The organism is Siminovitchia fordii DSM 16014 = CIP 108821 (genome assembly GCF_000374565.1).
Lineage (GTDB): Bacteria > Bacillota > Bacilli > Bacillales > Bacillaceae_C > Siminovitchia > Siminovitchia fordii.
On record NZ_KB894710.1, the window covers coordinates 1 to 48395 of the forward strand.

The window sequence follows — 48395 nt, forward strand, 5'->3', positions numbered from 1 at the left end:
CACAAAGAATCATTACTCAATCATTAAAAAAGGGATGTTGGCAAGTAGCTACAATTTTAACTGCCAAATCATACATATTCTACTTGCCAAATACAGTGGCAGCAGTATGTGTTCTCGGAGTAAATAGATAATTACTGACAATAACACGAGGTTATTGCTTTGGATAAAAGAACTCATCATAATTTTGGGGTTATTTTTTTTGCAATTATCTTGGGCACCAGTACCTTTGCTTTTCTTATTCATCTATATGGCAGGTTACTACAATAAGTGGTGAGGATCATTTTAGTATTAAGACGAAAAATGTGTAAAATAGGGCATAATGGAAGAAGTGATAGTAATCTGAAAGAGAGTTGAATCCTATGGATACTCAAGTAACTACGAAGTTTAAAATACTCAAGTCAGCTAATGAGGTGTTTGAAGCGATAGTAGACCCTGTGAAAATCGGAAATTTTTGGTTCTCATCGAGTTCCGAAAGATGGGAACAAGGTAAGTCCGTTACATTAAGGTATGATGAATACGAGGCAGAAGGTGTTATAAATGTACTAGAAATCGAAGTAAACAAGAAGATCGTGTTTTCATGGGGTGGAGAATCGGATGAGGAAACGGTCGTTACAATTACATTAAAAGAGCTGGATAAAGGGAGTACAATTATTGAAGTGAACGAATCAGGTCTTCATGAACACGACCCTGAAATAGTAAACAAAATGCTAGGGCAAAAAGAAGGCTGGGTATATATGTTAGCTTGTTTAAAGAGCTATTTGGAAAATGGAGTTAGTGATTTAAGAGCATCATTAATCCATTAGTTTTAAATAACATCTTATAAAAAAAGACTTTTTTAAAAAAACACTATACAACGATTACTTTTGCATTTCTTGTTGAACTGGTGCGTTGAATAAGGATTGATGAATATGATCCTCTTTTCAAAACAGTTTTTTGTTTAACGTAATTTGAGGGTTTGCGAGGTATTTTAATCAAACTTTAATTAAAACCTACAGTTGTTGTCTCTATATAAAATTAACTTTCCCAATCCGAAGGTTTTTCCGGTACTTTTCCCGGCAGGCCTTCGGTTATTTTATTCTAACATCGGAAAAAATCCAATCGTAAATCAATATCAGTCCAATCTCGTTTTCAATCAGTGTTTAATCCTAATCAAACAGTTTTTCTCTATTTTATTCTTATCCAATGATTGTCCTGTAAGGGAACAGGTGGATTTCAATTCCTTCCCCGTTGGTTTTATTAGGGTGCTAAATCGGTATTCTTTCTAGTTTCCTCACATTTTTGGCCCAAAAAGCTCCCCGATATCCATTCGGTATTTATTCGAAATGGAACGTAAGTTTTTTATCAAAAATGAATGTAAAATAGTTACAATTTTTAGCGGAAATTGGGGAAAATGCAGGACGTAATTTTTTAAAACAGAAATGGAGAGGAGCATGAAAGGGGCATGATCCCTTGGAAGAAAAGGGTTGAGAGGAGGGAGAAGGGCAAGTGGCGGTGGAACGTTAATTTTCGATAGGGACATGTTATAGCATTGAAATAAAATTGCGATATTTATTTAAAAGATACGATGTTTTGAAGAAAGTCACGATGTTTTTAAAAAAAGTGAAGGTTTACCCCTTTGGATATGTTTATCTAAAGGGGTATTCGTATAGTGGTAGGAAGAGTATTCCTGAACTAAAAAGTTGTAATAGTGATACCGTCTGGAAAATGCATTTACAACGATAAGTATTTTGATATGAGTCATATGAGACATTTGTGAAGTGCTAATTTAACCGTAATTGGATTATATATCAATAGACTTACCCTATGATACTAACTTTATAAAAATAACAGCGTTTTGGAATGTTACCGTTGTAAATTGTCAAAATCCTGACGCTACTCCTATAAGAAAACTCAAGGTTTCTTTGAGTTTTCTTACCTAAAGTAGTCATAACTTAGCTTCTTAAATCGGCAACAAATGAGGAATAATAAGAGTTCTCAGGGATTAAATCAACTAAAATTTGGATTAACTTATCTATTGAGAAAAGTACAGTTGTTCCTAGCCAACTACCAGGTAAGAATTCAGCTGGTAACATAGGGTCAGCTATTAATAGCTCATCTCTTTTCTCCTTTAGTGTTAAGAAGTTTGTAAATACCTGTAAAGGATTTCGATTATTATCTTTAATTAAACTATTAAATTTTGTTTTATACTCATTTTCTAGCCATATCTGTATATTTTTGTAGTTAGTGTTGATTTCTTCTAAATTCCATAATGAACTAGCAGTGTTTGGACCTGCTCTTCCTTCAGGAACTATCCCATTTAACAAGAACTCTTTACTTGAAATAATGGTTATATAATCCTCAAGTTCAAGTGAATCAATCAGATTTAGCACCTTATTTATTACATCCCACGGGTAAACATAAACACTCTTATAGAGCATACCAAAGCCTAATTGTAGTAAACCTTTCCTAAAAGCATCTCTTTTCTTTCTTAATGTCTCAGGGATTTCCAATAACACTAAATACCATTTTCCGTCCCAATGTTTTGTGTAAAAGTTATCCTTTTTAGAATATAGACTATATGCGTCTAGACCATTTGGTGTAATTTTATAAATTCCTCGCTCTGATGACGCTATATAAGACATTCTTTTAAATTTAGATAAGATATTTCTTATTGATTGTGGAGTATAATTCATTTCCTTAAAAATATTAATGAGTTCTTTCCCTTCCATTTCAACCTTTTTAGATAATAAGTATAATAACTGTTTTTCAACCGTCACCTATTTCACCTCTACATAGGATATAACGAATTAATCATGCTATTCAAGTGATCGATCTCTATAATTTAGATTAATTGACACATTATTGTAAGTGATATAATATAAAAATCACCGAGCGTTGTATGATATATTATAAACATCGCATTAAGGCTATTCAATTTAGTTTTAAATAGCTATTAATTTTAAGGACGTGATAAAAGTGAATAACTTACTACATGAAATTAATGAATTTGAAACATTTCAGCTGTTAAATGAAAACGGAGAAGTTGTACATAACGACTTGTTGCCTGAACTTAGTGATGAAGAGTTACAACTCCTAATGGAGCGAATGATTTATACTAGAACAATTGATCAAAGATGTATTTCATTATCTAGGCAAGGAAGATTAGGTTTTTATGCTCCGGTTGCTGGACAAGAAGCTAGTATGATTGGAACGCAGTTTGTACTAGAAAAAGAAGATTGGATATTACCAGGATATCGAGATCTTCCGCAAATGTTGTTTCAAGGGGTTCCGTTATCCCAATTATTCCAATGGTCCAGGGGACATCATAAAGGGGGTCGAATGCCTGAAGGAGTTAACGTTACTCCTCCTCAAATCATTATTGGCGCACAAATTGTTCAAGCTGCAGGAGTCGGACTTGGTTTAAAAAAGAGAAAGAAAAAGAATGTTGCAATTACATACACTGGTGACGGTGGCTCGTCTCAAGGAGACTTTTATGAGGGGTTAAACTTCGCAGGAGTTTTCAATGCTCAAACCATTTTTGTTGTTCAAAATAACCAATTTGCAATCTCAACACCGTTCGAAAAACAAACTGCTGCAAAGTCGATTGCACATAAATCGGTTGCTGCTGGAATTAAAGGCGTAAGGGTAGATGGAATGGATATTCTAGCTACTTATGTAGTTACAAAAGAAGCAAGAGAACGGGCTATTAATTCAAGTGGTCCTACGTTAATTGAAGCTATAACCTATCGGTATGGTCCTCATTCAACATCAGGTGATGACCCAACACTCTACAGAAACGAACAACTTGAGAAAGAATGGGCCCAAAAAGATCCTATAACAAGGTTTAGATTGTTTTTAGAAAAACAAGATTTATGGAGTGAGGAGCATGAGTTTCAAATTATAGAACAAGCAAAAAAAGATGTGAAAAATGCAATAAAACAAGCAGAATCTGAAAGTAAGCCAAAAGTTTCCAATTTAATTGAGAACATGTATGAAGTACTACCTTTCAATTTAAGGGAGCAGTTAAATCAAGTAAAAGAAAATTATCAATGATGAATTTCAATTCTTCTATAATAAATATAAAAGTATGGAATAATGCAGAAAAAAAGAAAGCAAAAACGAGCTTATTGGATGCCAACTTAGTTCCATTGCCAATAGGCATAAAAGAGGGGGTGGAGCCAAGAGATGCAAGGATTTGGAGGGGGAAGTTGCAGACTCATAATAGATGTCCCTCGCTTCCCAATACCGGATTACCTACGTTACAGTTGCTCGTAAATCCTGATTAATGCTGCCAACAACCAAGGCCTTCGCCTACATTAATATTAATATTGATCACGGCATAAAATACTAGCTTAAAAGCCCTCAACCAAAGAAAAGGCGAGGGCGTGTTTTGCGTTTTTATTTATCTAAATGCTCAATTGCGTAATCGGCTTCTTCTTGTGTAAATTTTTCACCGTGCTCAGAGGTTAATTGGTCTCTTATCGCTTCGGGTGACATACTCATAGTTTCCTGATAATTTTTTGCTTTTGCCAAGGCATTTTCATTAAAATCAGCTTTCAGATTGTCAATTGCGTACTGTGCTTCGTCTTCAGTAAATTTTTCGCCGTGTTCAGAAATAAGTTGTTCATAGATTCCTTGTTTTGACATGTGCATTTCTTTTGAATAGGATTCAGCCTTTTTCAAAGCGTTTGCTTTCCAGTCAAATTCGAGTTTACTCATTGCATACTCGGAGGCTTCTGTAGAAAACTTTTCGCCATGTTCTGAAGTTAATTGTTCAAAAATAGCACTTTTGGACATCTTCATTGTTTTTGCGTACGATTCAGCTTTTTTCAAAGCAGACTTATATTCGGTAGGAACGTCATCCTCTGCCTTCGTATCTTCTTTTTTCGGTTCCTCTTTTTTCTTTTCAGGTTCCTTATTCTCTTTTGGTTTATCTTTCGCTTGTTCGGTGGCAGCCGGCTTACTTTCCTTTTTGTTAGAGTCTGCTTCGTCATCCATGCCATTAACGGCCGCAGCGATAACAATAATCGCAATTACCCATACCCACCATTTTTTATAAAATGGTTTTTTCTGCTTATCCCTTTTTCCCATTTCTATTTTCCCCCTTATAGATCGATTTGTGTAAAATTATACCATAAAACTATTGCTATAGTTATATAATCACCAAGGAATACCCAATTATCAACAATCTCATTAATAGGTAATTATGCCTAATAATTCGCCAACAACATTTCTGAGCTTCTTCTTTGGTAAGATTGAGGTAGTTGGATGCACATAGAATAGTGTTTGTGGATTCCAAACTCTACCTGTAACAGACCAGGTTCCATCGTCAAAATCTTATTATTGTTGTTTGGGGGAGGGGAGAGTTACAGGTTAATAGAAATTTATTAAGTGACAAAAAAATTGTTTCATATACTATAAAGTCGTTTAAATGTGAGTCATTCTATTTAACGATCGAGCTGAGTAAATAAAGTAGACAATATAAAGAAACACCTATGCATCGTATCAAATTGACATAACAATGCAGGATGTTTCTTTTCAGAAAACATATGAAATTAAGTTGTTTCTCCCGCAATAACGGGCAGTAAGACTCCCAACTCAAAACTTAAGATGAGTCGGAGTATTTTAGGTGGGAGATCAACTGCCCGTAAAAGCCCGATTCGTTCAACTAACAATCAGTAGGAGATAAAGAAAACCCCCACTGATCGAAGTTTCACTTTATTTACGTAAAAGTATATTGGGTACTAATCGAATATAAATTAGTTCACCTGCAAGTTCAACGATTGTTTGTGTCACAATGATAGTTGCTACTAATGTACTCAAATTATTTGGTAAGGCGAAAGCAAGAGGAAGAACTACAAGCGAATTACGTGTAGCGCTACTAAATATAAGTGCACGACCTGAACCAATATCAAGCTTGAACCACTTTGAAATAAACTTAGAAATGATAGGCATAATGACCATAAAAGCAACATATATAGGAATGACTTTGATAATTAGGTCAATATATGTTGATACTTTTCCTATTTGAGACGATACAACAACAAAAAGAGTAAGAGCCATGAATGGAACGGGAAGCCATGCTGATATATTTATTATTTTATTACCAACAATTGATTTTTTTGCAAATATCTGTAGGGCAATAGCGAGTCCTAATGGGATAACGATAAGACCAAAAAATGCTTCAAGGAACGGACCTGGGTCTACAATGTTTGCCGCATCATTCCCAATAAACAAAAATAAATATAAAGGTAATAGCAGCATTTGAGTAATAAAGAGAACAGGTGTAGAAATAAGAATAATCTTCTCATTTCCACGCCCGAGAGCCGTAAAAACAATTACATAATCAATACAAGGTGTAAGTAAAACTAAATAGACTCCAAGCAATAACGGTGGAGATTGGGGTAATAACTTTGATAGAAGCCATACCACTATAGGAACTGCAATATAGTTAACCGTTAATAATGCCCCAAAAAAACGACGATTAGCAAACGACTCTTTTAAAGAAGTAAAAGGAATTTGCGAAAACATACTATACATTAAAATAGCAATAATAAATGAAATTGTTGCATCTAATTGTGCTCCGAAATCAGGAATTAGTAATCCAAATCCAACTGCTATCATTAGTACAATGACATATAGCCAAACCTGATTGTTTTCTAATTTTTCTCTAGAAGTCATTATTTAGTTGCCCCTTTTTATTGCCTCACTAAATAGACTTTCTGCTAAGTAGATAAATAAGAGGCGTATGTAATAAGTGATATTTAATTTGATCTGGAATTCTCACTTTATATTATCATAATGATTGTTTAGACTAATGTAAAAACCTTCCATACATATCATATAGTGAGAACTTTATAAATGGGCAGCATCGATTTTCGTAAAAACCCATTCAAATTAAATAGTGTTAAAAACTAAAACGTAATGTTTAACTAAGCAATAACCCTCAACAACTACGGTGCTGAAACAGTAATTGGATAATGAAGGGGATTATACTTTACAGGTTCATGTCACGGCTTGAAGTATACATAATATGCCTAAAAAACCTATAAAAGTTGAGAAGTAATAAAGGCTAATATTATTACTCTTACGTAGGAGCTCCAAATGTTATAAAAATATCTTGTATTTTTAAAGTAATGAGCCTTTCAAACGAGGGCTCATTTTTTAGATAAAGTTGCAGTTGCAAATACCTAAGAAAAGCATTCCAATAACAGAATAAATTTCATAAAGTCTGCGTACATAAGATTGTATAAACCAAATTTATTATTGAAAGGATTTGGAATCCGTGTGGGTGCCTTTGCTTTTATCCGGCGTATCTGTAATGGGGTTAGGTATTGGAGGGGTATTAACAAGTTCAATTAACCGATTTTTTCCGAAAAAATTACCTTACGTATATGTCATTTGTGGAGGGATTTTGATGGGGATTATTTCATTTGATTTAATCCCTCATACTCTAAAAAACTTTGATTTCAAAGGTGTACTTTTAGGTGCTCTAACAGGGTACATCGTTATGTTATTAATTGGTCATTTTTTTCACCACAAAGAAGAGTTGAATGTTTCCGAAAGAACTTTAGGGTTTTTAGTTGCAGCTATATTCTTTCATCACATCATTATGGGTTTTTCATACGGGGCTGTTACCTTATTTAACAGCTATTCCTTTCTAACCGCTATTATTCTTCATCAAATTCCGGAAGGTATAGCTATAATGACTATTTTATTAATCATAAGAATAAAAGGGATCACCTTTCTCTATATAATATCCATATTATCGGTTGTTTTCGGCGTAAGTGCTTTTTTAGGTGAATCAATAAAAGAAACAGCAAGGACAGTAGACACATTGTTGACAGGAACTGCTATTGGAACCCTTTTATTTGTAACACTTAATGAAATTATTGGAAAGTCAAAAAAACAATTTGGAAGGATACCGTTGCTTCTTATGATAACTTTTGGAGCGATCATGATAAAAATTTATATATCCTTATTGCCAGATTAATAAGTCAGCTTTATTGATGATAACTGCTACGGAATAATCGCATGTAAGGTCACAAGTTCAGGTAGCTGAGCAAACAATAAAAACTGAACACATCTAGTGCTTAAACCCTTATTTTTAAATAGTGCAACGCTAGTGATAGTAACTAAAAAATAAAAGGAATAACATAAGCAGGAAATAACCTACTCAATCTCCATCTCAATCTCCATAGAGAATATTTTAAGAGCCTGTTTTGAATAATTTTTTTCAAAAGCAGGCCCTGATCTTTTTGCTGAATTAGGCTTTTGTAAGCCTATTTTGATTTATTTTTGTTTTGAAGCTGCACCAGGTCTTCACGGTATTTTGTCTCTCTTATTTCTTATCGTTATTTTCCTCTACATATTTTTTAAGAGCTAATAGCTTTTTGTCCCAATATTGTTCAAAGAAGGTAAGCCAATCTTTTAGTTCAACCAAAGGTTCTGGACTAAGCGTATATCGGGTTTCGCGTCCCACCTTGCGACTTCTGACAAGGCCGGCATTGGAAAGAATATGCAGATGCTTATTCACAGCGGTACGACTTATCGGGTAGAATCTTACAATTTCAGTTATCGACATTTCCTTTTCAGCAAGCAATTTTAACATACTCCGACGAGTTGGGTCCGAAATTGCTTGAAAGATATCTTGCTTAGATTGGTCGACCATTCTTATGCAGCAACATATTTTGAAAGTTTTTCTTTTACAATTTTTTCCCATCCGCCGTTCATAGTTTCAAAAACACTCAATGTTTCTGCACTCCAACCAGAATGAATAAGGGTAAATTCAGTTTTTTCATCTTCTAATGATCTCAATTCAAATGTAAGGTGCCACTCTTTATCCCAGTCGAAGCCGACACGCTTCAGAGGTTCTAATTCAGTAACTTTACATGGGGAATCACCGTATGGACCTGCATGAAGGACAAAGTCCTTTCCCAAAACAGCTTCAAAAGTATTTGCCATCCACCATGCCGCAATACCTTCTGATGTTGAAACAGCTTTCCACACTTTTTCAATTGGAGCATCCAATATGATGGTTTTACGAATTTCAGGTGTTTGCATAAGTTAATACCCCCAATACATTTTTAACACCTTTTGGTGTCATAAGGTTATTGTAACACCAAAAGGTGTTATTTAAAATGGACAAATAATTCCTATATAACCATAGTCTTACAATTACGCCCGGCGGACTATTGAATAAATTTGTACAAAAAATTTAAAGTTGGACAATACGAAAGATTCCACAATGACTTGTATAATAAAAAAGAATTCTCGTTTATCTAAATGGGCAGATGGAGGAAGAAAATGAAGATATTAGAATTACCAATTGAATTTGAATTTAATGGACAAAAAAATTACATATATCCTAGCTTAATTGTATCGAATAATGAATTAACATTGGTCGATACAGGATATACAAATTTCTTGATTTTAATTGAAAATGAAATTCTAAAAAATGGATATGAAATGAAGAATTTAAAGAATATAATCATTACTCACTATGATGATGATCATATAGGTTCCTTACATGATTTCAAAGAAAAATATCCTTGGATTAACATTATAGCTAGTGAAATTGAATCAAAATACATTAGCGGTGAAATGAAGTCAGAGAGATTGGTTCAAGCCGAAGAAATGTTAGAAAATATGCCAAAAGAAGAAATAGAATTTGGTAAATGGTTTATACAGCAATTAAAAAATTTGAAGCATATTCCAATTGATGAAAAGGTACATGATGGTGATATGATTCTAGATAACAAATGCAGAGTCGTAGCAACACCAGGGCATACTTCAGGACATATTTCATTATATATTCCGAGTTTAAAAAGTGTAATTACAGGTGATGCAGCTGTTCATAAGAATTATGAATTGGTCGTTGCTAATCCACACTTTTGTTTAAATGTTGAGAAGGCACAACAGTCCTTAAGAAACATTAAAAATCTTAAGGCTGAAACGTACTATTGTTATCATGGTGGGAAATTTACTTTATAATAGGGAGCTAAACGTAAAGGCTCTCGAATAAAAAATAATCGTGGAATACAAATAGCAATTATCCTTTAAGAGTGAAGTTTAAAAACAAGATGAGAATAACAGAGAAGGGAAACAAGAGATCAATCTATGCTTTGGATTTAGGGAGTTTTCAACCACCCAATTTTTTCCAGTTTTAACTGTCAAAAACTCGATATTTGAAATTAAATTGGTACTCGGAGAAAAAAGTTGCTACCCTGCTGTTATTAACTTTTTTACCCAATTCTTATTCTGTAGGGAACAGGCTAGCTTCTGATTTTCCACAGTATAAAATATGGTAGTCTTCCGGGCTATTTCAAATTGGAAGACCTCCTTCGGTATTTATCCAAGGGAACACACAATGGAGAAATGATTAATTTGCGATGAATAAAAGAGCTTGTTAAAATATGTATAGGGGAAAACCCTACATTTTTATTCAATGGAGACCTTATTCATGATTATTCAATTTATGCGTTATAGATAATGAAAGGTATAGACATTTTTTTGCCTGACTCATATTTTTTTGAACAATATGACAGGTTTATTTGTCTATGCCTTTTTCATTTATCAAAACGAATGAATGAGGTGTATTTTTTGAATAAAAGAATCATGAGTGCAAATTATGTCAGTAATATCGAATCTATATTTAAGTGTCCAATTTGTGCTTCTTCAATGCAGGTACTAAACACGAAAAGTTTGGTCTGTAGTAATCGCCATACATTTGACTTTGCCAAGCAAGGGTATGTCAATTTAATCCCTCATACGGTCAAAACAAAGTACAGTAAAGAACTCTTCGAAGCAAGGAAACGGATTGCGGAATATGGCTTTTTTGAACCTTTGACAAAAACAATTGCTGAATTGATAAATAAACATGTCCTGAAAAATCAAATATATGTCTTGGATACAGGATGTGGTGAGGGGTCGCACCTAGCTAATTTGTGTAACATGATTGTAAAGGATAAAGAAAACGTTTCAGGCGTCGGAATTGATATTTCTAAAGAAGGAATATTAATTGCTGCCAAAAATCATTCAAATAAGGTATGGGCTGTAGCTGATCTTGCGAATACTCCATTTAAAGAAAAGCAGTTTGATGTTATCCTAAATATCCTGTCGCCATCCAATTATTCTGAATTTACAAGAATACTGAAAAACAATGGTTTTATCGTGAAGGTGGTCCCGGAGACTGAGTATTTGAAGGAATTAAGACAAATCTATTTCGATGAACCTGACAAGAAATCTTATTCAAATACAGATACTATTGAGCGGTTCGAGGAGCGTTTTCAGGTGATTGATCGTTCAAGGTTACGTTATATAATAAATCTTGAAAAGCCATCCATTCCATCTTTAGTTCAAATGACACCCTTGAGTTGGAGAGCGATAGATGAACGAGTGGACAGCTTTTTAGAGAGAGAGTCAGTAGGCATAACCGTAGATTTGGTCATATTAATCGGAAAGGGAAAATAAGAAATATAAATAAGGCAGTCCCATTTCGGTAAGGGTTCTCTTGGGTGAAAAAATTCAATCATTATATGAATTAGTATTCAAAAAGGCATGGAGATTCGCATTGAATTTCCATGCCTTTTTATTCAGTTTGAAACATCATTAATCATTAGGGGAAATTTGATTTGAAAAAAGAAATTTGGAAAAAGAGATGGGTATATTCAAATTAAAAGGGAAATCAGCTAGTGGTTAACATTTCAACGAAGAATAGTCAAAATGAGTATTTGAAGCCTTAAACAAGACGTTAAGCTCATCAACCACTAAAGGAAACTCCTTGTGGTAATGTAAAACGGACGCTTTAAGAGGATAACGAAAAAAACCCAATTTCTTAATGTTAGCTAAGAAATTGGGTTTTTAATATGTAGATGTTTTTTTAGTCATTTTTTTGTAAAGCGGGGTTTTTCTTCCGTTGAATTTACAATTTTTATGGTCGTGTAAACACATTGATAAAAATGAAAAACTATGTTACATTTATTTAGATACACTAAAAATATGATTTGTGATAAATATATACCTATTATAATTGTACATCATAATATCCTTTTTAGTCAACCCCTATTTTTATTTTTTAAAAGGAGTGTTTGATATGGACATGGAACTTCGCCAGGAGCAAGAAAGAGTGAACCGTGTAATGGAGACAATTACAGAGCAAATCAAAAGGTTGGAGGGCGAAACTTCCGTGCGTCGGATGGAAGTGGTGAATATCCGCAAACATTTTTGGGATGAAGTAAAGGTTAATATTGATAGCTTCGACGATTATCTTGAAACGATTATTGGCTTGAGACAAGAGGCTCAAGCGCTGTCCGTAAGCCAGAGCACCCATAGGCATGCATCTAAGCGATTATCTTCGCTGCGGCGTATGCAAGAGGTACCCTATTTTGGACGAATTGATTTCATTGAGGAAGGAACTTCAACTGCGGAACGAATCTATATCGGTACCTCTACGCTCACGGATGCAAGCGGAGAAAACTTCCTTATTTACGACTGGAGGGCACCGATCTCGAGTGTCTACTACGATTATCAGCCTGGTCCCGCCAAGTATGCTACACCTGGAGGTGTCATCTATGGCACACTGGAGAAAAAGTGGCAATATCTCATCCGCGGCGGCATTATCCAATCTATGTTCGATACTAGTCTAACGATTGGTGACGAGATTTTACAGCAGGTGCTTGGTAAAGGTACAGACAAACATATGCACAGTATAGTAGCTACCATTCAACAGGAGCAAAACCGGATCATTCGGCAGGATCGCGGGCGGATGCTCATTGTACACGGAGCTGCTGGCAGCGGTAAGACATCAGCTGCCCTGCAGCGTGTTGCTTATTTACTGTATAAATATCGAGACACGCTGAATGCCGATCAAATCATTCTTTTTTCACCTAATTCGATGTTTAATAGTTATGTTTCCAATGTGTTGCCAGAACTCGGCGAAGAGAACATGCAGCAGGTCACATTCCAGGAATACTTGGATCATCGACTGAAAAGTGAATTTCAAGTTGAGAATCCTTACGATCAATTGGAGTATGTTTTGACTGCAGCGGATAACCCATTATACAGAACAAGGATTGCGGGTATCCGATTCAAAGCTACCACTCATTTTTTTGAGGCGATCAAATCATACAGGGAGTCGCTGGAATTATCCGGAATGGTATTCAAAGGGATTAGCTTCAGAGGAAAGACTATTGTTACTGCTAAAAAAATTGCAGAAAAGTTCTATAGCTGCGACACCTCGCTTCGTTTTCATAGCAGACTTGAAAAATTGAAGGATTGGCTAATAAAGCAAATGGATGAAGCCGAGAAGCTTGAACGGAATATGCCATGGGTACAGGAGGAAATCGAACTGCTTAGCAATGAGGATTACTATAGGGCATATACCTACTTAGCGGAAAAACGCGGCTACAAAGGAGAGGCGATTCATGATTATGAAATCGAGCATGAAGCGTTAGCCCGCTTGATTGTTCGCCGGAAATTAAAGCCATTGCGAAAACAGATCAAGGCGTTTCGCTTCATTAACATGAAGGGTATATACAAACAGTTTTTTGCCGAACCCTTCCGGATTAAACAGTGGATGGGTTTTGAAGCACCTGAAGAGTGGGAAGATATTTGTCTGTTGACTGTGAAAATGTTGGATGAAGGTAAACTATTTTATGAAGATGCTACTCCGTTTTTATTGATGAAAGAACTGATTCAGGGCTTTCAGACGAACAGCTCAATCAAACATGTACTTGTTGACGAGGCGCAAGATTATTCTCCGTTTCAATTCGAGTTTTTGAAGCGTTTGTTTCCTTCGGCAAGAATGACTGTGCTCGGTGACTTTAACCAAGCTATATTCGCCCATGCCAGTGAAATGGTCGATTTCCACACGCTTTCTGGCTTATACGGTCCGGATAAAACGGTTGCGATCAACTTGACCCGCAGTTATAGATCCACAAAACCGATTGTCGAATTAACACGCAAACTCATACCTGACGGTGAACGGATTACCGCTTTTGAACGTGATGGCGAGAAGCCTAAATTGACACAGCTGTCTAATCGAGCTGAATTGCATCGTTCCATAGCTTCCAAAGTTGCAGACTTACGCAAACGGCAATATAGCACAATAGCGGTTATATGCAAATCAGCAGTGGAAAGCACCGCTGCATACGATTCATTGAGCGGCATCGAAGAAATTAAGCTCGTGAAGAGTGGCTCGATTCAATATGAGCAAGGCGTTGTTGTTATACCGGTATATTTGGCCAAAGGTATCGAATTTGATGCGGTTATTATTTATGATGCATCAGCAGCAGTATACGGGGATGAGAGCCTGCGTAGATTGTTTTATACTGCCTGCACCCGGGCCATGCATCACTTGCAACTATACAGTGTTGGCGAACCAAGTCCCTTTTTGCGCGATGTTGCGCCGGAGAGTTTAATTTTGAGCTGAGTTAAAAGGGAATGAAGTGTTTGGTTCAGAATTCCATCCAACATCTAGTTCGTATTTATTTGAAAAGGAATGTAATTTTTTTTATAACAGAAAATAGCAGGGAAGTGAAAGGAGCGTAAATCTTAGATGAGGTTGTGGAAGATAGAGAGGAAAGGCGATGACAAGGAATCTTCTCTGGCGACTTCCTATTCCGTTAAAAGGCAGATTAATTGAGAACACTTAACAAGCAAATTATAATTAATATATTAAAAAAAAAGGAATGAAAAAACACGATTCGGTTGGTAGTCCGGATGCATCGATATTATAAAGATGCCAGTAACCTTCCCCTCCTCGGGATGTCCATCATCCCAAGACTTTACTGTTAAGAGGAGGGATCGTCATGATCTTGACGGATTATGATGGTCAGTTTTGGGTTGGAGTAACTGAAATTCAAGAAAACGGAAGACTGAAAGCTTACCGTTATGTATTTGGTACAGAGCCTAGTGATACTGAGGTTTTAGAATTTGTAAATGATCGGTTATTTGCTGTCATTACAAAAAGTACGCAGTTAGGGATTAAAGAGAAGAGGAGAGTAAATAAAAGGATTAATCCTAAACGTCTTCAACGACAGGTAGCCAAGGAAATGAAACAGAAGGGAATTTCAACACAGGCACAAGAGGCGATTAAAGAAGATATTAAGAGACGGAAAATGGAAGGGAAAAAACTTGAAAAACAGCGTGATGATGCTTTTAAACAAAAACAATGGGAAATCATAAAACAAAAAGCTAAGAAAAAGCATAAAGGGCGATAAATTATTCAAGAATTGGAACTGTAAACTAAATCTGTTAGTGAGAGAGCGTACGTATGGTCAACAATGAGCCATTTAAAGCCTTGCTGAATGGATGGATAGAGTAATTTTCCATGACGGGATTTATCCTTTTCGGAACAGGGCTTTTGTCAAATGTTTGGGTAAGCTTGCAGCCAATTGTTAGCAGGGCACCATATATCGAAGATATCAAAGGAGATAAAAATAATATGAACATTATTATTACCAGTTTATTTGTACAAGATCAAAACAAGGCACTAGAGTTTTATACAGAAACGCTGGGCTTTGTAAAAAAGGAGGATGTTCCTGCCGGAGAATTTAGGTGGATAACGCTTGTTTCTCCCGATGATCAGGGCGGTACCGAGCTTTTACTTGAACCGAATCAGCATCCGGCTGCCAAAGATTATCAAAGTAAGATCTATGCCGATGGCATCCCGGCAACAATGTTTGGGGTTCCAAATGTTCAAAAAGAGTACGAACGATTAATGAAGAAAGGCGTGAAGTTTACTAAAGAGCCGACAGAAATGGGCGAAGTAACACTGGCTGTCTTCGACGATACATGCGGAAACCTTATTCAGATAGTGCAAAAGTAAATTAAAGAAGCAAATTTATACGCAGTTCCAGAGCGTTTGGAAAAGAATGGGGAGGATTTGCCTTTAATTATAACAACCTCGAATCACTAAACGAGTTATTATTTAGAATGAAGATTATTTTTTACTTCTTCACAAAGGATGAATCCGTTTTGATCAAAATGGATTCATTTTATTTTCATAAAATCCGGGTTTGTGAGGTGTTTTTGATCAAGTTATTCCCCCTAAACCACTACTGTTATTTAGTTGGCAACTGAAAGGAAAATAAGGGAATAAGAACGGAGGACATTCAATCCAAAATCAATAGAATTTCGGGGCGGATCCAATCGGATTTCGCCTTTTTCTTTTGTTCCATATAGATTCAGTCCATTCGTGTTACTTCTAATTGCAATTCAGTTGTTTTTCATGCTGAGGATACCTTATGGACGAACTTAGTTCTAATCCCTTAAAAGAGGGGATGACAGGTAAATCAATGGTAACACTTATTTCATGGGTTCGGAAATTGAGTTAATACAGTTTGGCATGATTCTTGCTTCAAATAAAGATGTGCGAAAGGAGCGTAACAATGAAAAAAGGAAAAGTGACTGGTTTCATCCATAACGGGATTACTGTGAAAAATTTGGAGGATGCTCTTGGTTTTTATGTGGATTTGTTAGGTTTTAACCTTTTATCAACTCAAGTAGCCAATAGTGACTATATTTTCGACATTGTTGAAATACCTGGTTTAAAAGAGATTAAAATTGCCTTTGTGGAGATCCCAGGTGGACAAGTGATAGAGATTCTAGAGTATGTAGGGATTGAAACATATCCGGGAAGTGCACGATCTTGTGACTATGGAACTGGACACATTTGCTTGAGAGTTGAAAATCTAGAGTCTCTGTATGAAGAGTTGAAGGAAAAAGGAGTTAAATTTAAATCCGAAAAGGTGGCTCATATTACTGCTGGTACGAACAAAGGTTCAAAGGCTGTTTATATGCTTGACCCAGACGGATATATTATAGAGCTAATGGAAAAACCAGAATAACGCTGAAAAAATTCAATGAGAGGAGAAGAAAAATTGAAAGACTTAAGTGGGAAAAAAGCAATTGTAACGGGCGGAGCTCAAGGTTTAGGTTTAGCGATGGTTGAGGGACTCAGCGAAAATGGTTTAGAAATTTGCATAGTGGACATCTCACCAAAACTAGCTCAAGTCGTAGAGGGTTTAAAGAACAAAGGGTATAAAGTAGAAGGAGTTTCAGCGGACCTTTCCGAGCAAAGCCGCCTTCCGGAAGTCTTTAAGGAGGCTCTTTCCTCATTGGATAATGAAATTGATATTTTGGTCAATAGTGCTGGAATCCATCATCCGATGCCGGCAATGGAGTTACCTGCAGAGAGTTTTCAAAAGATATTGGATGTAAACGTTACGGCCATGTTCCAATTATGTCGGCTTGCAGCTAACGAAATGAAAAAGAGGGGCAAAGGCAAGATTATTAATATCGCTTCAGTTTTGGGGACATTTGGCGGATTTAACGCTTCTGCCTATTCGGCGAGTAAAGGAGCAGTGGTTCAACTGACGAAGTCACTGTCGAACGAGTGGGCGGCAGCCGGCATAAATGTTAATGCAGTTGCACCAGGATACTATGAGACAGAATTGAATCGTCATATTCTTGGGGACAAAGAAAGATATGACTCTTTAGTGAGCCGTATACCAATGGGGCGTTTCGGGCAGCCTCAAGAACTGGCGGGGATAGTTGAATTTCTTTCTTCGGATAAATCTAACTATATTAGTGGGGCTGTTATTCCGGTAGATGGTGGGTTCTTAGGCAGATAAAGAGTAGGAATGAATTTTTCATTCTTAAGGAAAACAGTCCAACCTGATCAAGAACTGCTAATGCTTATATTAGCAGTTTTTACTTGTATTTTTACATCAATGTTGTAAAAATGCATCAAAACATGATGAAATACTAACCATATGATCGGCAATTAAATAGAAATCAATTATGGCATAGTTTTTGCATTGTATTTTAAAGATAAATAAACAATGGCAGAAGAAGGTGAAATTAGATTTTAAAATTTAAATGATGTGGAAGCGAATACATGAAATGGATTTATTCAAATTTATTCAATCAAGCAATCGCGTTAATTTGAAGAATTGTACTTGCGGTTTATCTAGCAATCTTGATATTGACCTGCTTTGACGGGTCAAAAAGGGGGATTAAGGTGAAAAAATTAAGAATAAAGCCGATCTTGTTATCATTATGCGCTGTCATTTTAATTCTTTCGGGGTGCGGTACTACTAAAAAGAAGGGCACCGTGGGCGCTAATGGAGAAAAAGTGGTAATCAGAATGGCGAATCTTGTCTCAGATAACAACTTTTTGAATGTAGGTTACAAAAAATTTAAGGAAGTAGCTGAGGAAGAAAGCAATGGGCAAATCGAAGTCCAAATTTACAGTAATGGTACTCTGACGCCGTCAGAAGATATAGAATATGAAATGCTGCAGACGGGAGTAATAGAAGTTGTGACAAATGCAGCATTTGTCGTTGCGAACAACGCACAAGTGAATTCTTACAATATCTTTGACGTACCTTTTCTATTTTCTGATGAAACAGAGATGTATAAATTAACTGATGGCAAGTATGGGGAGATTTTAAAACGCGATTTAGAAAGCAAATCTAATGCCTACTATCTGGGGGCTTACAGTATCGGCTCCTTTGCGATTGCTAACAACAAAAGGGAAGTACACGAACCTAAAGATTTAAAAGGCTTGAAAATTAGAAGCACAACGACACCTCTTCAATCGGGAACAATATCTGCTATGGGAGCAAATCCTACCCCGATTTCTTATGGAGAGATTTTCACATCTTTGCAGCAAGGTACAATTGATGGTGTACAAACAACCACACCACTAATATATGCTGATAGATTCTATGAGGCGGCTGATTATTTAACACTTACAAGGCATTTTCCACTACCTCATATTATGATGATCAATAAAGATTTTTACGATAGCTTAACAGATGAACTGAAGGCGGTAGTCGATAAAGCTGCGTCAGAACAAATCGCCTATGCCAGAGAATTAGCAGTTAAAGCTGAAAAAGAAGCAATTGATTCGATGAAAGAACAAGGGGTGCATGTTGTTGAACCGACGGAGGAGGAACTGGATTTATTTAAGAAAGCGGTTCAACCGGCAATTGACAAGAACATAGATAAAGTAGGATCAGAAAACTATAAAATGGCATTGGAGATTTTAAAGAAGGATAAATAAAATTTGATGAAGATTGAAGGTGAGTGCATGGACAAAAATAAAAGCATCTTTGCGATAGAAGGGCTATTTTGCGTTCTTTTGTTAGTAATAATGACGGTAATCATGTTCATTGAAGTCGTCGGAAGATATGTTTTTGGGACTTCTTTTATGTGGATTGAAGAATTAACAAGATATTTATTCATCTGGCTGACTTTTATCAGCGCTGCCTACGTAACGGCCACACAATCTCATATTAAAATTGAGGCGGCATTAGGCTTGTTTCCAGAGAAGATACAGCCAGTGATTACAACAATAGGCCTAGTTGTTTGGCTAGTCTTTTCTCTAATCATCACATATGTGGGATTTAATTACTCTATTACGATGCTGAAGGTAGGAGGAAATTCGCCGGCAATGGGGTTGGCAAAAGGAATTATTTATCTTGGTATCCCGCTTGGTTATCTGCTCATGTCTATCCGGTTGGCCGTTTTGTTATTTAAAGCACGTCCCAAATTGATAAATAGAGATGTGAAAGAATAGGGGGGGATATCCATGGGCACAGTTACGCTTATGTTGTTCATTATTTTGCTAGTTTTAGTCATTCTTCAGGTGCCGATTGCCATCGCATTAGCTGCGGCAAGTCTCCTGGTAGTTATTATTGAAGGTTCGGTTCCGCTCACGCTTTTTATTCAGACATCCTTCAGTTCAATGGATTCGTTCCCTTTAATTGCGATTCCGTTCTTCATCCTGGCGGGTGATATTATGAGTAAAGGAGGAATGGCAAGAAGACTTGTCGAGTTTATTCAAAGCTTTGTTGGTTCTTTGACAGGAAGCTTAGGGGTTATTACGATAATTGCCAGCTTTATTTTTGCTGCTATTTCAGGATCTGGAGCAGCTACAGTTGCTAGTATCGGAGCTATTCTTATTCCATATATGTTGAAAAACGGCTATGCTCCTGGTTATGCCGCTTCGTTGGCTGCGAGTGCTGGTGGGTTGGGGCCGATTGTCCCGCCAAGTATCGTGTTTATTCTTTACGGCGTGATGTCCGGCACTTCCATCAGTGATCTGTTTATTTCCGGGATTATTCCTGGCATCTTAGTTGCTATTGCGTTGGTCATTGTTAACTTTATTATTTGTAAAAAAGAAGGATTTGGCCGTAACGAAGAAAAAGCGGTATTGGAAGCTGCGGCTTCTTCTGTAGAAAAAGAAAAAGTAAGTTTCTGGAAAGCTCTTAACGATGCAAAATGGGCACTTCTGGCGCCTGTTCTAATTCTTGGCGGAATTTACGGAGGGATTGTCACGCCTACTGAAGCAGCAGTTGTTGCTGTTGTTTATAGTCTAATCGTATGTATTTTCTTATATAAGGAAGTTACTCTGAGCGGTTGTTTGGAAATATTTTTGCAATCAGCCCGTACATCAGGGTCTATATTGATATTTGTTAGTGCCGCTTCTTTTTTCGGACAGGTCCTATCTATCGAAAGAATACCACAATTTTTGGCTGAAGCCATATCAAACCTGACAACCAATCCGCTGATTATACTATTGCTGATTAATATCTTTTTATTGATTGTCGGCATGTTTATGGAGACGGTAGCGGCCGTTTTAATATTCGTACCTCTTTTACTGCCTATTGTACTACCTTTAGGCATTGATCCGATTCACTTTGGAATGGTTGTTTGTCTGAATCTGAGTTTGGGATTGATTACCCCGCCATTAGGAATCAATTTATTTATCGGCAGTAATATCGCAAATATTCCATTTGAAAGAACGTTTAAATATGTACTGCCGATTTTTGGTGCATTGTTAATTGTATTATTAATTATTACGTATGTACCTTCCATTACGTTGTTCCTTCCGAATTTAATTGGAGGTTAAAAAGGCAAGCACCGCCAATTGTCGGCGATGCTTGCTTTTACTTCTCAATTTTGTACTTTTTCATTTTTCTGACCAGAGTCGATTGGTCCACCTTCAATGCAGTAGCTGCTTTTCTAATGCTGGGAAAGTTTTTAACAACTTCCCGGATAATTTGCGCTTCGTATTCTTCTACATAGCTTTTCAATGGCTGCACTTGAAGACCGACTGTAAAAGAGTCAGAAGTCTTATCCTTTACTTCTGGTTTCAAATCATTATTAAATTGCAGCTCTTTTTTTAAATCATCAATCCCAATTTCAGGATTTAGGCTCATCAAGGCTACTCTTTCCACTATGTTTTGTAATTCGCGAACATTTCCGGGCCATTCAAAATGTAGAAAAGCATTTAATGCTTCATTTGTAAATTTGCGGTTGATACCATATTGTTGATTCGTCTTATTTAAAAAGTGGAAAATTAATGGAATAATATCATCTTTTCTCTCTTTTAATGGAGGTATTTTAATTGGAATGATATTTAAACGGTAGTATAGATCCTCTCTGAATGTCCCTTGGGCTATCATTTCAGATAAATCACGGTGAGTTGCCGCAATAACCCGTATATTAACAGGGATGGGCTTGGTTCCTCCTACTCTTGTAATTTCATGTTCTTGTAAAACCCGCAAAAGTTTAACTTGTAAAGGAAGAGGCATCTCACCAATTTCATCTAAGAAGATCGTGCCATGATTTGAGGCTTCAAATAACCCAGCTTTTCCTTTTTTATTAGCCCCGGTAAAAGAGCCGGATTCATAACCAAATAGTTCAGATTCCAATAGTGATTCAGGTATTGCCCCGCAATTAATCTTTATTAAAGGGTGATCCTTTCTGACACTATGGCTGTGAATCAATTCCACAATTTTTTCTTTACCTACCCCGGAAGCCCCTTGGATAAGAACCCCTGAATCAATTTGGGCTACTCTTAAAGCCCTGTCCAAAACGTCTTTCATGACATCTGAATGGGCAATCAGCGACAGCTTTGGATCGCTCTGTTCTTTCAGCAACTCTAATTCCTGATGTATCTGTTGATTTTGCTGCTCTAAATGATGAATTTCTGATTCAAGAGAATTTAATTGCGTTAAATCCCTGACATTGTTTACCACTTTTTCAATTTCACCATCCCTGTTACGAATGGGAACAGCAGAAACAAGGACAGTAGCGCCAGTATTTATTTTTTGGATGATCGTGACAGCTTTGTTTTCGTTCAATGCTTTCAAAGAAGCTGAAGCATCAATTACTCCTTCCTCCTCAAGCTCCTTTAAGCTGCGGCCAATACAGTCTTTTGTAGACAAACCAGTGATTTGCTCATAGGAAGGGTTTTGGTGAATAATAATTCCTTCTTTATCGGAAATAACGATGCCGTCAAAAGATGAATTTATGACTTCATTCAATTCATTTCTCAGACTTTGCAAGGTATCTTTCTCTTTTTCCAGCCTTACTAATTGGTCAATCGGCTGAATTAAGACAACCATTTGATTGTTATGAGGAAAAGCCATAAATTCTGCAGGAAAATTCAATAAACAAAAGGACTGTGCTCCTTTTAATACTGTTTTAATAATGGAATCAAAATAGTATCTGTACTTTTGAGCTAATGGGTTCGAGTATAAAATATCACCATGTTTGCTTAACGTGAGAACACCAATGATATTGATTTTGGGCAGCAGATTATCCATAAACTCTCCTCCTTCTGAAAAAACGATGATTTTTTGCATCGGTTCATCAATTATACATCAGTTTACCAAATAAACATACAAATAATCGCTAAAGTGCCGGGCTAAAAATTGGCATGATAATTGCAATATAGATTAATTGTAGGAGTTATTATGTGTAAATATAGGAGGTACGTTATGTCCAACTTAAAAATATCTTCTTATTCAAAAGAAGAATTACAATCTATGCTGCACGATATGATGTTGATTAGAAGATTTGAAGAAACCTTGAAGAAACTTTATCAGCAAGGGGAAATCCATGGAACCATGCATTTATGCATCGGACAAGAAGCAACGGCTGTTGGCGCATGTGTCCCTTTGACTAATGAAGATAAAATCACAAGTACTCATCGGGGGCATGGCCATAGTATTGCAAAAGGGACGGATGTCAAAAAAATGATGGCTGAGCTGCTGGCCAAAGAAACGGGATATTGTAAAGGAAAAGGTGGATCCATGCATATTGCGGATCTTGATGTGGGGAATCTTGGAGCAAACGGCATTGTAGCAGCCGGATTACCATTAGGTACAGGCGCGGCATTAACGTCCAAAATGAAAGAGCTGGGATATGTTGTTTTATGTTTCTTTGGAGATGGTGCGACTAATGAAGGTGCCTTTCATGAGTCATTAAATCTTGCTTCAGTCTGGGATCTTCCTATTATTTTCTTTTGTGAGAACAATCTGTACGGCATGTCGGGCTCTATAAAAGAAATGACAAATATAGAAAATATAGCGGATCGCGGTGTTGCATATGGTATACCTAGTGAAATCATAAATGGAAATAATGTATTAGAAGTTGTGGAAGCAACAACAAAAGCAGTGGAGAGGGCAAGAAACGGAAAAGGCCCAACTTTAATAGAGGCCCATACTTATAGATGGGAAGGCCACTCCCGCAGTGATGCCAGAAAATATAGAACGAGAGATGAAGAGAAAGAGTGGAAAAAACTTCGGGATCCGATTTCTTTATTTAAAGAACAATTAATCAATGAAAATATGATGACGGAAGAAGAATTTATCGAATTAGATAAAAAAGTTCAAGCTGAGATGGATGAAGCAGTTGAATTTGCAAAAAACAGCAACGAGCCAAGTTTGGAAACTTTAACAACCGATATTTATGCATAAGCGAAAGGTGATGAAAAAAGTGAGACAGATTACTTATTCAGAAGCAATCAAAGAAGCCATGTGCCAAGAAATGAGAAAGAATGACGATGTTTTTATTATGGGTGAAGATATCGGGGTCTATGGAGGTGCCTTTGGTTTAACAAACGGAATGATCGAGGAATTCGGGCCTGAACGAGTTAGAAACACCCCTATTTCTGAAGCGGCCATCAGCGGGTGTGCAGTCGGAGCTGCGATGACAGGTATGAGACCGATTCTTGAAATTCAATTCTCTGATTTTATCGTGATTGCTATGGACAATATCGTTAATCAGGCGGCAAAAATGCGGTATATGTTTGGAGGAAAAGCGAAAGTTCCTCTTGTTGTGCGTCTCCCGAGTGGTTCCGGTGCAGGGTTTGCTGCTCAGCATTCTCAAAGCCTGGAAGCTTGGATGACCCATATTCCTGGCTTAAAAGTAGTTCAGCCATCGTCAGCATATGATGCGAAAGGTTTAATGAAAGCTGCTATTAAAGACGACAACACCGTACTCTTCTATGAGCATAAACTTCTTTACAATGCTAAAGGAGAGGTGCCGGAAGAAGATTATGAAATTCCATTGGGTGAAGCGGACGTCAAAAGGGATGGAACAGATATAACCATTATAGCAACCGGTATAATGGTCAGCCGATCTCTCGAAGCAGCAAAGCAGCTTGAAGAGGAAGGGATAAGCGTGGAAATAATCGATCCCCGTACGTTAGTGCCGCTTGATACAAAAACAATTTTGGAATCAGTGAAGAAGACAAGCCGTGTACTAGTTGTATATGAAGCAGTGAAAAGGGGCGGTTATGGAGCAGAAATCGCAAGTATGATTGCTGAAAGTGACGTGTTCGATTATTTGGATGCCCCAATTAGACGCTTAGGCGGGGTAGCTACACCAATTCCATATAATCCGAAATTGGAACAGGCAGCGGTCCCGCAAATAGATGATATTGTACAGGAATGCAGAAAGATAATGAATAAGTAAGGAGGCGAAGTCATGGCATCAGAGGTAGTCATGCCTAAAATGGGCGCAACAATGGAAGAAGGTACCATTGTCGCCTGGTTGGTTCAAGTAGGAGAAGCGGTTGAAGAAGGAGACCCGATTGCCGAAGTACAGACAGATAAAATTACTTTGGAAATTGAAGCAGAAACAGCAGGCGTTTTGCTGAAAACATTATATGATACAGGGACGACTGTCCAGGTTCATGAGGTGATTGCTTATTTGGGTGAGGAAGGTGAAAAAGTCGAAAGCTTGGCAGGCAAGGAACAAAGTACACAAGATCCATTAAGTGAAGAGCAACACCCATCTACAGGAGTAGCTATTGCTGAAGAAAACTCAGTAAAACCGGGAGAAAAGATCAGAAGAACACCGGCTGCAAGAAAACTGGCCGAAGATAACCAGGTTAATTTAAAGGATGTTATTGGTTCAGGACCACTTGGTCGAATTCAAAAAATAGATGTTGAAAACTATTTAGTGGAAAATAAGAAAAAAATCACACCGCTGGCTAAAAAAATCGCTAAGGACCAGGGGATTGATCTTCGAGATGTACAAGGAACAAGACCTAGGGGCAAAATTGTAAAAGATGATCTAATAGCTTTGAGCTCTGAGAACAGCATAGAAGAACAGCCTGCAGACATTCAAGCCGCTAGACGTGTTCCTTTTAAAGATATGAGAAAAGTAATAGCTGATAGAATTAGCGAAAGTGCCTTTACCGCTCCGCATGTAACGCTTGTATCAGAAATTGATATGACAAAATGTGTGTCTCTTCGTAAGGATCTATTGACGGTTATTGAAAAGATGGAAGGGCTGAGAATTTCCTTTAATGAAATTTTAATGAAAGCGGTAGCTCTTACGTTAAGTCAACAACCAGGCATTAATATTTCTTTAGAAGGAGAAGAGATCGTCTATCATTCAGATATTCATATCGGAATGGCAGTAGCTGTACCGGATGGCTTGGTTGTACCTGTTCTTAGGAATGTCGATCAAAAAGGATTAGCGGCCCTTACAAAAGAAGCTAAAGATTTGGGCAAAAAGGCTCGAGAAGGCAAACTGTCTCCTGATGACATGCATGGCAGCACCTTTACTGTTAGCAATTTAGGGATGTATGCCATTGATGAATTTACACCGATCATTAATGCTCCAAATGCAGCTATCCTGGGAATTGGACGGATTCAAGATAAACCGGTTATTTTAAACGGTGAAGTGGCTGTCCGTTCGATGATGAAAGTGAGTCTATCCTTTGACCATCGAATTATTGATGGGGCACCTGCAGCCGCCTTCTTGACCGAATTGAAAGATACATTGGAAAATCCATACAAATTGATGGTATAAGGTGGTGACCGTATGAGTTTTTATGATGTGATAATTGTTGGCGGTGGTCCAGGAGGCTATGTCGCCGCACTAAGAGCAGCGAAAAGTGGAAAAAGGACAGCACTTGTAGAAGCTGATTATTTAGGAGGTACCTGTCTAAATAGGGGATGTATCCCTTCTAAAACTTTATTAAAGCATGCTGAAATTATCGAAAGTATTGAGAAAGCGAAAAGCTGGGGAATCAAAGCAGGTGATCTAGACTTTTCGCTGGAAGAGATGTTTGAGCATAAAGACCAAGTCATCGCTACTTTGAGAAACGGCATTGAACATTTATTAAATGCTGGAAAAATCGATGTTTATTATGGTATGGGGACTATCCATCACGATAAAAAGGTGACAGTAAAAACGGAAAGTGAAACAACACAAATTAGCGGAGAGAAAATCATCATTGCCACCGGAAGCCAGCCCGCTGTACCTCCGATTGAAGGGCTGGAGGCTGTACATTATCAAACAACAGATACAATCTTTAATATTGAGAAGATTCCTCAGTCGATCGTGATTATCGGCGGTGGCGTTATCGGAGTAGAGTTTGCGAATATTTTTTCCAGCTTGAGGACACAGGTTACGATTATTGAACTTGGGGACAGGATCATACCTACGGAGGATCAAGACGCCTCAAAAGAATTGCTGAACCACTTAAAGAGGAAGGGTGTCAAAGTTTTAACGAAACACCAAGTTACCTCCATCAAGGAAACGGATAACAGCAAGACAATCAGCATCACATCGGAAAAAGGGGACATAGACACTCTTACAGCCGATGAAGTCCTATTGGCTGTCGGACGACAGCCCAATCTATCAGCGGTTTCAGAGCTGGAGCTTGACATGAATGGCAAATATATTGCAGTAAATAATTATTTGGAAACAAGCAAAGCAGGTTACTTTGCTGTTGGCGATGTAATCGGCGGGCTGCAATTGGCACATGTCGCCAGCGCAGAAGGGCTGACGGCTGTTAAAAACCTTGATGAGAAACAGGAGAAAATGAAATACAATGTCATCCCTCGCTGTATTTATACGAATCCTCAAGTTGCCAGTGTGGGATTGAGTGAAGCAGAGATAAAGAAAAAAGGCATTAGATATAAGGTAAATAAATATTCATTTTCAACTAATGGTAAAGCATTGGCCTCAGGTGAAACGGAAGGTTTTACCAAAGTTTTGGTAGATGAGAAATATGGTGAAATATTAGGTATAGTGATGATAGGTGCCCATGTTACAGAAATGATTAGCCAATCTTCTGCTTTTATGTATTTGGAAGGAACCGTGGATGAACTTGCAGAAATGGTACAACCTCACCCATCTCTTTCAGAAGCATTAATGGAATCTGCAAATGCCCTGATTGGAAAGGGAATCCACACTTAGATCATAGAAAGAGGGCGAAACGATGTTTGATATAACTGGAAAAAAAGCGATAATTACTGGTGGAGCCCAAGGTTTAGGTTTTTCGATGGTTCAGGCTTTTTACCAGGCGGGTGTCGAAGTGGCAGTAATTGATATTTCAGATGGGATATTTGAAATCTGCGATAAATTGGGGGCTGATGCTTCTAAAATCCATACAGTTCAAGCGGATTTGTTAAATATAGAAAGTCTTACAAAGTCATTTGAAGAGGCTTTAAGTAAATTGGGTGGGACTGTAGATATATTAATCAATAGCGCAGGCTTAATCCAAAGAAAACCAGCCTTTGAATTCTCTATAGAGAGCTGGAATAGAATAATGGGATTGAATGTCACTTCCGTTTTCGAACTGTCTCGATTAGCTGCGGTGGAAATGATGAAACAGGGATCGGGAAAAATTATCAATATGGGATCTATTCTTTCAGTATTGGGCGGTTTTAACGCAGCGGCCTACTCAACGAGCAAAGGGGCAATTTTGCAGCTGACGAAATCACTGTCAAATGAGTGGGCAGAACATGGCATTCAAGTGAATGCTATTGCACCAGGATATATGTTAACCACAATGAATACAGATCTTATGAATGATCCAGTAAGATCTCCCCAGATAGAAGCAAGAATTCCTGCCAAAAGATGGGGGACACCTGAGGATGTTGCTGGTGTTGCCATGTTTTTGGCTTCTCCTGCCTCTGACTATGTGACTGGCACCTTAATTCCAGTTGACGGCGGAGTATTGGGCAGATAATTGCAAAGCTTCGCAGAGGACCGCACCTATATAGATGAATTCTATGCAGTTTGAGTAATTGGGCTAAAATTAATACAGAAAGAGTATTAAAGAGGGTACCCCTAGTGTGATGAATAGTTTCATCATACATATGAACTCAAAGTGACCTCGTCCATAAGAGCAGAATCATGTTTATACATTTTACAAACAAAAATGGTTGAATAAATAGGGGACTGATAGGCTATTCTCAGGAAAAGGCCGATCAGTCCCTGTTTAGTCATATATCTACGATATCATCATTAAATTTAAAATTTTAGATGTATAGTGCTTAATCGCGCATTGCTCCGGCCTCTCGTGAAGTCATTGCACCTTGTCCTTCGCTTATATCTTTCTGGATTTCCTGATTTACTTTTTTAGCATCGGTTCCAGCAAATCCTGGTTTCGTTCTAGCATTCAAATTCTTTTTAGCTTGTTGATCTTGTTGCATGTTAGTCCTCCTAGATTTGTTGATTTAACAATTTTAGTATTAACCCAATATGCTCTATATAACCTGACATTTGAGGCTGTTAGCCAGAAGGTTAAATGTCAGCTGCTCAATTGGCCAACAAACGTTCCTAGTAGAACTGCTATTATTTCATGTATGACGCGGAGGTATACATTTTTCGGAATCTGATCATTGATTTGACTAAGCCTGTCCGTGGTTTGTTTAAGTGAATCACCATTCTCGGCTCAAAGGGTATGGTATTGAATCATGATTGATGGAAAGCTCCTCGCCTTCTGCATTGAAGATTCTTAATGTCTTGTTGGTTATGCTGGTTTAGAAAAGACAACTTTTTAGTTAATAGCAAGCATCCTCTAACCGTCTGATGACTTCAATTTGAGTTTTCATCCGCAGTAATTTTCGTCTTTGTGAAAGTATAACCTAACATGCTCTAAGAAGTTTACATTATTAATCGTTCGGAAGCCTCCTTATTCAGCAGAAGCATTTCTTGAATCAGAAAGTATTCGTTTAAAAAATGAAACAAATCCCTGCTTTGTGTGAAATTAGGGATTTTTTCTATGAGGAGGGCTGTACCTAGTCAAAACGTTTTACTTTTTAACTTCATAATGCAATTCAACAAATTGATTAAAATTCCTTGTTCCTTTCAATGAAAGGTCTAATTGATAATCACCCTCTTTAAATAAAGGAATTCCTTTGCCGATTATGGTTGGTGCAATTGTTACGATGAGTTCATCAACTACATTCTCTTTTATAAAAGAATGTAGTAGTTCTCCTCCACCAACAATCCAAATTTTTTTGCCGTGTTGGCTTTTTAGCTCATTAACAAAATCAGTTATATCAGGGCTGACAAATTTTACATCTTCAGTATCTTCAATAGTAGACCTTGTAAACACATAGCATTCTTTATTTTTATATGGAAATTCCTTTAAATCTTGTTTTATTACCCAATCGTAAGTTTTTTTCCCCATTAAAACGGTATCAACCGTATCATAAAACTCCGAATACCCGTTATCCCCTTCACCTTCTACTTTAAATAACCACTCAAGTGACTCCTCTTTTGTAGCTATGTAGCCGTCTAAACTTGATGCAATGAATAAAATGACATTTCGATTTTGAGTCATGAATCTATCTCCTTTCCGTGTCTTTTAAATAAGTATATGATTGAAACACGACATCTCTTGTCATATTAATAAAATTAATTTTTACTTTTATATGAAGGGATAGGTTTTATGAGAGCAGATAGATTAATGAATATTATGATTTTGTTGCAAAATAGGGGGAAAATGACAGCAAAAGAATTGGCTAATGAACTGGAGGTATCAGATAGAACGATCCTTAGAGACATGGATGCATTAAGTAATGCAGGGATACCCATTGTTTCTGATAGGGGAAAAGAGGGAGGATGGCGTCTGTTAGACAACTTTCGCAGTAAATTAAGTGGATTAAACATAGATGACATAAAATCTCTATTCCTTTTCCCTTCAGGAAAATTACTCGAAGACTTAGGGTTAAATATCCAAGCATTAGATACTAGGCAAAAGTTACTTGCAGCCATTCCTGGGACTTTTCGAGATGAAGCACAAGCGATCTGGGAAAGAATTCATATAGATTCGAGCACTTGGCGTCAATCCAAAGAAAAAGTACATGCTCTGAAAACGGTCCAACAAGCAGTTTGGGAAAGTAAAAAGCTAAAAATTTTCTATGAACAGGCCGACGGGGAACAAAAAGAAAGACTGATTGAACCATTAGGATTGGTAGCAAAAGGGAATAGATGGTATCTAGTGGCATCAAGAAATGGAGAACTTCGTAATTACAGGGTATCACGTATACACACAGCAAAGGTTGAAGACGAAACTTTTAAAAGACCGCTTAATTTCAATTTGGCGGATTACTGGGAGCAATCCAAGAAGGAGTTTATACAAAATTTACCCCAATATGATGTACAGGTAGAAATACATCCGGCCATTATTCAAAGAATCAATTTTACAGGCAAGTTTGTTCAATTTATACAAAGAGAAAATCCTAACGAAGATAAATGGATACCAGCGACTTTAAGGTTTAATGATCAGCAAGAGGCTGTCGAGTTCATCTTAGGATTTGCAAATAAAATCAGGGTGATTTCGCCGGAGGAACTTTCCGATAAAGTTGTATCGGCAGCAATGTCCGTAATTGAATTTTATAAAAATAAATAAAAATCTTAACTGTATGTTTATCATGGAGTTAATTCTATCTTAAATGAGGTCATCCCAATCATTATCCACCAATTCTTTAATGTTTTTTTGGCTTAATAAACGGCAGCTTAATCGATTTATATGTATAACGCAATTTTTTATTTAAGTAGAAGTGTTAATCATCGTTATTAATCCAAAAAAGAAAATACAAACGTTATTAATTCTAATCTTCAGTAAGAAATGAAAATACTATTTTACTCGGCTTTTTCTTTTAGAAAAAGTGTAAGGGTTAAATCATCACAGTGTTTTTTTACAGTATGATGGTCGTGAACAATCATCCGCTTAAGGATAGGGTTTTTGAAAAAATCTGTCTTGGAAGCTATCCTCATTTCCGTAAATTTGCGAGTTTAGAAAAACAGATATTAGCACAAGAGGTACTGAATAATGAAGTAGGGATGACTTGTTGTAAGGACGATGTTTTGTAAAGGAAACTCAGAAAATCGTGATTTATGAAATTGTATTACTTTTTATACATAATCGGGCGCGTTTATATTGGAACGCGTCTTTTTGAGATTGGGCCAATAATTGCCTAATACAATAAGATAAAAAATGGATTTAAAACTTCAGTATTTTAACAACAATTTCACGATTTCCGGCAATAGGTATGGAGGGATGTGTTACTTTATTAATAGAGGTGACATTTATGCAAGCCAAACCCATTTATGTGGAAATACCCATTCAGGCAACTATAGACGAAGTATGGGAGATGACTCAAAATCCTGAATTGCACGAACAATGGGATTTACGTTTTTCTTCTATTACCTATTTGCCGAAGAATTCAAATAATGAGCCGCAATCCTTTTTATATGAGACGAAATTGGGATGTGGGGTAAAAGTTGCGGGCTGGGGTAAAAGCATCGGTATGCATAGTAAGAAGGATGGTACCAAAACATCTTCTCTTCACTTTGGTACTGATCAAAAAATTTCTCCCATTTCTGAAGGGAAAGGATATTGGCAGTATATACCGACAAATAAAGGTACTAAATTTCTCACTCAGTATGACTATGATGTACGTTTTGGTTCATTTGGGCGCATTTTAGACCTCGTATTTCGCCCCGTGATGGGATGGGCGACGGCTCTTAGTTTTGATGTACTGAAACGCTGGATTGAAAAGGGGGAGTTGCCACGTATACAATATATACGTCTCTTTATGAATGTTATAGTAACCATGCTCTTTTTCTTTGTTTGGCTTTATCATGGACTTGTTCCAAAAATCATTATTAAAAGCCCTGAGGAAGTATCTATGCTGTCTAGTTTAACTTCCTTGGAGGGGACTGCTGTTATAAAGGGTGTAGGAATAATAGGCATTCTTGAGGTTTTATTTGCGGGGGTTTGGGTTCTTTATCGTAAGAAAAGACATTTACATGCTCTGCAGATCATTGCTTTTCCGATATTAACGATCAGTGTATTAATCGCCAGTCCTTCGCTTTCATTACATCCGTTTAATCCTGTGACCTTAAATGCTAGCCTTTGGATCCTTTCCATTATTGGTTTCTTAATATCGAGGGATTTGCCATCGGCAACCAGTTGCAAGAGGACAAGAAAGGATGTTACATAGTGACAATTTATAAAGATCTCTTGGGTGAGGATTTTCAAAGGCTTCATCCAAAGCTGCAATCCCGTTATTCACTTCAGATAGGTGAGTCGTTTTATGGGAGTGGGACGATGACAAAAATTGAATCGGGTGGTATCTGGCTAAAACCGTTTTTAAAATTAGCAGCCCGCTGGCAATTTCTGTTTCCCGAAAACGGAAAGGATGTACCGTTTACAATCAAAAATACCTGTCGATCATTGCCGACCGGTGAAACGGAATTATATTGGGAACGTACTTTTTATTTTGAAAAAGTTACTCGTCATTTTAATGCATTTATGACCCTTGATCCAAAGCGTAGAGTCGTAAAGGATTATTTAGGGGAACCAAGCTTATTTTATTCTGATTTAACATTTAGGGTGACATCTGAAGGGCGCATGCGTATTACCTCTGGTGCTCAACGTGTTGTGATGGGCAACCTAGAACTCCCAATTTTTCGCTTGTTAGAAGGCGTGGTGACTGTTGAGGAAGGATATGATGATGTCCAGGGAGCATTTACGATTCAAGTCGACATACATAACCGAATTATAGGAAGGCTGATGGCTTATGAAGGCGAATTTAAAGCGCAGTCTCTTTAATCCAATCACACTTGCAGGTATGTTATTTTTCATAGCAAGCATCATTTTTACAGCTAAATCTTACTTGTTAATGCTGACGGCTGCACAGTTGGTTTTCGTTCCTATCATGCTCCAATTAATATTTGAAGTAAAGAGGAAACATATTATTTTCACCTGGATTGCAATGCTCTCTATCTTTTTATTGCAAGTTGTCCCGTCAAGTACAGGGCAGATGGTTCTCGCTTTTATTTATGTACTCTTCACCTTTTTTGTAGCGTTTTATGGACTTAAGCGATTTTTTAACCGTGGCTTTACAAATTGGGCTGAAATTTCAATCGACATCGGCATGATGTATCTATTTATAGGGGGACTATGGTTCTTTGCTTATGTCGCAAAAATTGATACAGGTTTCAGTCCGTTGATCACTTGGTTAACAGCTATACACTTTCATTACTCCGCCTTTTTACTACCCATATCTCTTGGGTTTTTTGGACGCTTACATGATTCAAAATGGTACCGTTTGATTGTACCTATTATCTTAGCGGGTCCTATGCTCGTCGCGATTGGTATCACAGCTTTGCCTTTACTTGAATTTATCTCTGTATTGCTATACATCTTTGCCATTTTCACCTTGATCGTACTTGCATACAGAACTAGTTTTGCTTCAACTGTGCAGGCAGTTTTGATAAGGACCTCATACAGTATACTTGGCATTACAATCTTTTTTTCATTGCTTTATGCAACACAAAACGCGTTTGGACATTGGTTTGTTAGTATTGATTTTATGCTAAGATTCCATGGCTTATTTAACAGTATTCTATTTGGAATGTTAGGCGTAGTCGGCTGGGTGTTGGCACCACCTGAAACGAAGCAGGAGATCTTTAACTTTCCAGTGAGTCAAATGCGAGGAACGCTAAAAGGAGCAGGTAAGCGAAAATCAGGATTAGTGGATGATTTAAGTGTTTTCGTAAATACAAAAACATTACCTAAAACGATTGTTGATTTTTATGAGCAAACCGATCAATATCAGTTATTTGCTTCTGTAAAATGGGCAACCTGGTTTAAGCCGTTAGCAAGTTGCTACAAAATAATAAGTACGCAACTTCAGCAGCTAAATTTACCCATTTCAAGTGACCTTACTGAGATGACATTTAAAATACAAGCTGTTGATCCAACAGTTGATGGAAGGAAAAATCCACGTGCATGGATTCGCCGGGTGAAGAATAATATCGTATTTGTAGCCATTTACTCTCAGCATGAAACGAAGGGCAGGACGTATATGAATATTGCACTTCCTCTGCCTTATTCATCAATGATAGGTATTTTACAGCTTGAAGTTGTTGATGGTATTCTGATACTCTCGAGCGAGGGAAAAGGGGACCCAGGTATTTATTTAGCAGTTGGCAAAACTCTTTTCAAGCTACCGTTATCCGAGCACTTCTTAATAAAAGAGACAGGTTCGGGATCACTTATAGCACAACACAAAATGCGAATTTTTGGGATCCCTTTCTTACAAATAGAATACAAAATAATTCAAAATATCGTGTCGGCTGGTTAAGTAAATGAATAATTATGAAGCAGACCGTCTGACTACATACTTAAAGACCGTCCATTATCTTTTTTTAAGACGCATATTTACACCACCCCAAATGAAACATTTAAAAAGAATCTTGGGATGAAATGTGATTGGGGAATCACCTTTAAAACAATGATCAAGGATGTTTCACGATTCAGATGACCGAGAATAAAAGTGAGATTAAATCATTTTTTAATCTCTAATCAATGAAGAGCATTAAAAATTAAAAAACGTAGTGCGTTTTGATAAACATGAGTCCATATTTAAATCTCCACTCTGTCAAAGTTTGGTCAGGATTGTTGGACTAAAAGCCTAATCTGTTCTAGTTTGCAAAATAGGAATATGTGGCGCTTATAAAGATGTCGCGATTTTTTTGTCTGGGTATGATCCTATGTTTTTTCATTCAACAAAACAAAATCCTTTCTTGATGCAATAGTAGATGTGAAACAAACAGGATCGACTCCTGTATAAAAACGGAGTCAATCCTTTTTAGTATGTTTTAAGAATGTATTACGTAATGGATATATAAGGCCCCGGAAATCCGAACACTCCTCTTGGAATTCTGATTATTTATTTCAAGTGGAACTTTATTTTCAAAGAAGAATATGATAGGATGATTACATAAAAATAGACCGATAGTCGGTCTGTTGAGGAGTTGTAAAACATGAGAGTTATAAAAAAAGCCGAGGAGCGCAGAAACGAAATACTTGATGCGGCGGATGAGCTTTTCGGCCAGAAAGGTTTTGACGCGACAACAACAAGAGATATTCTCGAAAAGGTCGGTATTGCGCGGGGAACATTGTATCACCATTTTAAGTCGAAGGAGGATATTATGGACGCGCTGATTGAGCGTTATAATATTCGTCTTTTGGGAGCGGCTCAGGAAATTGCTGCAGACAAGAGCATGCCTGTAGTTGAGCGTATTATCCGCGTTGTTATGGCACTGAACATAAATGGAGAAAGCAGCACAGAAATTATGGAGCACATTCATCAGCCGCAGAACGCGCTTATGCATCAAAAAATACAAAAAGTCATCATCACTGATGTTCCGCCGATATTGACAGAGATCATCCGAGAAGGAATTGAGCAGGGAATGTTCAGTACGCCATTTCCATATGAGTGTATGGAAATGGTTGTTATTTATGCAACGACCGTTTTTGATGGCGATATGGTCTCTATGACAAACGAGGAACGCTTTTCAAGAATGCATGCCTTTATCTGCAATGTAGAAAGGCTGCTTGGTGCTGAAAGCGGAAGTTTGATGGATACTTTGAAGGTGTTTGGTATGGAAGAGGGAGACACCAATAAATAACTCGGTGAAATCTTTCAAAAAACTGCTATGGTTGGATCATTTCATTTCCGCTATAGGAGGAGGTTTTACGTCATTTGGGTTAGGGATTTATGTTTTCCAGCAGACGGGAAAAGCATCGGCCATGGAGCTTGTCATCTTGCTTGTTGACAGTGTAGGAAGGAACCATCACTACGGGCAGCGGTGGAGGAGCAGGATTCCTGGAGCTTTATCATGTGTGACTTCTAGTCTTTAAAAACTAGAATAAAGAGGTGACTTATGTATAAAAGAATAATCCGAAATGATATTTCAAAAAGCAAACTGATCACACTAACAACTACGATATTTGTCGCTGTAGCGGCTGCGCTTGTTGCTCTCTCGGCGATACTTGTTGTAAATCTTTCGGGTGCGATTGATACACTTATGAAGCAGGCGAAAACTCCGCATTTTATGCAGATGCATTCGGGCGATATTGATACTGTACGGCTTGCGGATTTTGCGGAACAGAATAGCCATGTCGATGAATTTCAGGTGAGTGAATTTCTCAATGTGGATGGTGCAAAGATTGTAATTGACGGAAACTCACTTGTGGACAATATTCAGGACAACGGTTTCAGCACACAAAGCGAAAAATTTGATTACCTCCTTGATCTTGGCGGAAACGTCATAAATGTATCCGACGGGGAGATTTATGTTCCGGTAGGTTATATGAAGGACGGCACTGCAAATGTCGGTGACAAAGTTGTGGTAGACGGAAAGAAATTTACCATTGCGGGATTTCTTCGTGATTCGCAGATGAATTCGTTACTTGCTTCATCAAAGAGGTTTCTTGTGAGCGAAAATGATTACGCGGCAATAAAGGGTGTCGGAAGTACGGAATATCTGATTGAGTTTAGATTAAAGGACTTGTCTGAAATTAGCGCATTTGAAACTGACTACACCTCCTCAGGACTTGAAGCAAACGGACCGACAATCACTTATCCGCTATTCAAGATGCTTAATGCGATTTCCGATGGTTTGATGATTGCGGTCATATTCCTTGTAAGTGTCCTTGTCGTTGCAATCGCATTTATGTGCATACGTTTTACACTTCTTGCGAAAATCGAAGACGACTACCGCGAAATAGGTGTTATGAAAGCAATAGGGCTACGTGTTTCCGACATAAAAAAGATTTATCTTGCGAAGTATACAGTGATTGCAGCAACTGGTTGTATACTCGGATTTGCACTTTCATTTGTGTACAGAGGTATGCTTCTTGAGAATATACGGCTTTATATGGGGGAAAGTGAAAATTCTTCTTTCGCCAATTTATTCGGAATAGTAGGTATACTACTTGTGTTCTTTGCAATTATTGCCTATGTAAACATAGTATTAAGACGCTTTCGAAAAATATCTGCCACCGAAGCTATTCGATTTGGCACTTCACAGGAGAAAACCGTGGGAGTCAAGCGTTTTACTCTGAGTGGAAACAGACTGTTTAATACGAATATTTTTCTCGGTATCAAAGATGTTCTTGTAAGGAAAAAGCTGTACGCCACAATGCTTGTAGTGCTGATGATATCAGCATTTATCATTATTGTTCCACAGAACTTGTATAACACCATTTCTTCAAAAAGCTTTACCACATATATGGGGATAGGGAATAGTGATATGCGTATTGACATCCAGCAGACCGATAATATGTCTAAAAAGGCTGAGGAAATAATAAAAACAATGATCAGCGATAGTGCGATTTCGAAGTATGCTCTGCTGACAACAAAGACATTTAACATAAGGCTGGAGGATGGTACGGAGGAAAGGTTAAAAATAGAGCTTGGCGACCATTCCATATTTCCAGTCGATTATTCCGATGGCGCTGCACCCGGCTCAGTAGATGAAATTGCGCTTTCGGTAATGAACGCTGATGAGCTAAACAAAAAAGTTGGAGACATCATTACTTTAGTGAATGAGGGGGAGGAAAGGAATCTCGTAGTCAGCGGCATTTATTCCGACATAACCAATGGGGGTAAAACAGCAAAGGCTGTTTTTACCGATAATTCGGCCGATATTATGTGGTATGTGATCTGTGCTAAGCTTTCAGATCAATCTCTTATCGGCAGTAAAGTTTTGGAATATACGGATAGATTTAATTATGCGAAGGTTTCGGACATTGATGAATTTATTGGACAGACATACGGATCGACTATAAACTCTGTCGGAAAGGCGTCTTATGCATCAATTGTCGTTGCACTAATAATAACAGTATTGGTTACACTTTTGTTTATGAAAATGCTTATCGCAAAAGATAGATACTCCATTGCCGTAATGAAATCGTTAGGTTTTACAAACTCGGATATTACCATACAGTATGTTTCGCGTTCGGTGTTTGTTCTGATTGTAGGAATTGTTTTTGGGACGCTTCTGGCAAACTCACTTGGAGAGGTACTTGCAAGCGCGGTCATCTCATGGTTTGGAGCGGCGTCGTTTAAGTTTGTTGTAAATCCGCTTTCTGCGTATCTATTATGTCCATTGATGATGATATGTTCAGTACTTATCGCAACAATTATCGGTACATCGAGTGCGGGACAAATAAAAATATCCGAAAATATGAAGGAGTAGATTATGAAGAAGATTATTATCGGTGATAATATAATGAAATCTTTCGGAGTAGGCGATGAAAAGAACTATGTCCTCGACGGTGTATCCATTGAAATAAACGAGGGAGAGTTTGTTTCGGTTATGGGTCCTTCTGGCTCAGGTAAATCGACACTGATGTATGCGATGAGTGGAATGGACGAAATTGACGGCGGAACAGTTTCTATTGACGGCAGGGATCTATCAACACTTAATGAAAAGGAGCTTGCCGATATACGTAGAACAAAAATGGGTTTTGTTTTTCAGCAGCCGACTTTACTTAAAAGCTTGAACATTCTCGATAACATCATTCTACCTTCCATGCGGGATAACAGAAAAAACGTTGCAAAGATTACTGAAAAAGCAAGAACTCTTATGAAAAAGGTTGGTATTGCGGAACTGGAAAAGCGTGATATTACCCAGGTTTCGGGAGGACAGCTTCAGCGTGCGGGAATATGCCGCGCACTTATGGGCAGTCCAAAAATTATCTTCGGTGACGAACCGACTGGTGCACTTAACTCAAAATCTGCACAGGAAATTATGGATATCATTTCTGAAATTAACACAGAAGGTACTACGATTATACTAGTCACTCACGACGCTAAGATTGCAGCTAGGACTGAGCGTATTATGTTTATGTACGACGGAAAAATCGTAAGCGAAATGCGGTTTAAGAGATTCAACGGCACAGATATTGATGACAGGATGAAAAGAATCATGGGAAAAATGCGGGAAATAGGAATATAATATGTTAATCTGTCTGCTAAAAAATCGGTACCTACTGTTAAATAGTCTGTACATAAGAGGAAAGAGCATGGAGAAAAAAGAGTAGTCGAGCAATATATACTCAATCTTGGTTCAATCGCAAAATCAATCCAAATTCAGGCTGGATCTGTACGAGCTTCAATTTTTTATCACGCCATAATTCTGCGGGATTTCTAGGTTCTATTCAGTTCGTTTCCTCAGTTTAACCACTGCAATCCAGTCTTTTCTTTGAACTTCTTTTACGATTCCAGGGACAAATTTAGTATATAAGCCAAAGTGGAAAAAAGAGGATGAAAACGGGCATTTGAGGAGGGAATCCAGGGAAATAGATTGATTAAAATATGTGTTGTATTTGACCTAGAACCTTGATTACAATGTTTCATTTTTATTATGATCAGAATTTCAATAAGATCATACGTCTTTACATTTGAAGTGCCAGTGTTTTGAATTGATTAGATCAAACTAAATTTTAAAGCTATTTGTCAAGGATACTCTTGAACAAAAAATTATTGTTTTACAATTATCTTTTATTGTTTTACAATAATTTAAGGAGGTGGGTTTCTAATGAATCTTTTTACCAAAACCGTTCTGAAATTTTTGTCAATTGCGTCTCTAATAGCTCAAGTTTTTTGTGCGTTTGCTGGATTAATGCTACTATTTGCTGCTGGTGCATTATTGTTGGTTCCGAACGGAGTCAAAAAACAATTGCTACAGTATGCGGATTTAAACTCAAGCCCAAGCCTATCAGTATGGTTTTTAGTACTATCTTGCTTAGTTGCGCTAGCAATCATTGCTTGCTTATTTATTATTATGTACGCTCTTCATAAAATAATTGGTAATATTTATGAACAAAACTTCTTTGTTTCTCAAAATCTCACGTACCTCAAACTAATCTTAATCTCGATCACTAGCTTTACCATTTTGCAGTTCATTAGTCAGCTGTTCTTTGTACAAGCACATGCTTACAATGTCAGTGGAATTTTTTCAGATTCTTGGCCAAGTTTAATAGGAAACATTCTTCTGTTAGCCATCGTTTATACGCTTTATGTGGTTTTTAAACACGGCATATATTTGCAAGACGATTCTAACAACGTAATTTAGGTGGGAGCTCCTAATGATAAAAATTAATCTGGATCGAGTAATGCTGGAAAGAAAAATTACTTCAAAAGCGTTAGCAGAAAAAATTGGAATTACCCAAGCTAACTTATCGATACTAAAAACAGGTAAAGCACGTGGTATTCGTTTTGCCACTTTAGAAAAAATCTGTCAGACATTAAATTGTCAGCCTGGTGATATATTCGAATATGAAGAAAAAACTGACATATAGAAAAGCAATTGTTATAAGTCAGGTTTTTAATTGTTGACTTTTAAAGTAAACATGTTCGAGAATTTGTCTAATATTGATTTTGCAGTACATCCATGGAAGCGTTCAAAAAAAATTAATCGAAAAATAGGCACGTTTTTTAAAAGAAAGCAAGGTGCAACAGGTAATTGCAAAGAAAAAGGGGGGAGAAAAAGTTGTGAAAGAAAGCGGGAACGGTATGATTAGTTGGGGCTATAGCAGACGTTAAGGAGATGGGATATTAGAAAGATAATTCTTGTTATGGGTTAAGGTTAACTATGATAAGGTTAGTATATCGAATGAGATTTTGAAACGTGTACTTAATCTAAAATACCCTTAGTTAAATGAGTGAATAAATTAGTACGGGTAGCAGTGAAATAGACATCGTACATATATTTAGGGAGAGAAAAATTTGAAACCAAATTATACAGATCATGGATATTCAATTATTATGGGGCCTAAATTAAGAATGTTAGTGGAGCAACAACTTTGCGATGATCTAAAAGTGTATGGAATAGCAGGGAATCAGTTTAAATTTGACTGGTCTGAGAGTTGTATAGAGGGACACGAAACTGCTTACTTAGATGGGCGTGTTGAAAACTTCTCAGGAATAAATGTATTTAATGAAAAAGATGAGCATATTGCGGAGGGATGGATGGAATTTATTCACGAGCCAGCATGTGACTTCTTTATTACGTATTGGGAATTTCTTGATTTTATTGATTCTGGAAAAGAAATAAATATAAAGGATAATTTTGGAATTCCTTATCATATTTATCATAAAATTCCTGAAAATATACGCTCAAACTATAAGGCTGGGTTATTCAAATCTTGAAATTTCATTAATATATTTTGGTTTCAGTACATTGTTAATTCACAGGTATTGGTTAAGCGTATGTAAAGGTAGAACAACTTTAAAAGTGTCCTAGAAATTGACTCATTGTTTTGCAGTAAAAATCCCTGATATAAACTTGATTCTCGGCAGTTCCCCATACAAATAGAGCCACCTACACTTCAAACCAACAGTTATGGTGGTGGCATTCTGTTAATTAAAAGCTCCCTATTTTATTGTTTTTATGAATATCTTCTGTTCCTGCATCCAATGCAGTCTTGTAATATTCGCATTTATGATTTATGAGTTCCATTGTTTTATCTTTCAACTGTGCTTCTACAGCAGTTTTTCGCTCCAAAAACATGTCATATCTTTGTTGTAATGAGGAACCCCCTTCAGAGCACCAATCAATAATTTTTTTAATTTCTTTTATAGGCATTCCAGTGGATTTTAGGCATTCAATTACTTTTAAAGCGTCTATATCTGATTCTTTAAACAATACTATGAGACAAATGATCCGGACCATTTGCAGCTTCCATGATCGGAGGCATCCGTGAGACTCACGAAATGCTAGATTTCTGTGCAAAACATAATATTGTTCCTGAAATTGAAGTATTTTCGGCAGATCAAATTGATGAGGCATATGGACGAGTATTAGCTTCCGATGAGAAATATAGATTCGTGATTGACATTAGTACAATGTAAATTACGTATGTTTTTTATGGTAATGTTAAGGTTAAGGTGTCTTAAAAGTCCGACTTTTGGGACGTTTTTTTATCAATGTAGGAAAGGTGATGAGCATTGAAAAAAATTGTAAGTGTATATATGGTGCTTATTCTCTTATTAGTTGGATGTTCTCCAAATCAACAACAAGATGCAGGACATAACAATAATGAGCAAAACTCTCCACCAAGTCAGCAAGAAAATGATGAATTAGAAGTGATTGCAGAAAATCTCGACGTTCCTTGGTCCATTGAAAAAAATAACAATACTTACTATCTGACAGAAAGATCTGGATCCATCGCGAAAATAGAAAATGGAGAAATGGAGAGGCATAGTGTAGAACTTGAGAAAGATCTTGCTACAGCTGCAGAAGCAGGGCTATTGGGATTTGTTCTTGCTCCCGATTTTCAGGAATCCAATCTAGCTTATGCTTACTATACGTATGTAGATAGTTCCGGACAATTTAATCGTATTATTACACTCCATTTGGAAGATAATGTTTGGAGGGAAGAGAGTGTACTTCTCGATAAAATCCCAAGTGGAGACTACCATCATGGAGGAAGGCTTAAAATTGGACCTGATGAGAAACTCTATGCAACAGCCGGTGACGCGTCTGAATCGGATAAGGCACAGGACCTTAATTCATTGGGCGGGAAAATTTTAAGAATGAATCTTGATGGAACGATACCAAATGATAACCCGTTTTCGGATTCATACGTCTATAGTTATGGACATCGAAATCCTCAAGGAATTACCTGGTTGCCTGATGGAACACTATATACCAGTGAGCACGGAAACAGTGCAAATGATGAAATAAATAAAATAGATCCCGGGCAAAATTATGGTTGGCCAATTATCGAAGGGATTGAAGAACAAGATGGGATGGTTTCACCGCTATTCACTTCTGGAGAGGATACAACTTGGGCACCATCTGGAATAGACAATTCTAATGGGAAATTGTACGTTGCTGCATTAAGAGGATCAGCCATTTTAGAATTTGACCTTGAAACAGGTAAATACCGTGAAGTTATAACTGGCCTGGGCAGAATTCGAGATGTGCAGATTGAAGATAATTACCTTTATTTCATTAGCAATAATTCAGATGGTCGTGGAAATCCACAGGAAAATGATGATAAATTATACCGCACCTCACTTTCCGAATTAAATTGATTCTAAACATTTGAATGTATTTGGTTTAATTTTTAAAAACGAATAAAGAGGATGTACAAGCAGTTGTAGATTTGGCGGTTGAAAGTGTAGATGTAATCTTTATCAACGCTGGAATCATGCCCCACGCTCCATTAGTAAAAAGATAGGTGATTTTAAAATGGATATGAAAGAGTTTATAGATTTTTGTAAAAAAAGGGAATCCAATTTCAGGTGAGGATAAAGAATTACATGGGTATGAAGCAATCTAAATTCGGACTGGGTCCAATTCGAGGCCAGTCCTTTTTATTTGTTTCAATTTTCCCTTATCAATATCTTCTATTCACTACAGACGAACTTAGTTACATTGGGAGAATAGACATAATACAGGGTGGCAAAAAGAGGGAGGGAAATTGACTATTATAAAGCTTCCGTTTGGAAGGTAACTATTTATGAATAATTGGTTCCCTTCTTACTATAAAATTTATAAGAAAAAAATCCGAATAAATATCCTATTCCAGCCCCTAAACTAACTGTATATAGTAAAGAGAGTGGGAAAAACATGCCCAAAATTACACCGATAGCACAACCAAAAAGCATTCCCATTGGTATTAAACTATCTAATAAATTTTGAGCACCTTCTGATTTTTTCTTACCTAGTGTCCCTTGATTATATTTACGTTTAAGTCTATGAATTACATATACCACAATACTTCCCACTATTACAACAGGTATTACAGCAAGCATAATTTCCATGACTAACTCCATGTAAGAATCTCCTCCCATTTTTTAATCAAATCATCACTCTACCTAAAACTTTATTCCGTTAAAGGGCTTTCTAGTGTAATAAACAACTTTATTGTATATTAAACGATTTTAAACATTAAAACGTATGCCTAATTCAAATCGCGCCGACCAGGGGAGATATATCTGTCCATTTGAAGAAAAATCTCTCTGGTCTCGGGAAGATCCGCTTTTTCATTCAATTTCTTCATACACCGTCCCGTCGGTATCCTTGATTTGGACAAATGGCTCCAGCTTATCAAGTAGTATAATGATCGTCGGGTTTGCTTCTTTCGACTGGTTTGCAAACGTCCGGATATTGATATCTGTTCTTCCACTTTTCTTCTCTATGCCCAATACCTCTATATTATTTCCGCTCATTTCTCCTCCGAGAGAAAGGACAATTGCCTTGCTATCCTCATAGGTGTCAAATACCTTCCATCCTTTGATGTTTGGATCAGCCTGTAGTTGTTCATAGTATTTGTTTATATCGGGATCCCATCTGTCATCTTTCGCGGCCACATTAAAACTGCTTCCATTCAACTGGTTGAAGCCAATATAGCTCAAGCCTCCAAGCGCACCTAATACAGTAAGTGTCAGCATCGCTTTTTTCCATAGGGGACCCCTTTCCCCGATCCACAATAAAAAAGCAACAGACAGGATACCTGCACCTATTAAACTGACCGGCATACCCGCGAAACCGCCTATCAACAGGCCGCCAACAACGGTGGTGAGGCTGACCACTACAAGGAAAGCGACTCTTTTGAATCCATCCATCTCTTTTGAAAAATAAAACGTAAGGGCATAAAAGCCGATGCCCAACAGTAATCCGGTCAAGTACACAATCATAAGTCCCAATGCCGGTACCTCCTATGAGTTTTATCTCATTATATCAAAGCCGCTGAAAAGTGATATGCTGGTGAGATCCTCAACCACAATTAAATCAGTGATAGTCCAAGAGGCGGTTAAATTAAACGGCGTTATTCATGAGTGGGTTTGCGTTTTTTTATATGGTGTTATTTTAATTGATAAATTTTAATAATAGTTTGATCAACTAATGGGCACTTTTATTGATTTGTAGCTATTACTTGATGATCGGATCAGATTCTGGAACAAAGAAGGTGTATCAACTAGAAATTGTAATCTATGCAGCTAAATTCATTTAAGTGGTATGGACTTTGGTCCAAAACAAAATTTCAACACAAATAGGTGATGGTGAGATTGTGATCACCCGCGAATTTGATGCTTCACGCGATCTTGTATTTGAAGCTTAGACAAATGAGGAGTACCTGTCGAAGTGGTTGGGACTCGAGGTTTTACGTCAACTTTTCAGAAGTTTGATATGAAGCAAGACGGTACATGGCAGTTTATCATGTATGCTCCTAATGGGGGAGATTATTCAAACACCAACGTCTTTGTTGAGGACGTTAAACCAGAGTGGATTGTTATCAAACATACTGTGTTTCCCCATTTTCTGGCGGGAGTAAACTTTGAGAATCGGTTGGTAAGACCAAACTCTCTTATTGCACAGTTTTTGAAGAAAAGGCCGCTATATTCGATAAGGTGAAAACAAATGCGGTCCCAGGCGCCGAACAGACCATGGATCGTCTTGAGGAACATCTGGCAAGTATGTCTTTAAAGTAAGAGGTCATCCTTTAAAATAAACTTTCCCGGCCCGAATTTTTCCCCTTTTTATTGAACTCATGTCTGATATAATCTATTTTAGCCACTCCCAAATATCTCTTAAATAGCCTTCTGTAGAACGTTTTTGGTACAACGTGCGGTAAATAGTTATTTTGGGAAGCGGGCAAACGGCCCTTTTTATTAATGCAGATAACAAAGTATTTAATGGAGAATAATAAAAGGAGACAAAAAGAATTGAAGTTGATTGAAATACCTAAGTGGGGAAACTATTTACGAGAGCAGTGGCGTGGAATCTTTGCAAATCATCTTTCAAAAGTAGAACAAAAATCAATTTATATGGACTCATTTCTATGGCATCTATGCAGTTGGGAAAAGGTATTCTGCCTTGAAAAAGAAAAAGCAATTGAGGCTTTCGAAAGTCAGTTAAAAAATAAGTGCACTATTTTTTATCAAAATACTGATGAAGCTTATTTAGTACAACATGCTAAAAATCTTAAAATTAATGATTTACCATTTGAAGAGAATCACATGTATTATAGCGATATCTATGTAATGGATTGGAATAATGGATGGACGTTTGTTATGACTCATGAAACGGAATCGGGAATAGGACCGTTTTTTATTCAGAAACCATAACTATCCCTCATGTAAGTAAACTACCGGCCTTTTTGTTTGTAAGTCTTTAATCATCTTCCTCCATCGTATGCTTTCCGGAATGGCATTGCGCACATGTATCAACTTATTTTGTGGAAGATGGTACAAAGAAAAAACAGCTCAAACTTAGACCTGTTTTTAGTTAATTTTATCTTCATCATTCAATCCACTAATTTTAAATGCTTCTTCTTTCTTATCATACCTTGCTAGGAAATGGACTTGTCCATCAACTACCTTAAATACTGTAAATACAATAGCCTGTCCCTTGATTGTATCATCATCATTTAGCCAAGTTCCTTGTTGCACTAATACAATGTAGTGATCTTTAGCATATTTCTCAATAGTTGCTAATTGTAAATTAGCACGTTCAATCCACTTACCTAATTCTTGATGATTTATTACTCCTATACCTTTGGGGCCGATTAATTCTAGCTCATTAGACGTTATTTTTGATAAACCTTCTAGGTTTTTTTGATTAGAAAGTTCAACCCATTTCTCTGCGGTTTCAATAGTTTCAACAGTTTTATTATTCATTATTGTTTCATCTCCTTCGGATTTATAATGCCCCTTTAAAAAATAGCTTTGCAGTAAGTTAGGTGTGTAACTCTATTGGCAATTTTCTTGTTACCACCATTTTCTGATATAAATGAGGTTCAAACAAGTTAATAAAAGCGGAAGACATCAACTAGACCGGCAAGTCGGGATTAAATAAACCTGCACTTTTCCCTGTATACGTAAAGGTTTGAGGGAAATTTGGGAGAGAGGAGGACGGAAAAGAATTTATTGAAATTATATACCATCCATTTTTAAGAGAATCAATTATTAATATTTGTACAAAACGTCCGGTGAACTTTATTCATATAACATAGTTGGAGCTGCTTCAATAACTACCTTATATATAAATTTCCATGTTGAGCTATTAGGGCTAAATCAAAATTTTTTGTCGTAATTGTTTCGTTTCAATTATCAATAGCACAGACCTCATTCTTGTTACGTAATTTCCTGTTTAATAAAGCAATTAAATCCTAATTGGCAAATATTCCCAATTACTTAACCTCATTGTTAGCACATTATTCCATCTGCCAGTTCATTTTTTGCTTGTAGTTTCCGATTTCCCGAACTCGCTGGTTGTAAAACTTTGAATGACTCCATTGGGGAAGATGGAGATCAGCCTATTAGCACGCATAACTATCCACCTAAATAAAAATATTTAATTATGACAATAGATGTCATCTTTAAGTATTATACTTGGTGTCTGTATAGCAATAGAAATGATTTACGCGATAAGTATAGTGGTCATTGATTTTCGGATTCATTGTGTAAACTAGCTTTTGCTTTCGAAGTCCACTAGTATAACTGCGGGACATGAGTAATGAAGCCAAAATTTATCCTTGCATCCGGAAAAAATGAATGTTCACTATTTATTTTTAACGTCTGCTAATAGTTAACGTAATATTTGGTTCTATTGCTAAACACAGGCCATTTCTATCTGATTATAGGGAGGAAGAATTATGTCCAAGAATGTACGACCAAGAAAAATAATCTTAGATTTAGCAGTAACTATGGATGGTTTTATTGAGGGGGAAAATGGAGAAGTAGATTGGTGTATCATGTGTATTTGGCAAGTAGAATATGTATGATTTGGCAGTTAAAATTGTAGCTACTTGCCAACATCCCTTTTTTAATGATTGAGTAATGATTCTTTGTGTCGAAAACTTTCTCGATTGAACACCAGTAAATGTGAGTAATGAATTAAGCGATCAATAAACGCTTCCGTCAAGATCGGATCTCCGAATATATGATTCCACTGTCCGAACTGAAGATTTGTCGTAACGATTACACTTCGCCGTTCGTAACACAAATTAAGCACTTGAAATAGGAGCTCAGCTCCTT

The 48395-nt window shown here is 37.1% G+C and carries 45 protein-coding genes and 3 pseudogenes; 35 read left to right on the plus strand and 13 right to left on the minus strand.

Annotation, left to right across the window (positions count from 1 at the left end; translation table 11 throughout):
- The first annotated feature begins 359 nt into the window (after positions 1–359).
- A complete protein-coding gene (locus C509_RS0120470; protein WP_018708804.1) occupies positions 360–803 on the plus strand; it encodes an SRPBCC family protein in 444 nt (147 codons plus the stop codon).
- Positions 804–1931: 1128 nt separating this feature from the next.
- Here the strand turns inward: C509_RS0120470 and C509_RS0120480 are convergent.
- Positions 1932–2756 carry a PaaX family transcriptional regulator C-terminal domain-containing protein gene (locus C509_RS0120480; protein ID WP_018708806.1) on the minus strand — a complete coding sequence of 275 codons (825 nt, stop codon included), beginning with the start codon at positions 2754–2756 and terminating at the stop codon, positions 1932–1934.
- A gap of 199 nt (positions 2757–2955) precedes the next feature.
- On the opposite strand from C509_RS0120480, the gene pdhA reads away from it, so the two are divergent.
- Both pdhA and C509_RS26635 read left to right on the plus strand, forming a co-directional pair.
- Positions 2956–4032 carry a pyruvate dehydrogenase (acetyl-transferring) E1 component subunit alpha gene (pdhA, locus tag C509_RS0120485; RefSeq protein ID WP_018708807.1) on the plus strand — a complete coding sequence of 359 codons (1077 nt, stop codon included), beginning with the start codon at positions 2956–2958 and terminating at the stop codon, positions 4030–4032.
- Positions 4032–4265: a hypothetical protein gene (locus C509_RS26635; protein ID WP_169509277.1), complete on the plus strand. Its 234-nt coding sequence runs from the start codon at positions 4032–4034 to the stop codon at positions 4263–4265. Before pdhA ends, C509_RS26635 begins: the two co-directional genes overlap by 1 nt.
- Positions 4266–4377: 112 nt before the next feature.
- Here the strand turns inward: C509_RS26635 and C509_RS0120495 are convergent, their stop codons facing one another.
- Together C509_RS0120495 and C509_RS0120500 are read right to left on the minus strand one after the other, a co-directional pair.
- Positions 4378–5070, minus strand: coding sequence for an Ltp family lipoprotein (locus C509_RS0120495; RefSeq protein ID WP_018708809.1), 693 nt, complete (start codon positions 5068–5070; stop codon positions 4378–4380).
- A gap of 627 nt (positions 5071–5697) precedes the next feature.
- Entirely contained in the window at positions 5698–6660 is a 963-nt protein-coding gene (locus C509_RS0120500; protein ID WP_018708810.1) for an arsenic resistance protein, read from the minus strand.
- A 610-nt stretch (positions 6661–7270) separates the two neighbouring features.
- Between C509_RS0120500 and C509_RS0120505 the strand changes: the two genes are divergently transcribed.
- Complete coding sequence (locus tag C509_RS0120505; protein WP_154654474.1) at positions 7271–7972, plus strand: ZIP family metal transporter; 702 nt, start codon at positions 7271–7273, stop codon at positions 7970–7972.
- Between the two features lie 348 nt (positions 7973–8320).
- On the opposite strand, the gene C509_RS0120510 is transcribed toward C509_RS0120505, so the two are convergent.
- Positions 8321–8650 (minus strand): ArsR/SmtB family transcription factor, encoded by a 330-nt coding sequence (locus C509_RS0120510; protein ID WP_026319999.1) that lies wholly within the window; start codon positions 8648–8650, stop codon positions 8321–8323.
- A 2-nt stretch (positions 8651–8652) separates the two neighbouring features.
- A complete protein-coding gene (locus C509_RS0120515) occupies positions 8653–9042 on the minus strand; it encodes an SRPBCC family protein (RefSeq protein ID WP_018708813.1) in 390 nt (129 codons plus the stop codon).
- A 243-nt stretch (positions 9043–9285) separates the two neighbouring features.
- On the opposite strand from C509_RS0120515, the gene C509_RS0120520 reads away from it, so the two are divergent.
- From C509_RS0120520 to C509_RS0120565, 10 genes are all read left to right on the plus strand, one after another.
- The gene (locus C509_RS0120520; protein WP_018708814.1) at positions 9286–9972 is read left to right on the plus strand and encodes an MBL fold metallo-hydrolase; all 687 of its coding nucleotides are present in this window, start codon (positions 9286–9288) and stop codon (positions 9970–9972) included.
- Positions 9973–10572: 600 nt separating this feature from the next.
- Positions 10573–11451 carry a putative RNA methyltransferase gene (locus C509_RS0120525; protein ID WP_245542514.1) on the plus strand — a complete coding sequence of 293 codons (879 nt, stop codon included), beginning with the start codon at positions 10573–10575 and terminating at the stop codon, positions 11449–11451.
- Between the two features lie 622 nt (positions 11452–12073).
- On the plus strand, positions 12074–14410 hold the full coding sequence (gene helD, locus C509_RS0120530; protein WP_018708816.1) for an RNA polymerase recycling motor HelD: 2337 nt from the start codon (positions 12074–12076) through the stop codon (positions 14408–14410).
- Positions 14411–14789: 379 nt separating this feature from the next.
- The gene (locus C509_RS0120535) at positions 14790–15200 is read left to right on the plus strand and encodes a YjdF family protein (protein ID WP_018708817.1); all 411 of its coding nucleotides are present in this window, start codon (positions 14790–14792) and stop codon (positions 15198–15200) included.
- Between the two features lie 224 nt (positions 15201–15424).
- Positions 15425–15808, plus strand: a complete 384-nt coding sequence (locus C509_RS0120540; RefSeq protein WP_026320000.1) for a VOC family protein — start codon at positions 15425–15427, stop codon at positions 15806–15808.
- 562 nt (positions 15809–16370) lie between these two features.
- A complete protein-coding gene (locus C509_RS0120545; RefSeq protein ID WP_018708819.1) occupies positions 16371–16829 on the plus strand; it encodes a VOC family protein in 459 nt (152 codons plus the stop codon).
- Positions 16830–16862: 33 nt separating this feature from the next.
- Entirely contained in the window at positions 16863–17615 is a 753-nt protein-coding gene (locus tag C509_RS0120550; protein WP_018708820.1) for an SDR family NAD(P)-dependent oxidoreductase, read from the plus strand.
- Positions 17616–18004: 389 nt separating this feature from the next.
- A complete protein-coding gene (locus C509_RS0120555) occupies positions 18005–19051 on the plus strand; it encodes a TRAP transporter substrate-binding protein (protein ID WP_018708821.1) in 1047 nt (348 codons plus the stop codon).
- 27 nt (positions 19052–19078) lie between these two features.
- Positions 19079–19567, plus strand: coding sequence for a TRAP transporter small permease (locus C509_RS24360; RefSeq protein ID WP_169509279.1), 489 nt, complete (start codon positions 19079–19081; stop codon positions 19565–19567).
- A 12-nt stretch (positions 19568–19579) separates the two neighbouring features.
- Entirely contained in the window at positions 19580–20902 is a 1323-nt protein-coding gene (locus C509_RS0120565; protein ID WP_018708823.1) for a TRAP transporter large permease, read from the plus strand.
- A 37-nt stretch (positions 20903–20939) separates the two neighbouring features.
- Here the strand turns inward: C509_RS0120565 and C509_RS24365 are convergent, their stop codons facing one another.
- Entirely contained in the window at positions 20940–22604 is a 1665-nt protein-coding gene (locus C509_RS24365; protein ID WP_018708824.1) for a sigma-54 interaction domain-containing protein, read from the minus strand.
- 174 nt (positions 22605–22778) lie between these two features.
- On the opposite strand from C509_RS24365, the gene C509_RS0120575 reads away from it, so the two are divergent.
- The 5 genes from C509_RS0120575 to C509_RS0120595 are packed head-to-tail and all read left to right on the plus strand — an operon-like array spanning position 22779 to position 28276.
- Positions 22779–23759: a thiamine pyrophosphate-dependent dehydrogenase E1 component subunit alpha gene (locus C509_RS0120575; RefSeq protein ID WP_018708825.1), complete on the plus strand. Its 981-nt coding sequence runs from the start codon at positions 22779–22781 to the stop codon at positions 23757–23759.
- A gap of 19 nt (positions 23760–23778) precedes the next feature.
- A complete protein-coding gene (locus C509_RS0120580; protein WP_018708826.1) occupies positions 23779–24759 on the plus strand; it encodes an alpha-ketoacid dehydrogenase subunit beta in 981 nt (326 codons plus the stop codon).
- 12 nt (positions 24760–24771) lie between these two features.
- On the plus strand, positions 24772–26106 hold the full coding sequence (locus C509_RS0120585) for a dihydrolipoamide acetyltransferase family protein (protein ID WP_018708827.1): 1335 nt from the start codon (positions 24772–24774) through the stop codon (positions 26104–26106).
- A 12-nt stretch (positions 26107–26118) separates the two neighbouring features.
- Positions 26119–27501 carry a dihydrolipoyl dehydrogenase gene (gene lpdA / locus C509_RS0120590; RefSeq protein WP_018708828.1) on the plus strand — a complete coding sequence of 461 codons (1383 nt, stop codon included), beginning with the start codon at positions 26119–26121 and terminating at the stop codon, positions 27499–27501.
- Positions 27502–27523: 22 nt separating this feature from the next.
- Positions 27524–28276 (plus strand): SDR family NAD(P)-dependent oxidoreductase, encoded by a 753-nt coding sequence (locus tag C509_RS0120595; RefSeq protein ID WP_018708829.1) that lies wholly within the window; start codon positions 27524–27526, stop codon positions 28274–28276.
- Positions 28277–28583: 307 nt separating this feature from the next.
- Here the strand turns inward: C509_RS0120595 and C509_RS26640 are convergent, their stop codons facing one another.
- Both C509_RS26640 and C509_RS0120605 read right to left on the minus strand, forming a co-directional pair.
- Positions 28584–28742, minus strand: a complete 159-nt coding sequence (locus C509_RS26640) for a hypothetical protein (protein WP_018708830.1) — start codon at positions 28740–28742, stop codon at positions 28584–28586.
- 602 nt (positions 28743–29344) lie between these two features.
- Positions 29345–29878, minus strand: coding sequence for a dihydrofolate reductase family protein (locus C509_RS0120605; RefSeq protein WP_018708831.1), 534 nt, complete (start codon positions 29876–29878; stop codon positions 29345–29347).
- Between the two features lie 108 nt (positions 29879–29986).
- Between C509_RS0120605 and C509_RS0120610 the strand changes: the two genes are divergently transcribed.
- From C509_RS0120610 to C509_RS0120660, 11 genes are all read left to right on the plus strand, one after another.
- Positions 29987–30949: a helix-turn-helix transcriptional regulator gene (locus C509_RS0120610; RefSeq protein ID WP_018708832.1), complete on the plus strand. Its 963-nt coding sequence runs from the start codon at positions 29987–29989 to the stop codon at positions 30947–30949.
- A gap of 682 nt (positions 30950–31631) precedes the next feature.
- Positions 31632–32546: a DoxX-like family protein gene (locus C509_RS0120615; RefSeq protein ID WP_018708833.1), complete on the plus strand. Its 915-nt coding sequence runs from the start codon at positions 31632–31634 to the stop codon at positions 32544–32546.
- Positions 32546–33157, plus strand: a complete 612-nt coding sequence (locus C509_RS0120620; protein ID WP_018708834.1) for a DUF4166 domain-containing protein — start codon at positions 32546–32548, stop codon at positions 33155–33157. Before C509_RS0120615 ends, C509_RS0120620 begins: the two co-directional genes overlap by 1 nt.
- On the plus strand, positions 33126–34694 hold the full coding sequence (locus tag C509_RS0120625; RefSeq protein ID WP_018708835.1) for a YndJ family protein: 1569 nt from the start codon (positions 33126–33128) through the stop codon (positions 34692–34694). Before C509_RS0120620 ends, C509_RS0120625 begins: the two co-directional genes overlap by 32 nt.
- Positions 34695–35376: 682 nt before the next feature.
- Positions 35377–36024 (plus strand): TetR/AcrR family transcriptional regulator, encoded by a 648-nt coding sequence (locus C509_RS0120630; RefSeq protein ID WP_018708836.1) that lies wholly within the window; start codon positions 35377–35379, stop codon positions 36022–36024.
- Between the two features lie 4 nt (positions 36025–36028).
- On the plus strand, positions 36029–36256 hold the full coding sequence (locus C509_RS27115) for a hypothetical protein (RefSeq protein ID WP_018708837.1): 228 nt from the start codon (positions 36029–36031) through the stop codon (positions 36254–36256).
- A gap of 23 nt (positions 36257–36279) precedes the next feature.
- Positions 36280–38598, plus strand: a complete 2319-nt coding sequence (locus tag C509_RS0120640) for an ABC transporter permease (protein ID WP_018708838.1) — start codon at positions 36280–36282, stop codon at positions 38596–38598.
- 3 nt (positions 38599–38601) lie between these two features.
- On the plus strand, positions 38602–39360 hold the full coding sequence (locus C509_RS0120645) for an ABC transporter ATP-binding protein (protein WP_018708839.1): 759 nt from the start codon (positions 38602–38604) through the stop codon (positions 39358–39360).
- 582 nt (positions 39361–39942) lie between these two features.
- The gene (locus tag C509_RS0120650) at positions 39943–40479 is read left to right on the plus strand and encodes a DUF2975 domain-containing protein (protein ID WP_018708840.1); all 537 of its coding nucleotides are present in this window, start codon (positions 39943–39945) and stop codon (positions 40477–40479) included.
- A 13-nt stretch (positions 40480–40492) separates the two neighbouring features.
- On the plus strand, positions 40493–40705 hold the full coding sequence (locus C509_RS0120655) for a helix-turn-helix domain-containing protein (RefSeq protein ID WP_018708841.1): 213 nt from the start codon (positions 40493–40495) through the stop codon (positions 40703–40705).
- Positions 40706–41132: 427 nt separating this feature from the next.
- Positions 41133–41555 carry a hypothetical protein gene (locus tag C509_RS0120660; protein ID WP_018708842.1) on the plus strand — a complete coding sequence of 141 codons (423 nt, stop codon included), beginning with the start codon at positions 41133–41135 and terminating at the stop codon, positions 41553–41555.
- 214 nt (positions 41556–41769) lie between these two features.
- On the opposite strand, the pseudogene C509_RS24370 reads toward C509_RS0120660, so the two are convergent.
- A pseudogene (locus C509_RS24370) lies at positions 41770–42051 on the minus strand (MerR family transcriptional regulator); the annotation flags it as partial.
- Positions 42052–42077: 26 nt separating this feature from the next.
- Here C509_RS24370 and C509_RS26650 point away from each other — a divergent pair.
- Both C509_RS26650 and C509_RS0120675 read left to right on the plus strand, forming a co-directional pair.
- Positions 42078–42257 (plus strand): annotated as a pseudogene (locus C509_RS26650) (alcohol dehydrogenase); the annotation flags it as partial.
- A gap of 96 nt (positions 42258–42353) precedes the next feature.
- Entirely contained in the window at positions 42354–43445 is a 1092-nt protein-coding gene (locus tag C509_RS0120675; RefSeq protein WP_018708845.1) for a PQQ-dependent sugar dehydrogenase, read from the plus strand.
- 426 nt (positions 43446–43871) lie between these two features.
- Here C509_RS0120675 and C509_RS0120685 read toward each other — a convergent pair whose 3' ends face one another.
- Both C509_RS0120685 and C509_RS0120690 read right to left on the minus strand, forming a co-directional pair.
- Entirely contained in the window at positions 43872–44189 is a 318-nt protein-coding gene (locus C509_RS0120685) for a hypothetical protein (RefSeq protein ID WP_018708847.1), read from the minus strand.
- Positions 44190–44399: 210 nt separating this feature from the next.
- Positions 44400–45062, minus strand: a complete 663-nt coding sequence (locus C509_RS0120690) for a hypothetical protein (RefSeq protein ID WP_018708848.1) — start codon at positions 45060–45062, stop codon at positions 44400–44402.
- 439 nt (positions 45063–45501) lie between these two features.
- Between C509_RS0120690 and C509_RS27390 the strand changes: the two genes are divergently transcribed.
- Entirely contained in the window at positions 45502–45771 is a 270-nt protein-coding gene (locus C509_RS27390) for an SRPBCC family protein (protein ID WP_342664530.1), read from the plus strand.
- Between the two features lie 260 nt (positions 45772–46031).
- Positions 46032–46484: a DUF4275 family protein gene (locus tag C509_RS0120700; RefSeq protein ID WP_245542513.1), complete on the plus strand. Its 453-nt coding sequence runs from the start codon at positions 46032–46034 to the stop codon at positions 46482–46484.
- Positions 46485–46640: 156 nt separating this feature from the next.
- Here the strand turns inward: C509_RS0120700 and C509_RS0120705 are convergent, their stop codons facing one another.
- Positions 46641–47036 (minus strand): hypothetical protein, encoded by a 396-nt coding sequence (locus tag C509_RS0120705; RefSeq protein WP_018708851.1) that lies wholly within the window; start codon positions 47034–47036, stop codon positions 46641–46643.
- Positions 47037–48013: 977 nt separating this feature from the next.
- Here C509_RS0120705 and C509_RS26255 point away from each other — a divergent pair.
- A pseudogene (locus C509_RS26255) lies at positions 48014–48115 on the plus strand (dihydrofolate reductase family protein); the annotation flags it as partial.
- Positions 48116–48183: 68 nt separating this feature from the next.
- On the opposite strand, the gene C509_RS25790 reads toward C509_RS26255, so the two are convergent.
- Positions 48184–48395: ATP-binding protein (locus C509_RS25790; RefSeq protein ID WP_169509283.1), on the minus strand; the 212-nt coding region annotated here is incomplete at its 5' end.

Coding starts and splice junctions, on each gene's coding strand:
- lpdA (WP_018708828.1), top strand. CDS start 26,119: ATGAGTTTTTATGATGTGATAATTGTTGGCGGTGGTCCAGGAGGCTAT.
- C509_RS0120615 (WP_018708833.1), top strand. CDS start 31,632: ATGCAAGCCAAACCCATTTATGTGGAAATACCCATTCAGGCAACTATA.
- C509_RS0120595 (WP_018708829.1), top strand. CDS start 27,524: ATGTTTGATATAACTGGAAAAAAAGCGATAATTACTGGTGGAGCCCAA.
- C509_RS0120565 (WP_018708823.1), top strand. CDS start 19,580: ATGGGCACAGTTACGCTTATGTTGTTCATTATTTTGCTAGTTTTAGTC.
- C509_RS0120605 (WP_018708831.1), bottom strand. CDS start 29,878: ATGACTCAAAATCGAAATGTCATTTTATTCATTGCATCAAGTTTAGAC.
- C509_RS0120510 (WP_026319999.1), bottom strand. CDS start 8,650: ATGGTCGACCAATCTAAGCAAGATATCTTTCAAGCAATTTCGGACCCA.
- C509_RS24365 (WP_018708824.1), bottom strand. CDS start 22,604: ATGGATAATCTGCTGCCCAAAATCAATATCATTGGTGTTCTCACGTTA.
- C509_RS0120630 (WP_018708836.1), top strand. CDS start 35,377: ATGAGAGTTATAAAAAAAGCCGAGGAGCGCAGAAACGAAATACTTGAT.
- C509_RS24360 (WP_169509279.1), top strand. CDS start 19,079: ATGGACAAAAATAAAAGCATCTTTGCGATAGAAGGGCTATTTTGCGTT.
- C509_RS0120535 (WP_018708817.1), top strand. CDS start 14,790: ATGATCTTGACGGATTATGATGGTCAGTTTTGGGTTGGAGTAACTGAA.
- C509_RS0120625 (WP_018708835.1), top strand. CDS start 33,126: ATGAAGGCGAATTTAAAGCGCAGTCTCTTTAATCCAATCACACTTGCA.
- C509_RS0120500 (WP_018708810.1), bottom strand. CDS start 6,660: ATGACTTCTAGAGAAAAATTAGAAAACAATCAGGTTTGGCTATATGTC.
- helD (WP_018708816.1), top strand. CDS start 12,074: ATGGACATGGAACTTCGCCAGGAGCAAGAAAGAGTGAACCGTGTAATG.
- C509_RS0120515 (WP_018708813.1), bottom strand. CDS start 9,042: ATGCAAACACCTGAAATTCGTAAAACCATCATATTGGATGCTCCAATT.
- C509_RS0120700 (WP_245542513.1), top strand. CDS start 46,032: ATGCAGATAACAAAGTATTTAATGGAGAATAATAAAAGGAGACAAAAA.
- C509_RS0120645 (WP_018708839.1), top strand. CDS start 38,602: ATGAAGAAGATTATTATCGGTGATAATATAATGAAATCTTTCGGAGTA.
- C509_RS0120470 (WP_018708804.1), top strand. CDS start 360: ATGGATACTCAAGTAACTACGAAGTTTAAAATACTCAAGTCAGCTAAT.
- C509_RS0120650 (WP_018708840.1), top strand. CDS start 39,943: ATGAATCTTTTTACCAAAACCGTTCTGAAATTTTTGTCAATTGCGTCT.
- C509_RS0120705 (WP_018708851.1), bottom strand. CDS start 47,036: ATGAATAATAAAACTGTTGAAACTATTGAAACCGCAGAGAAATGGGTT.
- C509_RS0120545 (WP_018708819.1), top strand. CDS start 16,371: ATGAAAAAAGGAAAAGTGACTGGTTTCATCCATAACGGGATTACTGTG.
- C509_RS0120640 (WP_018708838.1), top strand. CDS start 36,280: ATGTATAAAAGAATAATCCGAAATGATATTTCAAAAAGCAAACTGATC.
- C509_RS26635 (WP_169509277.1), top strand. CDS start 4,032: ATGAATTTCAATTCTTCTATAATAAATATAAAAGTATGGAATAATGCA.
- C509_RS0120540 (WP_026320000.1), top strand. CDS start 15,425: ATGAACATTATTATTACCAGTTTATTTGTACAAGATCAAAACAAGGCA.
- C509_RS0120610 (WP_018708832.1), top strand. CDS start 29,987: ATGAGAGCAGATAGATTAATGAATATTATGATTTTGTTGCAAAATAGG.
- C509_RS26640 (WP_018708830.1), bottom strand. CDS start 28,742: ATGCAACAAGATCAACAAGCTAAAAAGAATTTGAATGCTAGAACGAAA.
- C509_RS0120495 (WP_018708809.1), bottom strand. CDS start 5,070: ATGGGAAAAAGGGATAAGCAGAAAAAACCATTTTATAAAAAATGGTGG.
- C509_RS0120585 (WP_018708827.1), top strand. CDS start 24,772: ATGGCATCAGAGGTAGTCATGCCTAAAATGGGCGCAACAATGGAAGAA.
- C509_RS0120575 (WP_018708825.1), top strand. CDS start 22,779: ATGTCCAACTTAAAAATATCTTCTTATTCAAAAGAAGAATTACAATCT.
- C509_RS0120520 (WP_018708814.1), top strand. CDS start 9,286: ATGAAGATATTAGAATTACCAATTGAATTTGAATTTAATGGACAAAAA.
- C509_RS0120685 (WP_018708847.1), bottom strand. CDS start 44,189: ATGGAGTTAGTCATGGAAATTATGCTTGCTGTAATACCTGTTGTAATA.
- C509_RS0120655 (WP_018708841.1), top strand. CDS start 40,493: ATGATAAAAATTAATCTGGATCGAGTAATGCTGGAAAGAAAAATTACT.